58 protein-coding genes (2 of these 58 only partly in view) are annotated in these 56,962 nt (G+C 60.1%); 1 reads left to right on the top strand and 57 read right to left on the bottom strand.

Features of this window, described 5'->3' with window-relative positions; all coding sequences use genetic code 11:
- The 15 genes from AC3WTM_RS11880 to flhA all read right to left on the bottom strand — a co-directional run.
- A protein-coding gene (locus AC3WTM_RS11880) for a hypothetical protein (RefSeq protein WP_057398386.1) crosses the window boundary here: on the bottom strand, window positions 1-12 show its start. 489 nt of this gene lie to the left of the window's left edge; the window shows 12 of its 501 coding nt (coding positions 1-12); its start codon is at window positions 10-12; the stop codon falls past the left edge of the window.
- Window positions 13-489: 477 nt separating this feature from the next.
- A complete protein-coding gene (locus AC3WTM_RS11875) occupies window positions 490-885 on the bottom strand; it encodes a DUF2802 domain-containing protein (protein WP_102669717.1) in 396 nt (131 codons plus the stop codon).
- Entirely contained in the window at window positions 886-1,371 is a 486-nt protein-coding gene (locus AC3WTM_RS11870) for a chemotaxis protein CheW (RefSeq protein WP_007980742.1), read from the bottom strand. It abuts the gene before it with no gap.
- 76 nt (window positions 1,372-1,447) lie between these two features.
- Window positions 1,448-2,377 (bottom strand): CheW domain-containing protein, encoded by a 930-nt coding sequence (locus AC3WTM_RS11865; protein WP_102669718.1) that lies wholly within the window; start codon window positions 2,375-2,377, stop codon window positions 1,448-1,450.
- Between the two features lie 126 nt (window positions 2,378-2,503).
- Window positions 2,504-3,292 (bottom strand): ParA family protein, encoded by a 789-nt coding sequence (locus AC3WTM_RS11860; protein WP_008000390.1) that lies wholly within the window; start codon window positions 3,290-3,292, stop codon window positions 2,504-2,506.
- A gap of 43 nt (window positions 3,293-3,335) precedes the next feature.
- A complete protein-coding gene (motD, locus tag AC3WTM_RS11855) occupies window positions 3,336-4,226 on the bottom strand; it encodes a flagellar motor protein MotD (protein ID WP_057398383.1) in 891 nt (296 codons plus the stop codon).
- Window positions 4,227-4,241: 15 nt separating this feature from the next.
- A complete protein-coding gene (locus AC3WTM_RS11850) occupies window positions 4,242-4,982 on the bottom strand; it encodes a flagellar motor protein (RefSeq protein WP_057715870.1) in 741 nt (246 codons plus the stop codon).
- Entirely contained in the window at window positions 4,982-6,106 is a 1,125-nt protein-coding gene (locus AC3WTM_RS11845) for a protein-glutamate methylesterase/protein-glutamine glutaminase (protein WP_102669719.1), read from the bottom strand. Before AC3WTM_RS11845 ends, AC3WTM_RS11850 begins: the two co-directional genes overlap by 1 nt.
- A 48-nt stretch (window positions 6,107-6,154) precedes the next feature.
- Window positions 6,155-8,419, bottom strand: coding sequence for a chemotaxis protein CheA (locus AC3WTM_RS11840; protein WP_102669720.1), 2,265 nt, complete (start codon window positions 8,417-8,419; stop codon window positions 6,155-6,157).
- Window positions 8,420-8,465: 46 nt separating this feature from the next.
- Window positions 8,466-9,254, bottom strand: coding sequence for a protein phosphatase CheZ (locus tag AC3WTM_RS11835; protein WP_008052267.1), 789 nt, complete (start codon window positions 9,252-9,254; stop codon window positions 8,466-8,468).
- Window positions 9,255-9,275: 21 nt separating this feature from the next.
- Entirely contained in the window at window positions 9,276-9,647 is a 372-nt protein-coding gene (locus AC3WTM_RS11830) for a chemotaxis response regulator CheY (RefSeq protein WP_003183998.1), read from the bottom strand.
- Window positions 9,648-9,814: 167 nt separating this feature from the next.
- Window positions 9,815-10,555 carry an RNA polymerase sigma factor FliA gene (fliA, locus tag AC3WTM_RS11825; RefSeq protein WP_057715873.1) on the bottom strand — a complete coding sequence of 247 codons (741 nt, stop codon included), beginning with the start codon at window positions 10,553-10,555 and terminating at the stop codon, window positions 9,815-9,817.
- Entirely contained in the window at window positions 10,552-11,382 is an 831-nt protein-coding gene (fleN, locus tag AC3WTM_RS11820; RefSeq protein ID WP_008001746.1) for a flagellar synthesis regulator FleN, read from the bottom strand. Before fleN ends, fliA begins: the two co-directional genes overlap by 4 nt.
- A gap of 116 nt (window positions 11,383-11,498) precedes the next feature.
- The gene (flhF, locus tag AC3WTM_RS11815; RefSeq protein ID WP_102669721.1) at window positions 11,499-12,827 is read right to left on the bottom strand and encodes a flagellar biosynthesis GTPase FlhF; all 1,329 of its coding nucleotides are present in this window, start codon (window positions 12,825-12,827) and stop codon (window positions 11,499-11,501) included.
- An 11-nt stretch (window positions 12,828-12,838) separates the two neighbouring features.
- Window positions 12,839-14,968, bottom strand: coding sequence for a flagellar biosynthesis protein FlhA (gene flhA, locus AC3WTM_RS11810; RefSeq protein ID WP_102669722.1), 2,130 nt, complete (start codon window positions 14,966-14,968; stop codon window positions 12,839-12,841).
- 380 nt (window positions 14,969-15,348) lie between these two features.
- Here flhA and AC3WTM_RS11805 point away from each other — a divergent pair, with 380 nt between their 5' ends.
- Entirely contained in the window at window positions 15,349-16,416 is a 1,068-nt protein-coding gene (locus AC3WTM_RS11805) for an RHS repeat-associated core domain-containing protein (RefSeq protein ID WP_102669724.1), read from the top strand.
- 18 nt (window positions 16,417-16,434) lie between these two features.
- Here the strand turns inward: AC3WTM_RS11805 and flhB are convergent, their stop codons facing one another.
- The 42 genes from flhB to rfbF form a co-directional block, all read right to left on the bottom strand.
- Window positions 16,435-17,574: a flagellar biosynthesis protein FlhB gene (gene flhB / locus AC3WTM_RS11800; RefSeq protein WP_102669725.1), complete on the bottom strand. Its 1,140-nt coding sequence runs from the start codon at window positions 17,572-17,574 to the stop codon at window positions 16,435-16,437.
- A gap of 3 nt (window positions 17,575-17,577) precedes the next feature.
- Window positions 17,578-18,360: a flagellar biosynthetic protein FliR gene (gene fliR, locus AC3WTM_RS11795; protein ID WP_102669726.1), complete on the bottom strand. Its 783-nt coding sequence runs from the start codon at window positions 18,358-18,360 to the stop codon at window positions 17,578-17,580.
- Between the two features lie 3 nt (window positions 18,361-18,363).
- Window positions 18,364-18,633 (bottom strand): flagellar biosynthesis protein FliQ, encoded by a 270-nt coding sequence (fliQ, locus tag AC3WTM_RS11790; protein WP_057398373.1) that lies wholly within the window; start codon window positions 18,631-18,633, stop codon window positions 18,364-18,366.
- Window positions 18,630-19,388 carry a flagellar type III secretion system pore protein FliP gene (gene fliP / locus AC3WTM_RS11785; RefSeq protein WP_057715878.1) on the bottom strand — a complete coding sequence of 253 codons (759 nt, stop codon included), beginning with the start codon at window positions 19,386-19,388 and terminating at the stop codon, window positions 18,630-18,632. The genes fliQ and fliP overlap by 4 nt, the downstream gene beginning before the upstream one ends.
- Window positions 19,388-19,801 (bottom strand): flagellar biosynthetic protein FliO, encoded by a 414-nt coding sequence (gene fliO, locus AC3WTM_RS11780; protein ID WP_102669727.1) that lies wholly within the window; start codon window positions 19,799-19,801, stop codon window positions 19,388-19,390. Before fliO ends, fliP begins: the two co-directional genes overlap by 1 nt.
- Window positions 19,802-19,831: 30 nt before the next feature.
- Window positions 19,832-20,278 (bottom strand): flagellar motor switch protein FliN, encoded by a 447-nt coding sequence (fliN, locus tag AC3WTM_RS11775; protein WP_057398370.1) that lies wholly within the window; start codon window positions 20,276-20,278, stop codon window positions 19,832-19,834.
- 66 nt (window positions 20,279-20,344) lie between these two features.
- Complete coding sequence (fliM, locus tag AC3WTM_RS11770; RefSeq protein ID WP_015096242.1) at window positions 20,345-21,313, bottom strand: flagellar motor switch protein FliM; 969 nt, start codon at window positions 21,311-21,313, stop codon at window positions 20,345-20,347.
- A 9-nt stretch (window positions 21,314-21,322) separates the two neighbouring features.
- Entirely contained in the window at window positions 21,323-21,826 is a 504-nt protein-coding gene (gene fliL, locus AC3WTM_RS11765; protein WP_102669728.1) for a flagellar basal body-associated protein FliL, read from the bottom strand.
- Window positions 21,827-22,059: 233 nt separating this feature from the next.
- The gene (locus AC3WTM_RS11760; RefSeq protein ID WP_102669729.1) at window positions 22,060-23,406 is read right to left on the bottom strand and encodes a flagellar hook-length control protein FliK; all 1,347 of its coding nucleotides are present in this window, start codon (window positions 23,404-23,406) and stop codon (window positions 22,060-22,062) included.
- A gap of 100 nt (window positions 23,407-23,506) precedes the next feature.
- The gene (locus tag AC3WTM_RS11755; protein ID WP_102669730.1) at window positions 23,507-23,857 is read right to left on the bottom strand and encodes an Hpt domain-containing protein; all 351 of its coding nucleotides are present in this window, start codon (window positions 23,855-23,857) and stop codon (window positions 23,507-23,509) included.
- A gap of 30 nt (window positions 23,858-23,887) precedes the next feature.
- A complete protein-coding gene (locus AC3WTM_RS11750; protein ID WP_102669792.1) occupies window positions 23,888-25,597 on the bottom strand; it encodes an ATP-binding SpoIIE family protein phosphatase in 1,710 nt (569 codons plus the stop codon).
- Between the two features lie 5 nt (window positions 25,598-25,602).
- Window positions 25,603-25,908 (bottom strand): STAS domain-containing protein, encoded by a 306-nt coding sequence (locus tag AC3WTM_RS11745; protein WP_102669731.1) that lies wholly within the window; start codon window positions 25,906-25,908, stop codon window positions 25,603-25,605.
- Window positions 25,909-26,065: 157 nt separating this feature from the next.
- On the bottom strand, window positions 26,066-26,515 hold the full coding sequence (gene fliJ, locus AC3WTM_RS11740; RefSeq protein WP_090453830.1) for a flagellar export protein FliJ: 450 nt from the start codon (window positions 26,513-26,515) through the stop codon (window positions 26,066-26,068).
- 6 nt (window positions 26,516-26,521) lie between these two features.
- Window positions 26,522-27,880 (bottom strand): flagellar protein export ATPase FliI, encoded by a 1,359-nt coding sequence (gene fliI, locus AC3WTM_RS11735; protein ID WP_102669732.1) that lies wholly within the window; start codon window positions 27,878-27,880, stop codon window positions 26,522-26,524.
- Window positions 27,870-28,667, bottom strand: coding sequence for a flagellar assembly protein FliH (fliH, locus tag AC3WTM_RS11730; protein ID WP_102669733.1), 798 nt, complete (start codon window positions 28,665-28,667; stop codon window positions 27,870-27,872). The genes fliI and fliH overlap by 11 nt, the downstream gene beginning before the upstream one ends.
- 4 nt (window positions 28,668-28,671) lie before the next feature.
- Complete coding sequence (fliG, locus tag AC3WTM_RS11725; RefSeq protein ID WP_007983391.1) at window positions 28,672-29,691, bottom strand: flagellar motor switch protein FliG; 1,020 nt, start codon at window positions 29,689-29,691, stop codon at window positions 28,672-28,674.
- Window positions 29,684-31,471: a flagellar basal-body MS-ring/collar protein FliF gene (gene fliF, locus AC3WTM_RS11720; RefSeq protein ID WP_102669734.1), complete on the bottom strand. Its 1,788-nt coding sequence runs from the start codon at window positions 31,469-31,471 to the stop codon at window positions 29,684-29,686. Before fliF ends, fliG begins: the two co-directional genes overlap by 8 nt.
- A 16-nt stretch (window positions 31,472-31,487) precedes the next feature.
- Window positions 31,488-31,814, bottom strand: a complete 327-nt coding sequence (gene fliE, locus AC3WTM_RS11715) for a flagellar hook-basal body complex protein FliE (RefSeq protein WP_057715889.1) — start codon at window positions 31,812-31,814, stop codon at window positions 31,488-31,490.
- Between the two features lie 234 nt (window positions 31,815-32,048).
- Window positions 32,049-33,434 (bottom strand): sigma-54-dependent transcriptional regulator, encoded by a 1,386-nt coding sequence (locus AC3WTM_RS11710; protein WP_102669735.1) that lies wholly within the window; start codon window positions 33,432-33,434, stop codon window positions 32,049-32,051.
- A gap of 5 nt (window positions 33,435-33,439) precedes the next feature.
- Complete coding sequence (locus tag AC3WTM_RS11705; RefSeq protein ID WP_173677903.1) at window positions 33,440-34,633, bottom strand: sensor histidine kinase; 1,194 nt, start codon at window positions 34,631-34,633, stop codon at window positions 33,440-33,442.
- Between the two features lie 128 nt (window positions 34,634-34,761).
- A complete protein-coding gene (locus AC3WTM_RS11700; RefSeq protein WP_102669737.1) occupies window positions 34,762-36,237 on the bottom strand; it encodes a sigma-54 dependent transcriptional regulator in 1,476 nt (491 codons plus the stop codon).
- Window positions 36,238-36,408: 171 nt separating this feature from the next.
- Window positions 36,409-36,705 (bottom strand): flagellar protein FliT, encoded by a 297-nt coding sequence (gene fliT, locus AC3WTM_RS11695; protein WP_102669738.1) that lies wholly within the window; start codon window positions 36,703-36,705, stop codon window positions 36,409-36,411.
- A gap of 11 nt (window positions 36,706-36,716) precedes the next feature.
- Window positions 36,717-37,112: a flagellar export chaperone FliS gene (gene fliS / locus AC3WTM_RS11690; protein ID WP_102669739.1), complete on the bottom strand. Its 396-nt coding sequence runs from the start codon at window positions 37,110-37,112 to the stop codon at window positions 36,717-36,719.
- 129 nt (window positions 37,113-37,241) lie between these two features.
- Complete coding sequence (gene fliD, locus AC3WTM_RS11685; RefSeq protein ID WP_102669740.1) at window positions 37,242-38,678, bottom strand: flagellar filament capping protein FliD; 1,437 nt, start codon at window positions 38,676-38,678, stop codon at window positions 37,242-37,244.
- Window positions 38,679-38,761: 83 nt separating this feature from the next.
- A complete protein-coding gene (locus tag AC3WTM_RS11680) occupies window positions 38,762-39,115 on the bottom strand; it encodes a flagellar protein FlaG (protein WP_102669741.1) in 354 nt (117 codons plus the stop codon).
- Window positions 39,116-39,187: 72 nt separating this feature from the next.
- A complete protein-coding gene (locus AC3WTM_RS11675; protein ID WP_057715895.1) occupies window positions 39,188-40,039 on the bottom strand; it encodes a flagellin domain-containing protein in 852 nt (283 codons plus the stop codon).
- 241 nt (window positions 40,040-40,280) lie between these two features.
- On the bottom strand, window positions 40,281-40,547 hold the full coding sequence (locus tag AC3WTM_RS11670; protein ID WP_057715896.1) for a hypothetical protein: 267 nt from the start codon (window positions 40,545-40,547) through the stop codon (window positions 40,281-40,283).
- Window positions 40,544-41,836 carry a motility associated factor glycosyltransferase family protein gene (locus AC3WTM_RS11665; protein ID WP_102669742.1) on the bottom strand — a complete coding sequence of 431 codons (1,293 nt, stop codon included), beginning with the start codon at window positions 41,834-41,836 and terminating at the stop codon, window positions 40,544-40,546. The genes AC3WTM_RS11670 and AC3WTM_RS11665 overlap by 4 nt, the downstream gene beginning before the upstream one ends.
- A gap of 90 nt (window positions 41,837-41,926) precedes the next feature.
- Entirely contained in the window at window positions 41,927-42,853 is a 927-nt protein-coding gene (locus tag AC3WTM_RS11660) for a ketoacyl-ACP synthase III (protein ID WP_056721553.1), read from the bottom strand.
- A gap of 226 nt (window positions 42,854-43,079) precedes the next feature.
- Window positions 43,080-44,132, bottom strand: a complete 1,053-nt coding sequence (gene pseI / locus AC3WTM_RS11655) for a pseudaminic acid synthase (RefSeq protein ID WP_102669743.1) — start codon at window positions 44,130-44,132, stop codon at window positions 43,080-43,082.
- A complete protein-coding gene (pseG, locus tag AC3WTM_RS11650; protein ID WP_102669744.1) occupies window positions 44,125-45,630 on the bottom strand; it encodes a UDP-2,4-diacetamido-2,4,6-trideoxy-beta-L-altropyranose hydrolase in 1,506 nt (501 codons plus the stop codon). Before pseG ends, pseI begins: the two co-directional genes overlap by 8 nt.
- The gene (gene pseF / locus AC3WTM_RS11645; protein WP_102669793.1) at window positions 45,627-46,334 is read right to left on the bottom strand and encodes a pseudaminic acid cytidylyltransferase; all 708 of its coding nucleotides are present in this window, start codon (window positions 46,332-46,334) and stop codon (window positions 45,627-45,629) included. The genes pseG and pseF overlap by 4 nt, the downstream gene beginning before the upstream one ends.
- Complete coding sequence (locus AC3WTM_RS11640) at window positions 46,331-46,951, bottom strand: pseudaminic acid biosynthesis-associated methylase (RefSeq protein ID WP_102669745.1); 621 nt, start codon at window positions 46,949-46,951, stop codon at window positions 46,331-46,333. Before AC3WTM_RS11640 ends, pseF begins: the two co-directional genes overlap by 4 nt.
- Entirely contained in the window at window positions 46,951-48,141 is a 1,191-nt protein-coding gene (pseC, locus tag AC3WTM_RS11635; RefSeq protein ID WP_102669746.1) for a UDP-4-amino-4,6-dideoxy-N-acetyl-beta-L-altrosamine transaminase, read from the bottom strand. Before pseC ends, AC3WTM_RS11640 begins: the two co-directional genes overlap by 1 nt.
- A gap of 125 nt (window positions 48,142-48,266) precedes the next feature.
- Window positions 48,267-51,191 carry a TIGR00180 family glycosyltransferase gene (locus tag AC3WTM_RS11630; protein WP_102669747.1) on the bottom strand — a complete coding sequence of 975 codons (2,925 nt, stop codon included), beginning with the start codon at window positions 51,189-51,191 and terminating at the stop codon, window positions 48,267-48,269.
- A 51-nt stretch (window positions 51,192-51,242) separates the two neighbouring features.
- On the bottom strand, window positions 51,243-51,971 hold the full coding sequence (locus AC3WTM_RS11625) for a cephalosporin hydroxylase family protein (RefSeq protein WP_102669748.1): 729 nt from the start codon (window positions 51,969-51,971) through the stop codon (window positions 51,243-51,245).
- Window positions 51,972-52,000: 29 nt separating this feature from the next.
- Window positions 52,001-52,666, bottom strand: coding sequence for an acetyltransferase (locus tag AC3WTM_RS11620; protein ID WP_090453805.1), 666 nt, complete (start codon window positions 52,664-52,666; stop codon window positions 52,001-52,003).
- On the bottom strand, window positions 52,663-53,784 hold the full coding sequence (locus AC3WTM_RS11615; RefSeq protein WP_102669749.1) for a DegT/DnrJ/EryC1/StrS family aminotransferase: 1,122 nt from the start codon (window positions 53,782-53,784) through the stop codon (window positions 52,663-52,665). Before AC3WTM_RS11615 ends, AC3WTM_RS11620 begins: the two co-directional genes overlap by 4 nt.
- A complete protein-coding gene (locus tag AC3WTM_RS11610; protein WP_102669750.1) occupies window positions 53,781-55,007 on the bottom strand; it encodes a class I SAM-dependent methyltransferase in 1,227 nt (408 codons plus the stop codon). Before AC3WTM_RS11610 ends, AC3WTM_RS11615 begins: the two co-directional genes overlap by 4 nt.
- On the bottom strand, window positions 55,004-55,564 hold the full coding sequence (locus AC3WTM_RS11605; protein WP_102669751.1) for a dTDP-4-dehydrorhamnose 3,5-epimerase family protein: 561 nt from the start codon (window positions 55,562-55,564) through the stop codon (window positions 55,004-55,006). Before AC3WTM_RS11605 ends, AC3WTM_RS11610 begins: the two co-directional genes overlap by 4 nt.
- Window positions 55,561-56,643 carry a CDP-glucose 4,6-dehydratase gene (gene rfbG, locus AC3WTM_RS11600; protein ID WP_102669752.1) on the bottom strand — a complete coding sequence of 361 codons (1,083 nt, stop codon included), beginning with the start codon at window positions 56,641-56,643 and terminating at the stop codon, window positions 55,561-55,563. Before rfbG ends, AC3WTM_RS11605 begins: the two co-directional genes overlap by 4 nt.
- On the bottom strand, window positions 56,625-56,962 hold the final stretch of the coding sequence (rfbF, locus tag AC3WTM_RS11595; RefSeq protein ID WP_102669753.1) for a glucose-1-phosphate cytidylyltransferase. It continues 436 nt past the right edge of the window; only the last 338 of its 774 coding nucleotides appear in the window; its start codon lies off the right edge, out of view; it ends in the stop codon at window positions 56,625-56,627. The genes rfbG and rfbF overlap by 19 nt, the downstream gene beginning before the upstream one ends.

Below are 56,962 nucleotides of genomic sequence, written 5' to 3'. Positions count from 1 at the left end.
AATGTCGAGCATAGGCCTCCCTGGCACTGCATATTTTGAACAGGATGATCAAACTACTGATGGCGGGTTGCAATTACAAGGCGGCGGGATCTGAGAAAGCTATAGGCAGGAGACTACGACGGCGTAATACGTGTCTGGGGATGAAGGGGGATGCGTCGGATCGCGGGGATGATAGTTGCGTATTCGAAGACGCCTTCGTCGGAACGCCGCCCGGAGCTAGCTCGCTCCTGCAGGTGAACACATGCTTCGTGTCCGACATGGAACCACTGTAGGAGCGAGCTTGCTCGCGATGGAGGCATGAGCACCGCGTTTCTCCAGGAAGCCCGCGTCTTCGTTAACGACCATCGCGAGCAAGCTCGCTCCTACAGGTGAACACATGCTCCGTGTCCGGCATGGAACCATTGTAGGAGCTTGCTCGCGATGGAGGCATGAGCGCCGCGTCTCTCCAGGAAGCCCGCGTCATCGTTAACGACCATCGCGAGCAGGCTTCTAACTGTTCTTGTGCAACTTGCTCATCAACTCCGCCTCAGCCTGGGTCAGGCCGCAGGACTGGGTCAGTTCGTTGACGCTGGCGCCCATGCCCACCAGTCGTGCAGCCTGGGCAAACGACAGGCTGGAAGGATCACGCTGTTCCAGCCGGGCGAGTTTGTCCGGCAATGGCGCGACTATCGCGCGTAGCTCATGCAGGTCTTCACCCATGCGCACATTGCCGTTCTGGTAGTCGTCGACGCGCTTGCCCAGGTCCTTGATGCGCTGATCGCGCAGCGCATCACCCTGAGCCTGTTGCGCGGCGATCTGCTTTTGACCGCGAATGTACGCCAGGAACATTGCCAGCGTGCCTGCCCAAAACAGGAACAGGACAATGACCGCAACCTCGAGAATCAATCAGATACTCTCCAGTTCCGACCATTCTTCTTCGCTCATCATCTTGTCGAGCTCGACCAGGATGAGCAATTCGTTGTTCTTGTTGCATACGCCTTGAATGAACTTGGCGGACTCTTCGTTACCCACGTTCGGCGCGGTTTCGATTTCCGACTGACGCAGGTAAACCACTTCGGCCACGCTGTCGACCATGATCCCGACCACCTGCTTGTCGGCTTCGATGATGACGATACGGGTGTTGTCGCTGATCTCGGCATTCATCAGACCGAAGCGCTGGCGGGTGTCGATCACGGTGACGACGTTGCCGCGCAGGTTGATGATGCCCAGCACGTAGCTCGGGGCACCCGGGACCGGGGCGATTTCGGTGTAACGCAGGACTTCCTGAACGCGCATCACGTTGATGCCGTAGGTCTCGTTGTCCAGCTTGAAGGTGACCCATTGCAGGATCGGATCTTCGGAACCCTTTGCCGCCGTCGCCTTGTCATTCATACCCTGTCCCCTCAAGAAACCGCCCTGGCGGTGTGTGTTCTGTGCAACATCATCAGAGTGACGTCGCCTGTTTTGTTTATTTGACTGACGTCGGTTTGTGGCCCGGCTTGCCGCCGGACATGTGCCGGGCTCCGCCGCTGGCGATCAACGCGGCCAGTGAGGCGACATCGAGCAAGGCGCACATGTGTTCAATTACCGTGCCGGCGAGCCATGGCCGCTGACCTCGGTGACTTCTCCATTTGATTTCATTCGGGTTCAGACGCAACGAACGGCTGACCTGATGCACCGCCAGCCCCCACTCGTAGCCTTGCACCGAAATCACGTATTGCAGGCCTTGCTTGAAATCGTCGCGGTAACGGTCGGGCATGACCCAACGCGCGGTATCGAGCACCTTGAGATTGCCGGCCTGGCTCGGCAGGATGCCCAGGAACCATTCGGGCTGGCCGAACAATGGGGTCAACTCGTGACCGGCCAGGGAGTAAATCGACCCCAGGCACACCAGCGGCACCGCCAAGGTCAAGCCGGCGACATCGAACAGCAGGCATTCGAAGGGTTCGGCAGCCCAGGACGGACGACCGTCGGACTCAACCGGAGGCGGCGTGTTGCTCGGTGGTAGATGCACATCGACGACCGGCGGCACCAGGGTTTGCTGCACTTCGACGACTGCTGGCTGCGCCTCGACAGGTGGTGGCACCAAGGCTTGCAGCAGCGGCGCGATGGTCGAGACCGGCGCCATAACAGGGGCCGGAGCTTCGATCACCGGCGCCTTGAACACTGGCGCCATCGATGCATGCACCGGGACGACCGTCACAGCGGCTGCGGCGTCGCGGGCCTGCTCTTCGAGCACCGCTGCCTGAAACTCGTCCAGCACCGCTTCTGCGGCGATCTCCTCGGCCACTGCCTCTACGGGCAGCGTCAATTCTTCGGTCACTTCCTGCAGCAAGCTGTCCAGGTAGGACTGCAATGCCAGTTGCGGGCGCGAAGTGGTCTTCAATGGCCGGTTCATGAGCACGCACCTGTAGGAGCGAGCATGCTCGCGATGAACCTGAGAGCGCCACGGGGTGTCAGGTTTCCCGCGTCATCGTTGACGACCATCGCGAGCAAGCTCGCTCCTACAGGAATTGGATTCATCTCATGCCACCTGCGGCACAAGTTGAGCCGCCAGCAGATGCTTGAGCAGCGCGCGGTAAGCGAGAACGCCACGGCTCTTGCCGTCGAACTGCGAAGGCGTCAGACCGGCGCGGCTGGCATCGCGCAGGCGCGTGTCCACCGGGATGTAGCCTTGCCAGATTTCGTCGGGGAATTTGTCGCGCAGCACGCGCAACGTTCCAAGGGACGCCTGGGTGCGGCGGTCAAACAGGGTCGGCACGATGGTGAAGGGCAGCGCCTGTTTGCGAGAGCGATTGATCATCGCCAGGGTGTTGACCATGCGCTCAAGGCCTTTGACCGCCAGATGCTCGGTCTGCACCGGGATCACCAGTTGCTGGCTCGCCGCCAAGGCATTGACCATCAGCACGCCGAGCAATGGCGGGCTGTCGATCACTGCGTAATCGAAGTCCTGCCACAGTTGCGCCAGGCTCTTGGCAATCACCAGGCCCAAACCGCTCTGCCCCGGCGACTGGCGCTCAAGGGTGGCCAGTGCGGTGCTGGAGGGCAATAGGGAGATGCGTTCATCACTGGTCGACAGCAGCAGTTGACCCGGCAGGCCTTGGGGCACGTTGCCTTTGTGCAGGAACAAATCGTAGCTGCTGTGCTCCAGGGCGTCGGGATCGTAGCCGAAGTAGCTGGTCATGGAGCCGTGGGGGTCGAGATCGACCACGACCACGCGCTTGCCCGCCTCCGCCAGTAAACCGGCTAAAGCGATGGAGGAAGTGGTTTTACCGACACCACCCTTTTGATTGGCGACTGCCCAGACTCTCATTCGGATTGTTCCTCCCGGCCGAACGGATCGACCGAGAAATAGCTCAACGTGTTAATGCGGGTGACGGAGAATTGACGGCGTTCTCTCGTACCGGCGACTTGACCGGGGTCGGTGCAGTTTGTGTGCCAGCACGCTTCAATGCGGCATCCGGTTGCGCATGGGCGGTTCCGGTGCCGGTCAGGCTGCGGCGAACATCGAGGTTGCGCGACACCACCAGCACCACGCGACGGTTGCGGGCGCGGCCTTCGGCGGTGGCGTTGTTGGCCACCGGCTGGAACTCGCCGTAGCCCACCGAAGCCAGGCGACCGGGGTTCACCCCTTGCATCGCCAGCATGCGCACGATGCTGGCCGAGCGGGCCGAGGACAGCTCCCAGTTGGTCGGATACTGCGCAGTGCGGATCGGTTGGTCGTCAGTGAAACCTTCGACATGGATCGGGTTGTCGAACGGCTTCAGGATCGCCGCGACCTTGTCGATGATGTTGAACGCGATGTCGCTGGGCATGGCGTCGCCACTGCCGAACAGCAGGCTGGAATTGAGCTCGATCTCGACCCACAACTCGTTGCCGCGCACGGTCATCTGGTTGGAGCTGATCAGGTCACCGAATGCCGCGCTGATGTCGTCGGCGATGCTCTTGAGTGGATCGCTGGCGCCGGCAATACCGGCATCGACCTGGTCACTATCCTTTACCAGCGGCTTGGCCGGGGTCACGGTCTTCGGCCGCTCGTCACCGATGGGGATCGGCTTGAGCGAACGGTCGGAGTCGGTAAAGACCCCGATCAATGCCTCGGAAATGACCTTGTACTTGCCTTCGTTGATCGATGAGATGGAGTACATCACCACGAAAAAGGCGAACAGCAAAGTGATGAAGTCGGCATAGGAAACCAGCCAACGTTCATGATTTACATGCTCTTCATGCTGGCGACGACGTGCCATGGTCCATGTCTCCCATCAATCCATGAAGCCCTGAAGCTTCAATTCAATGGAGCGTGGGTTTTCACCTTCGGCAATCGACAGGAGCCCTTCCAGCAACATTTCGCGATAACGCGACTGGCGCAACGCGATGGATTTGAGTTTGGCGGCAATCGGCAGCAGCACCAGGTTGGCGCTGGCCACGCCGTAGATAGTGGCGACGAACGCCACGGCAATACCGCTGCCCAGTTGAGATGGATCAGCGAGGTTGCCCATGACATGAATCAGGCCCATGACCGCACCGATGATGCCGATGGTCGGCGCGTAACCGCCCATGCTTTCAAAGACTTTGGCCGCTTCGATGTCGCGGCTTTCCTGGGTGTAGAAGTCCACTTCCAGAATGCTGCGGATCGCTTCCGGCTCGGCCCCGTCAACCAGCAGTTGCAGGCCTTTGCGTGCGTAGTTGTCGGGCTCGGCGTCGGCGATGCCTTCAAGACCCAGCAGACCTTCCTTGCGGGCGGTCAGGCTCCAGTTCACCACGCGATCGATGCCACCAGCCAGATCGACACGGGGCGGGAACAGGATCCAGGCGAGGATCTGCATGGCGCGCTTGAAGGCACTCATCGGCGATTGCAGTAGCGCGGCGCCAATGGTGCCGCCGAGCACGATCAGCGCTGCCGGGCCGTTGGCCAGGGCGCCGAGGTGACCGCCTTCAAGGTAGTTGCCACCGATGATCGCGACAAAGGCCATGATGATGCCAATCAGGCTTAGAACATCCATCAGATACAGGCCTCGACCAGGTGCTTGCCAATGTCGTCAAGGCTGTACACCGCGTCGGCGAGCTCGGCTTTGACGATGGCCATCGGCATGCCGTAGATCACGCAACTGGCTTCGTCTTGAGCCCAGATCGAACTGCCGCCTTGCTTGAGCAGGCGCGCGCCTTCGCGGCCGTCGGCGCCCATGCCGGTCAGGACCACCGCCAGAACTTTGTCACCATAGGTCTTGGCTGCCGAACCGAAGGTGATGTCCACGCACGGCTTGTAATTGAGACGTTCGTCACCCGGGAGGATTTTCACCGCGCCGCGGCCGTCGATCATCATCTGTTTGCCACCCGGTGCCAGTAGCGCCAGGCCCGGACGCAGGATATCGCCATCCTCGGCTTCCTTGACGCTGATGCGGCAGAGCTTGTCCAGGCGCTCGGCGAAGGCCTTGGTGAAGGCCGCCGGCATGTGTTGAACCAGCACGATCGGGGCCGGGAAGTTGGCCGGCAATTGGGTCAACACTCGCTGCAGTGCGACCGGGCCGCCGGTGGATGTACCGATGGCCACCAGTTTGAAGGCTTTGCGTTTCGGCGCGGGCGACGACGCAGTGGCCGCGTGCGTACGCGCGGGGATCGGTGCCGGACGTACAGGCGCACTGCTGCCGTAACTGCCGACGCTCGAAGGCGCAGCTGTTGGAGCAGGTGCGACCACAGGGGCCGGAGCGCTGTAAGTGCTGACGCGACGATTGCTGCGCGAGATGCTCAGGATCTTCTCGCACAACAGTTGCTTGACCTTCTCTGGGTTGCGCGAGATATCTTCGAAATTCTTCGGCAGGAAGTCCACCGCGCCGGCATCCAGCGCATCAAGGGTGACCCGGGCGCCTTCGTGGGTCAGCGAGGAGAACATCAGGACCGGGGTCGGGCAGCGTTGCATGATGTGCCGCACGGCGGTGATGCCGTCCATCATCGGCATCTCGTAGTCCATGGTGATCACATCCGGCTTGAGGGCCAGCGCCTGATCAATCGCCTCTTTGCCGTTGGTCGCCGTGCCGACGACCTGGATATTGGAATCCGCTGAAAGAATTTCCGAGACGCGGCGGCGGAAAAAACCCGAATCGTCCACCACCAGGACTTTGACTGCCATAAACACTCCATTAGATGGAGCGAGGCCAGGCGCCTCGCTCCACCAGAATCAAATACGCCGTGTGGCGTAACGCTTGAGCATGCTCGGAACATCGAGAATCAGCGCGATGCGGCCGTCACCGGTGATGGTAGCGCCGGACATGCCCGGGGTTCCCTGGAGCATTTTGCCCAATGGCTTGATGACTACTTCTTCCTGGCCCACCAGTTGATCGACGACAAAGCCGATCCGCTGCGTGCCCACCGAAAGGATCACCACATGGCCCTCGCGCTGCTCTTCGTGAGCGGCGGAGCTGACCAGCCAGCGTTTGAGATAGAACAATGGCAGCGCCTTGTCCCGCACGATCACCACTTCCTGGCCGTCCACGACGTTGGTGGTCGACAGGTCTAGGTGGAAGATCTCGTTGACGTTCACCAGCGGGAACGCAAACGCCTGGTTACCGAGCATGACCATCAGCGTCGGCATGATCGCCAGGGTCAGCGGCACCTTGATGACGATCTTCGAACCCTGGCCCTTGGCCGAGTAGATGTTGATCGAGCCGTTGAGCTGGGAAATCTTGGTTTTCACCACGTCCATGCCCACGCCACGACCCGATACGTCGGAAATCTCGGTCTTGGTCGAGAAACCCGGGGCGAAGATCAGGTTGTAGCATTCGGTGTCGCTCAGGCGATCGGCGGCGTCCTTGTCCATCACACCGCGTTTTACCGCGATGGAACGCAGCACGTTCGGGTCCATGCCCTTGCCGTCGTCAGAGATCGACAGCAGGATGTGGTCGCCTTCCTGCTCCGCCGCCAGGATCACCTTGCCACCCCGGGCCTTGCCCGAGGCTTCGCGTTCTTCCGGCGACTCGATGCCGTGGTCAACCGCGTTGCGCACCAAGTGGACCAGCGGGTCGGCCAGGGCCTCGACGAGGTTCTTGTCGAGGTCGGTTTCTTCGCCGACCAGCTCCAGGTTGATCTCTTTCTTGAGCTGGCGGGCCAAATCGCGAACCAGACGCGGGAAGCGCCCGAAGACTTTCTTGATCGGTTGCATCCGGGTCTTCATGACCGCGGTTTGCAAGTCGGCGGTGACCACGTCGAGGTTCGACACGGCCTTGGACATGGCTTCGTCGCCGCTGTTGAGGCCCAGGCGGACCAGGCGGTTACGCACCAGCACCAACTCGCCGACCATGTTCATGATCTCGTCCAGACGCGCAGTATCAACACGTACGGTGGTCTCGGCTTCGCTCGCCGGCTTTTCGGCCGGTGGCGCGGCCGGAGCACGGGACAATGCCGGTGCAGCAGTTGCCGGGGCCGGCGCTTCGGCTTTTGACTCGGGGGCCCTGGCCACCGGTTTCGGCGCGGCTGCCTTGGCGGCAGGTGCCGCAACCGAGGCGTTGGCGCCGGTTGCCGTTCCAACCGTCGCGCCCACTTCAGTGAACTTGCCTTTGCCGTGCAATTCGTCGAGCAGCGCTTCGAATTCGTGATCGGAAATCAGATCGCTGCCGGCCGCCACCGCGCTCGGTGCCGCGGGTGCAGGCACAGAAGCAATGGCCGACTCCAGCGCCTCGACAGCAAAATTACCCTTGCCGTGCAGCTGGTCGAGCAGTGCTTCGAATTCGTCGTCAGTAATATCGGAACTGTCGCCAGTCACTTTCGGGGCTTCTGGCGCAGCCGGTGCCGGGACCACCGCGTCAACGGCGAACTGGCCTTTACCGTGCAGTTGATCGAGCAACGACTCGAACTCGGCATCGGTGATTTCGTCGCTGCCAGCGGCATTGCCGGCAGGCGCTGGAACAGCCGCCGGGGCCTCGGCCTGGGCCTTGACGGCGTTCAGCGAGTCCAGCAGTTGTTCGAATTCATTGTCGGTGATATCGCCCGACTCGCTTTCAGCCACAGGCGCTTCGACCACGGCGACGACAGGTGCGGCAGCCGCCTCGTCAGCCGATTGCGGCTCGGCCAGACGGGCCAGTGCCGCGAGCAGTTCCGGTGTCGCGGCCGTGATCGGGCTGCGTTCGCGGACTTCGCTGAACATGCTGTTCACCGCGTCCAGCGCTTCGAGAACCACGTCCATCAGTTCCGAGTCGACGCGACGCTCGCCCTTGCGCAGGATGTCGAACACGTTCTCGGCGATGTGGCAGCACTCCACCAGCTCGTTGAGCTGGAGGAAGCCGGCGCCCCCTTTTACAGTGTGAAAACCGCGAAAAATTGCATTGAGCAAATCCGCATCATCCGGACGGCTTTCCAGCTCGACCAGTTGCTCGGACAGTTGCTCTAGAATCTCGCCGGCCTCAACCAGGAAATCCTGAAGGATCTCTTCATCGGCGCCGAAGCTCATTAAGGGGGTGCTCCTAAAGGTCTAAAAACCTAAAATGCCTAAAATTCTAAAACCCTAGGCTGGATAGCAAATCGTCCACATCGTCCTGACCGGACACAACGTCTTCTCTTTTATCGGCATGAATCTGCGGACCTTCACCCTGAGAGAGATGTTTTTGTGGATCTTTTTCAGCAAGCATCGCTTCACGGTCATGCTCGATGCCCGCAAAGCGGTCCACCTGACTGGCCATCAGCACGAGCTTGAGCAGGTTGCTTTCAACTTCGGTGACCAACTGGGTCACACGCTTGATCACCTGGCCTGTGAGGTCCTGGTAATCCTGGGCGAGCAGGATGTCGTTGAGGTTGCCCGACACCGCGCGATTGTCCGTGCCGCTGCGTGTCAGGAACCCGTCGACCCGCCGGGCCAGTTCACGAAACTCTTCGGCGCCGACTTCGCGACGCATGAAGCGCCCCCAGTCCGCGCTCAACACTTTGGCTTCATCGGCCAGGCCATTGACCAGCGGCGTGGCACTTTCCACCAGATCCATGGTGCGGTTGGCCGCAGCCTCGGTCAGCTTGACCACATACCCCAGGCGCTCGGTGGCGTCGGTGATCTGCGACACTTCTTCGGCCTGCGGCATGTGCGGGTCAATCTGGAAATTGACGATCGCGCTATGCAGTTCGCGGGTGAGCTTGCCCACTTCCTGATACAGGCCGCGGTCACGGGTCTGGTTGAGCTCATGGATCAATTGCACCGCGTCGCCGAACTTGCCTTTTTCAAGGCTCTCGACCAATTCGACGGCGTGTTTTTTCAGGGTCGATTCAAAATCGCCCAATGAAGTTTCGTTATTGCCCATAGCTCCCCCGTGGCGCACTCATCAACCGATGCGTTCGAAAATCTTCTCGATTTTTTCTTTCAACGCCTGGGCCGTGAAGGGCTTGACCACATAGCCGTTAACGCCGGCCTGGGCCGCTTCGATGATCTGCTCGCGCTTGGCTTCAGCGGTCACCATCAGCACCGGCAGGTGCTTGAGCTTTTCATCGGCACGCACGTGACGCAGCAGGTCGATACCGGTCATGCCAGGCATGTTCCAGTCCGTTACCAGAAAGTCGATGCTTCCGCTGTTGAGCACCGGAATGGCGGTAGTGCCATCGTCGGCCTCGACGGTGTTGGTGAACCCAAGGTCACGCAGCAGGTTCTTGATGATCCGCCGCATCGTTGAGAAGTCATCAACGATGAGGATTTTCATGTTCTTGTCCAATTCGACCTCCAAGCAGTCTTAAACGCGCCCAGCACCTGGACACGCCATTTCAATCAATCCGGCAAAGCACTCAATGACTGTCTGGAGCACAACAGATCGCGACCGGCGCAGTTCAACACCACACCAACCTCGTTCGCAGTGCCCCCACACTGCCTTCAGCGCGCTCGCCACTCCCCCAAACGCCCCCGCAAACGGGCCGCGCACTGGCTGTGTAACTGGCTGACCCGCGATTCGCTGACCCCCAGGACCTCACCGATTTCCTTGAGATTCAACTCTTCGTCGTAGTACAGCGCCAACACCAGTCGCTCACGCTCCGGCAAATTGGCAATCGCATCCGCCAGCGCAGCCTGGAAGCGTTCATCCTCCAGGTCGCGTGACGGCTCGACATGAGCACTCGCGCCATCCTCGTGCAGCCCTTCGTGTTCGCCGTCCTGCAACAGGTCGTCGAAACTGAACAGCCGGCTGCCCAGGGTGTCGTTCAAAATTCCGTAGTAATCGTCGAGACTCAATTGGAGTTCGGCCGCAACTTCGTGATCTTTAGCGTCACGGCCGGTTTTAGCTTCAATCGAGCGAATGGCATCGCTGACCATGCGCGTATTGCGGTGCACCGAACGTGGCGCCCAGTCCCCCTTGCGCACTTCATCGAGCATGGCGCCGCGGATTCGTATGCCCGCGTACGTCTCGAAACTGGCGCCTTTGCCGGCGTCATATTTGGTCGACACTTCAAGCAGGCCAATCATCCCGGCCTGGATCAGGTCTTCGACCTGGACACTGGCCGGCAAACGCGCCAGCAAGTGGTAGGCAATGCGTTTAACCAGCGGCGCGTAACGCTCGATCAGCTCGTACTGCGCATCACGGGCCGACTTCTTGTAGAGGTTGTAGCCGCTGGCTGTCATAGAACAGGTCCTGCGGTCTGCTGCACGAGGCGCTCGACGAAAAACTCCAGGTGCCCGCGCGGATTGGCAGGCAGCGGCCAGGTATCAACCTTCTGCGCGATGGCCTTGAACGCCAGCGAGCACTTGGAACGCGGGAAAGCCTCGTAGACGGCGCGCTGCTTCTGCACCGCCTTGCGCACGCTTTCGTCGTAAGGCACCGCACCGACGTATTGCAGGGCGACGTCGAGGAAGCGATCCGTAACCTTGGTCAACTTGGCGAACAGGTTGCGTCCTTCCTGCGGGCTCTGGGCCATATTGGCCAGGACGCGGAAGCGGTTCATGCCATAGTCGCGATTGAGCAACTTGATCAAGGCGTAGGCATCGGTGATCGAGGTCGGTTCGTCGCATACCACAAGCAGCACTTCCTGGGCTGCCCGGACGAAACTGACTACCGAGTCACCAATGCCCGCAGCGGTGTCGATCACCAGTACGTCGAGGTTATCGCCGATATCACTGAAGGCCTGAATCAGGCCGGCGTGTTGCGCGGGACTCAGATGCACCATGCTCTGAGTGCCGGATGCGGCCGGAACGATACGGATGCCGCCGGGTCCCTGCAGCAATACATCGCGCAGTTCGCAGCGGCCCTCGATCACGTCGGCCAGAGTACGTTTGGGTGTCAGGCCCAGCAGAACGTCGACGTTCGCCAGTCCCAGGTCGGCGTCCAACAGCATGACGCGCCGGCCAAGTTCGGCCAAAGCCAGGGACAAGTTCACTGACACATTAGTTTTCCCGACGCCACCTTTGCCGCCGGTCACCGCGATCACCTGTACGGGATGCATGCTGCCCATGTTATTTCTTTACCTTGTCTTGCATAGACGGAGGCCACATTACTGGCTGCGCGTTCACAAACGGAACAATGCATGGCAGACCATCGATGTAGGTACAAAAACTGTTCATTATTACCTCAGCCGACCTGCTTGGTCGGGCTGTGGTAGATGTCAGCGAACATGTCAGCCATGGCTTCTTCGCTGGGTTCTTCCTGCATTTGCACGCTCACGGCGCGGCTGACCAATTGATGACGGCGCGGCAGATGCAAATCATCCGGGATCCGCGGGCCATCGGTCAGGTAAGCCACCGGCAGTTCATGACTGATGGCAAGGCTCAACACCTCACCCAGACTAGCCGTTTCATCCAGTTTAGTCAGAATGCAGCCGGCGAGCCCGCAGCGCTTGTAACTGTGATAAGCGGCCGTTAGAACCTGTTTCTGGCTGGTGGTTGCCAGGACCAGATAATTTTTTGATTTGATGCCGCGACCGGCCAGGCTTTCGAGCTGCATGCGCAGCGCCGGATCGCTGGCCTGCAGGCCCGCGGTATCGATCAGCACCACGCGTTTGCGCAGCAATGGTTCCAGGGCCTGCACCAGGGACTGGCCGGGATCGACGTGGGTCACCGACACATTGAGAATGCGCCCCAGGGTCTTGAGCTGTTCCTGGGCGCCGATGCGGAAGCTGTCCATGCTCACCAGCGCAATGTTCTGCGCGCCGTACTTGAGCACGTAACGGGCGGCCAGCTTGGCCAGGGTAGTGGTCTTGCCCATGCCGGCAGGGCCGACCATGGCGATCACTCCGCCCTCTTCCAGCGGCTCGACTTCCGGGGTAACGATCATGCGCGCCAGGTGCGCCAGCAACATACGCCAGGCCTGACGAGGCTCTTCGATTTCGGTGATCATTGCCAGCAGGTCGCGCGACAGCGGGCCAGACAGGCCGATGCGTTGCAGGCGACGCCAGAGGTTGGCCTGGTCCGGACGGCTGCCTTGCAGCTGATTCCAGGCCAGGGAGCCGAGCTGTACTTCCATGAGTTCGCGCAGGCTGTTGAGCTCGAAACGCATCGAGTCGAATGCACGCGGGTCCACGCCACCGGACGCTGGCGCAGCGGCCGGCGCGGGACGACGGGGTTCGGCATAGGTCGGCTCGATCAGCGGCTCGGCGGCAGTCAATGGCAATCCGGCGAACAGCTGGCGATTGGTTGCATTGTCGCTCTCGCCTTCGCCACGCAGGCTCAATTCGGCCTGGGCGGTGACGATCCGCGACTGAGTCTTGCGCAATTCGTCTTCGAGTTCCATGTTCGGAACCCGCGGCGCCAGCGCCGACAACTTGTAATCCAGCGCAGCTGTCAGTTCGACCCCCCCGGCGATCCGGCGGTTGCCAATGATGGCGGCATCAGCGCCCAGCTCATCGCGAACCAGCTTCATGGCCTGACGCATATCGGCGGCGAAAAAACGCTTAACTTGCATAAACCACTACCTCAGCCGTTGGGCCCTACTGTCGCAACGATGGTCACTTGCTTGTTGTCAGGGATTTCCTGATAAGCCAACACATGCAAACCCGGGACTGCGAGCCGGCCAAATCGCGAGAGCATCGCGCGAACCGGACCGGCCACCAGCAGAATCACCGGCTGACCTTGCATCTCCTGACGCTGTGCCGCGTCGATCAACGAACGTTGCAGCTTCTCAGCCATGCTTGGCTCCAGCAGAACGCCCTCTTCAGAACCTTGTCCTGCCTTTTGCAGACTATTGAGCAATATCTGTTCCAACCTTGGCTCCAGCGTGATAACTGGCAGCTCCGACTCAGTGCCTACAATGCTTTGGACAATTGCCCGGGATACGCCAACCCGCACGGCAGCCACCAGCGCGGCGGTATCTTGACTCTTGGCGGCATTGTTGGCGATCGCCTCGGCAATACTGCGGATATCGCGAACTGGCACTTGTTCGGCCAACAGCGCTTGCAACACCTTGAGCAACTGCGACAGCGAAACCACGCCCGGCACCAGCTCTTCGGCCAGTTTCGGCGAGCTTTTGGCCAGCAATTGCATGAGTTGCTGCACTTCTTCGTGACCGATCAGCTCACTGGAATGCTTGTAGAGTATCTGGTTCAAGTGAGTAGCCACTACTGTACTGGCATCGACCACTGTATAACCGAGGGATTGCGCCTGGGCGCGCTGGCTGATTTCGATCCAGACCGCCTCCAGGCCGAAAGCCGGATCTTTGGCGGTAATGCCGTTGAGCGTGCCGTAGACCTGCCCCGGGTTGATCGCCAGCTCGCGATCCGGGTAAATCTCCGCTTCGGCCAGGATTACCCCCATGAGAGTCAGGCGATAGGCACTCGGCGCCAGGTCGAGGTTGTCGCGGATATGCACCGTGGGCATCAGGAAACCCAGATCCTGGGACAGCTTCTTGCGCACGCCCTTGATTCGCGCCAGCAACTGGCCGCCCTGGTTGCGGTCCACCAGCGGAATCAGGCGATACCCCACCTCCAGGCCGATCATGTCGATCGGCGTCACGTCATCCCAGCCAAGCTCCCTGGTTTCCTGGGCGCGGGCCGGCGACGGCAGCAACTCCTGCTGGCGCTTGACCTCTTGCAGGGCGTGAACCTTGGCCACGTTCTGCTTCTTCCAGAACAGGTAAGCACCACCGGCCGCCAGGGCCGCCATGCTCAGGAACGAGAAGTGCGGCATGCCGGGCACCAGGCCCATGACCGCCATCAAACCGGCTGCCACCGCCAGCGCCTTGGGCGAGGCGAACATCTGGCGATTGATTTGCTTGCCCATGTCTTCCGAACCGGACGCACGGGTCACCATGATTGCCGCTGCTGTCGATAACAACAGTGATGGCAATTGCGCCACCAAACCGTCACCGATGGTCAGCAGCGCATACACCTTTCCGGCGTCACCGAAGGTCATGCCGTGCTGGAAGATACCGACCGCCATGCCGCCAATCAGGTTGATGAACAGGATCAACAGACCGGCGATGGCGTCACCACGGACGAATTTGCTGGCACCGTCCATGGAACCGTAGAACTCGGCTTCCTGGGCCACTTCCGAACGGCGGGCCTTGGCCTGAGCCTGATCGATCAGGCCGGCGTTGAGGTCGGCGTCGATCGCCATTTGCTTGCCAGGCATCGCATCGAGGGTGAAACGCGCGCTCACCTCGGAAATCCGCCCCGCGCCCTTGGTCACCACGACGAAGTTGATGATCATCAAAATCGCGAAGACCACGATACCGACCACGTAGTTACCGCCGATCACCACCTCGCCGAAGGCCTGGATCACCTTGCCGGCCGCCGCATGACCGTCCTGGCCGTGGAGCATCACCACCCGCGTCGAAGCCACGTTCAGCGCCAGGCGCAACAACGTCGCCACCAGCAGAATGGTCGGAAACACCGCGAAATCCAGCGGTCGCAGGGCATAGACGCACACCAGCAGCACGACGATGGACAGGGCAATGTTGAAGGTGAAGAACACGTCCAGCAGGAACGGCGGCACCGGCAACATCATCATCGCCAGCATGACCAGCAGCAACAGCGGCACGCCCAGATTGCCTCGACTGAGGTCGGCAACGTTTGTGCGGGCACTGTTGATTAACTGAGAGCGATCCACCGGTATTCCCCGTTCCTTTAAAGCAAACTTTTGACGCCTGAAGCGGGCGCAGGGCGGCTACTGCAAGAAGCTTTCCAACTTTTGCGTGGAGGGAAATTGAGGGTGTGGAGTAAGCCTGTGCAGCTGCAGAAAAAGGCTAAATTTCAAAACAGCGGAGAACCCTGTGGGAGCGAGCTTGCTCGCGATGACGTCGGCACAACAAACATACTTGCTGGCTGACCCACCGCTATCGCGAGCAAGCTCACTCCAACAGGAATTGCGGCGCTTCGAACTGCCCACCCGCCGCAAAGACTACTGAACCTATCAGTTCTGCTAGTACCCACCTGCGACTGACCGACCGATACTCAATCGCCCTCCCTTTGAGAATCTGGAGCCCCCCCATGGAATCCACACAACCCATCCTGCGTTGCCGCTACAGCTATGACCCTCTGGATCGCCTGATCAGCCAGCTTCAACCGGATGCACCCGCTCACCAGCGCTTTTACTGCAAAAGCAGGCTGGCCACCGAGATACAGGGTGCGATGCGCTTTTCGATCGTCCAGCAGGGTGACCAGTTGTTGGCACAACAAAGTGGTGGTGATGCGCCTGATACCACCCTGCTTGCCACCGATCAGCAGCGCTCGGTGCTGCAGACGCTCAAGGCCAATCATCCACCGCAGTTCATCGCCTATTCACCCTATGGTCACCGTCCTGTTGAAAGCGGACTACTCAGCCTGCTTGGTTTTAACGGCGAACGGCCAGATCCGGTAACCGGGTTTTATTTGCTGGGGAATGGGTATCGGGCGTTTAATCCAGTGTTGATGCGATTTAACAGTACGGATAGTTTGAGTCCGTTTGGGGTGGGGGGTCTGAATGCGTATACCTATTGCGCGGGGGAACCAGTGCTTGGAAGCGATCCAACAGGACATAAAATGGTTTTCTGGAAGAGCCCCAGTAGAGTGCTTTCCGGTAGTACTTCACCCGGTGTCGTTACGCGCACTGCACGCCCTGCATTGGATATCGCTCCATCCAATATCGCTCGACAAGCGAATTTAATTCCCCCCCACACAAGGTCCAATCTCGGCCTATCGGAAGCACGATTGAATCGCCTAACGTTAGATCAGAGGGTAACGCAGTCGCAAATAGCCAGCACGGTAGCTCCTAGATTGAGGGTGAATATGGCGCGATCGGTGCGAATCGAAACATTGCCCGCGGCAAGAAATACTAATGCCGACCTCCCACCGAGCTATGCGTCTATCGTTGACCCGCCGCCATATCGCGACTCCATGATGGACCGAGTCAACGAACGTTCTCCAGTCGCAAGCTCCCACGAACAAGCAGCCCCCAGGACCGGAGACATGCAAGAGGTCGCCATAGGACCAGTGACGTTCCGAGAACGTATGAGTTTTTTTGAAAATCCAATGCGCAGAATAAGGTCTGGATCAGACCCCACTCATAGTAATGCATGAATCGCAGGGTTAATCCCCTCAAGCATCCCGCCGCAAATCCGGCGGAATCGGCAGATCATCCTTAAGCGGATCAGGCCGCTTGCCCTTGCCCGCCCGGTACTGGCGAATCTGATAAACGTAAGCCAGCACCTGCGCAACCGCCAGGTAGAGCCCGCCGGGAATCTCCTGCTCCAGTTCCGTGGAGTAGTAAATCGACCGAGCCAGCGCCGGAGACTCCAGCAACAGAATCTCGTTGGCCGCCGCGATCTCACGGATCTTCAGGGCCAGGAAGTCGCTACCCTTGGCCAGCAATACCGGCGCATTACCCTTTTCCGGGTCGTACTTGAGGGCCACGGCGTAGTGCGTCGGGTTGGTAATGACCACGTCGGCCTCGGGAATGGCGGCCATCATCCGTCGCTGGGACATCTCGCGCTGCAGCTGACGGATCCGTTGTTTGACCTCCGGCCGCCCTTCCTGGTCCTTGTGTTCATCGCGCACTTCCTGCTTGGTCATCAGCAGCTTCTTGTGGCTTTCCCAGAGCTGCACCGGCACATCCACCGCCGCGATCAGAATCAGCCCGCACGCCATCCAAAGGGTGCTCCAGCCCACGACTTGCAGGCTGTGAATGATCGCCATATCCAAGGGCTCATGGGCGATGCGCAGCAGGTCGTCGATGTCCGACGACAGCACCGCCAGCGCCACAAACAGGATGATGATGAACTTGGCCAGAGCTTTGAGCAGTTCGACCAGCGACTTGGTCGAGAACATGCGTTTGAGGCCGGGACCGGGGTTCAAGCGACTGAATTTGGGCGCCATGGAACTTGCCGCGAACAGCCAGCCACCCAGGGAAATCGGACCGATGATGGCAGCCAGCACCAGCGTAATCATCACTGGCTGGATCGACCACAGGGCAATTTGCCCAGAGCGCATCAGGTAGTTGGCCATGGAGCGCTGATCCAGAATCACCTCCCGCGACAGCGAGAAGTTGATGCGCATCAGCTCCATCATGTCCTGCGCCATGGCGCCGCCAAAAATCAGCAGCGCCGAGGCGCCGACCAGCATGATCGCCAGGGTGTTGAGCTCCTTGGACCGCGCTACCTCGCCCTTTTCACGGGAGTCCTGCTTGCGTTTCTCCGTGGGGTCTTCTGTTTTGTCCTGACCGCTTTCGCTCTCGGCCATGACTCAGCTCGCCCGTGCCATTTCGCGTAACAACTGCAAGGCCTCGGAGGCCAGCGGTTGATACTGGTTGAGAATATCCGCCAGCCCGACCCAGACAATGAACAGCCCAAGTACCAGGATCAGCGGGAAGCCGACAGAGAATATATTGAGTTGCGGCGCCGCCCGGGTCATGACGCCAAACGCGATGTTGACCACTAGCAACGCGGTGACCGCCGGCAGTACCAGCAACAGCGCCGCACCGAGCACCCAGCCGAGCTTGCCGGCCAGTTCCCAATAGTGGTTGACCATCAGGCCGCCCCCCACCGGCAACGTAGTGAAACTCTCGGTGAGGATCTCGAACACCACCAGATGACCGTTCATGGACAGGAACAGCAGCGTCACCAGCATGGTGAAAAACTGCCCGATCACCGCCGTCGATACGCCGTTGGCCGGGTCGATCATGGAGGCGAAGCCCATGCCCATCTGGATGGCGACGATTTGCCCGGCCACCACAAAGGCCTGGAAGAACAGCTGCAAGGAAAAACCCATCACCGCACCGATGAGAATCTGCTCGGCAATCAGCAATAGCCCGCTCAAATCCAGGGCATTGACCGGCGGCATCGGCGGCAAGCCCGGCGCGATGACCACGGTGATGGCCAACGCGAAATACAGGCGGATGCGCCGGGGCAGCAAGGTCGTGCCAAATACCGGCATGACCATCAGCAAGGCGCCGACGCGAAACAGCGGCAACATGAACGTCGCCACCCAGGTGCTGATCTGGGTATCGGTCAGTGCAAGCAGTGACATGGCTTAGCCGATGACCTGAGGAATACTGCCGTACAACTGCAGGATGTAGTCCATGAAGGTCTGCACCAGCCATGGACCGCCAACGATCAGCGTCACCAGCATCACCAACAGGCGCGGCAAAAAGCTCAGGGTCTGTTCGTTGATCTGCGTGGCGGCCTGAAACATCGCCACCAACAGACCCACCAGCAAACTCGGAATTACCAGCACAGCGACCATCATGGTGGTCAGCCACAGCGCTTCGCGAAAGATGTCGACCGCAACTTCCGGGGTCATGGCGAGACACCGCCGAAGCTACTGGCCAGCGTGCCGATGATCAGCGCCCAGCCATCCACCAGCACGAACAACATGATCTTGAATGGCAGGGAAATGATTAGCGGCGACAGCATCATCATACCCATGGCCATCAACACGCTGGCCACGACCAGGTCGATGATCAGGAACGGAATGAAGATCATGAAGCCAATCTGGAATGCCGTTTTGAGCTCGGAGGTCACGAAGGCCGGCACCAGGATGGTCAATGGTGCCTGATCCGGCGTCGCGATGTCGGTGCGCTTGGACAGGCGCATGAACAGTTCCAGATCGCTGGTGCGGGTCTGGGCGAGCATGAAGTTCTTGATCGGCACCTGGGCCTTGGCAACCGCATCCTGGGCCGTCAGTTTTTCCGCCAGATACGGCTGCAAGGCGTCTTGGTTCACCCGGTCGAACACCGGCGCCATGATGAACAGGGTCAAGAACAGCGCCATGCCGGTGAGGATCTGGTTCGACGGTGTCTGCTGCAGGCCCAGGGCCTGACGCAGGATCGAGAAGACAATGATGATCCGGGTGAAACTGGTCATCAGCATGACAAACGCCGGGATAAAACTCAGCGCAGTCATGATCAGCAGGATTTGCAGGCTGACCGAGTATTCCTGTGCACCCTGCGCATTGGTGCCCAGGGTGATGGCCGGGATCGACAACGGATCGGCGGCGAATGCCAGCGGCGCGGCCAGCATCAGGGTCAGCATCAAGGCGATGCGCAGCGCACCCATTACTTCTTATCCTTCTGATCTTTACCCAGCATTTCCAACAGGCGCTGGGCAAATTCCGGCGTCGGCTTCTCGGTACTCGGCACTTGCACCGGCTCCTTGAGCACATGCAGCGCGGTGATGTTGCCGGGGCTCAGGCCCAACAGGATCTGCTCGTTGCCGACCTGCACCAGCATCAGGCGGTCGCGAGGTCCCAGCGCGCGGGAACCGACAATCTCGATTACCTGCCCCTTGCCAGCCGGACCGGCCTGCTGGACCCGACGCAGCAACCAGGCGAGGAGGAAGATCAGCCCCAGCACCAGCAGCAAGCCGAACACCAGTTGCGTCAGTTGCCCAGCCACACCACTACTCACCGCCGGCGCGGCAGCCGTGGTCGCCGTAGCGACAGGCTCAGCCGCCAGCACGCTGAACGGCATCGCCAATACAAACCCGAGAACCCTTTTCACTCAGCGCAGCTTCTTGATGCGTTCGCTTGGGCTGATCACGTCCGTCAGGCGGATGCCGAACTTCTCGTTGACCACCACCACTTCGCCGTGGGCGATGAGCGTGCCATTGACCAGCACATCCAGCGGCTCGCCGGCCAGGCGATCAAGCTCGATAACCGAACCCTGGTTCAGTTGCAGCAGGTTGCGGATGTTGATGTCGGTGCTGCCCACTTCCATGGAAATCGACACCGGGATATCGAGGATCACGTCCAGGTTCGGGCCTTCGAGGCTCACCGGATCGTTGTTTTTCGGCACACTGCCGAACTCTTCCATGGGCAGGCGGTTGGATGCGGAACTACCGGAGTCGGCGGCCAGCAAAGCATCGATATCGGCCTGCCCGGCATCACCGGTTTCCTCCAGGGCTGCCGCCCACTCGTCAGCCAGAGCCTGGTCGTCTTGCGTGTTCATTTGTCAGTGTCCTCGGCGAGCAAAAATTCAGAATTCGGTTTAATTGCGAATGGGTACGAGCACCGGTCAACGGCGCTCGATCGGCTCGATCACTTGCAACGCCAGATTGCCCTTGTGCGAGCCCATCTTGACCTTGAAGGCCGGCACGCCGTTGGCGCGCATGATCATTTCTTCCGGCATGTCGACCGGGATCACATCCCCCGGCTGCATGTGCAGGATGTCGCGCAGGCGCAACTGACGACGAGCCACCGTCGCACCGATCGGTACGTCGACGTCCAGCACGTCCTGGCGCAGGGCGTTGACCCAGCGCTCGTCCTGATCGTCGAGATCCGACTGGAAGCCGGCGTCGAGCATTTCGCGCACTGGCTCGATCATCGAGTACGGCATGGTCACGTGCAGGTCGCCGCCACCGCCATCGAGTTCGATGTGAAAGGTCGACACCACAATCGCCTCGCTCGGGCCGACGATGTTGGCCATGGCCGGGTTCACTTCCGAGTTGATGTACTCGAAGTTGACTTCCATGATCGCCTGCCAGGCTTCCTTCAAATCGACGAACGCCTGCTCCAGCACCATGCGTACCACGCGCAGTTCGGTCGGCGTAAATTCACGCCCTTCGATCTTGGCGTGGCGGCCGTCGCCACCGAAGAAGTTGTCCACCAGCTTGAACACCAGTTTGGCGTCGAGGATGAACAGCGCGGTGCCGCGCAGGGGTTTGATCTTGACCAGGTTGAGACTGGTCGGCACGTACAGCGAGTGCACGTATTCGCCGAACTTCATCACCTGCACACCGCCGACCGCCACGTCTGCCGAGCGACGCAGCATGTTGAACATGCTGATGCGTGTGTAGCGGGCGAATCGCTCGTTGATCATTTCCAGGGTCGGCATGCGTCCACGGACGATGCGATCCTGACTGGTCAGGTCATAGCTTTTGACGCTGCCCGGTTCAGCAGCGTTTTCGGTCTGTACCAGACCATCGTCGACGCCATGCAACAGCGCGTCGATCTCATCCTGGGACAGCAGGTCCTGCACGGCCATGTCGTGTTCCTACTGCAGTACGAAATTAGTGAAAAGCAACTGTTCGATCACCACTTTACCGAGCTCTTTCTGCGCCACTTCCTGGACACTGGCGGTAGCTTTCTGCCGCAGCATTTCCTGGCCGACCGGCGAGGCGAGGGTCGCGAAGTCCTGCCCGGAGAACAACATCACCAGGTTATTGCGGATCACCGGCATGTGGACCTTGAGCGCGTCCAGATCCGCCTGGTTGCGCGCGAGCATGGTGATGCTCACTTGCATGTAGCGCTGGCGACCGTTCTGGTTGAAGTTGGCCACGAAAGCCGGCGCCATCGCCTCGAAAATCGCTGGCTGCTTGCCGACAGGAGCGATTTGCTCCACTGCGGCGGCAGGCTTGCTCTGAGCGCTGTGCATGAAGTACCAGGTCGCCCCCACGGACACACCGATCGCCAGCAGCAGGGCCAGCACGATCACGATAATCAGCTTGAGTTTGCCTTTGGTTGCGGGGTCTTTTACTGCTGCGTCGCTCTTCGCCATGCCAATAATCCGTCACTATTCGGGTTTTCACAGTCGCACGGCAAGGCAAGAGCAAGTGTTATGCCAGAAGTATCGGGAAGAGCTGGGCGGACCGGCTTCGATCGGAAGATCACCACGAAGCCACTGTGGGAGCGAGCTTGCTCGCGATGGCATTTTAACAGTCAACATTTTCATCGACTGTTACACCGCTATCGCGAGCAAGCTCGCTCCCACAGGGTTAGGTGTTAGTTTGGTCAGGCGTAGTAATCGACCGCGCTGGAGCCGATCACGCTGGTGGTATTGACCGCCGCTTCAGCGACGCTTGGGGTGATGTCATCATCCATTGAATCGAGGCGACCGCCGGTGGCACTGGTCCGCCCGCTCTGACCTTGCCGTGCTTGTTCCTGCCCTTGCTGCGAACCACGGGACTGGTCCGAAACGTTGACATCGACTTGCCCCATGCCCTGCTGAGCGAACATGTCGCGCAGGCGATGGACCTGCCCATCCAGCGCCTCACGGACACCCGGATGCGCACTCATGAAAGTGACCTGGGTCTGTTGATCGGGAACCATGTTCACCCGAATGTCCAGACGCCCGAGTTCAGCAGGCTGCAACTGGATGTCCGCCGCCTTGAGATTGGCGCTGGACAGGTACATGACCCGATTCACCACCTCTTCGGTCCAACCGCTCTGGTGCATGGCGATTGGCTGGTTCACCGGCAAGGCATTGGCTGTCTTCGGTGTGGCCGCCTGGGTCAGCGCTGCCAGACGGCTGGCAAAATCATCGACGCGGGTGTCGTTGCTGGCGGACTTGAGATCTTTCAGGCCGTCATCGATCAGGCCGCTGAAAGCCTTGTCTTCGCCCGGGCTGGTGTCGCTCTTGTCGCCCTTAACATCCAACAGGGTCGCCATGCCGGCGGCAAAATTTTGCTCCGATGTCAGCTCTGCGTCAGCCGGGGCTTGCGCCTGTGTCGGTGCAGCCTTGGGCTGCGCCTGGCTGGAAGCCGATACGTGACCGCCCTGCTCCATCGCCAGGCGCACCGCCGGCAATGCGTCAAGCGGATCGGTCGAGGGATCGAAGTCGTCGACTGCAGTGGCCAGCGCTGGAGCGAGTACAGCCGTAGCCGTAGCGGCAACCGGCGCATCAACGACCGGTTGCACGGTGTCGACCACGGCGGGGGCTACCGATGCCGATACGATGGATTGCAATGAAGGATCAAGCGCCGGATCTGGCAGTGCGGCATTAACGACCGGAGCCGGGTCGGCATCTGACGCATCATCGCCAGCGACCTTGTCGCCAGCCTGCACCGAACTACCGGCAGGCAAGGATTTGCCGCCATCGGCAACCACCGGTTCCTCGGCGGCAGACCTGTCATCACCTGCGTCTTTGGTTCCGGCAACATCGCTGGTTTTGTCGCGACCCGGCTTGAGCGAGGCATCCGCCAACACAGTGGGCTTGCTTTGCGCCTGATCGGCGTAGACATCAGCGAAGCTTGCGGCCTTGCCCCCGGGCTCAGCGGTCTGCGCAGGAGGATTGGCGGAGCCAGCTTGAGTCTTGGCCTGCCTGGAGGCCGGAAGCAGAATATCGGGGGTAACGGGCATGAAACGGTCTCCGCTGCACGGGGCTCGTAAGTACAGTTGGATGAGTTGATTGCAAAGGTCGAGCCAGTTTCACTCGAAGAGGAACAAATGCAGCGTGTGCTCAGATTTTCGCCGGGCAACGCTGTCGTTCAGCTTCGTACAGAGGTCGGATATCGGCGAATTCCCGGTCGATCTCGCCGACCAGTTCCTGAACGGCGGCCCATGGCAAATCTTTGGCCTGCCGTTCAAGTTGATGGCAGAGCTCTGTCAGCCGGTAGGCACCCATATTGCTGCTGCTGCCCTTGAAGCTATGGGCGGTTTCAACGAGCCTTGCGACACTGTCAGCTGTTCTCAAGACTTTCAGGCGCTCTTCGGAGTCTGCAAGAAAGATAACCAGCAGATCCGAATAGCCCTCTTCCATCACTTCCTGCAATGCGTTCAGCACGTCGCGATCCACATGTGTGTCGTCCACTTGCTCACTCCTTGATCAAGAATGCGCGGATTATGCCAGAGCCTCCCAGATAAACTCCACGCGTGCACTTCGCCCATTGTCGGTCCAGCGGGCATTACGCCCCAACTGGCGGATCAGACTGACCCCACGCCCCGACAGGCGGACGTCTTCCAAAGGTCTTGCCATCACCCGCTCGACATCGAAACCCTTACCGCTGTCTTCGATGTGAATGGTCAGGCAACCGCCATCGTCCGTTGGCGTAACCTGCAAATGTAAACGTACATAGCCATCCAGCAGCTCGTCCAGCCGGGTATTGCGCTCTTGATAATATCGCGCAAAACCCGAGGCATCGCGCTTGAGACTCGAATCCAGCCCCAGAACGCCATGCTCCAGCGCATTGGAGTAGAGCTCCGCCAGCACACTATAGAGCGCACCGCTCTGAGCCCGAAGACCATGGACCTCAAGCAATAACTGCAACAGGTAGGGTAACGGATTGAAGCGCTTGAGCGTGGCGGCGCGAAACTCGAAACTTACCGACCAGTCCAGCGGGCAGGACTGGCCGCTGTCGGAGTAGACCAACGCCGGCGGAGTGATTTGCGTCGACTCCAACAGGCTGACTTCGACCATGCTGACATCGTCACGCGCTTCACCGCCGAAATGACGCAGCGCATGCTCGATCTCTTCGAACAGCGCATCCGGATGCCGATTGGCGGCAAACACCTGCTGTAATCGCTGCACGCCAAACAGTTGATCATTGGCGTCGCAGGTATCGATCACCCCATCGGACAGCAGAAACACCCGATCCCCGAGGGCCATGGGATACACCTCGGTACGCTCATCGAAGGATTCCGGACTCAACACACCCAACGGCAGGTTCCGCGCCGGCAGAGGCGTTCGCTCGCCACTGGCAACGCGATGCAGGTAACCGTCCGGCATACCGCCATTCCAGACTTCCACCGAACGACGCTGAAAACTCAGGCACAGCAACGTGGCACAGCAGAACATGTCCACCGGCAGGATGCGCTTGAGCTTGGCATTCATCTCGCGCAGGATTTCCGCCAGGCCATAGCCCTTGGCGGTCATGCCGTAGAAGACTTCGGCCAAGGGCATCGCACCCACTGCCGCTGGCAAACCGTGGCCGGTGAAATCGCCCAGCAGCACGTGCATGTCTCCGGCCGGGGTGAACGCGGCCAGCAACAGGTCGCCGTTGAACAGCGCATAGGGCGATTGCAGATAACGGATATTCGGAGCGGCATTCAGACAGCCGGAGTGCGCCACCTTGTCAAAAACGGCCTTGGCCACACGCTGTTCGTTGAGCAGGTAGTCGTGGTGGCGGGCGATCTGGTCACGCTGTTGCAGCACGGTGTCCTGCAAGCGCCGCAAGCGATCCATCGCATTGATCTTGGCAGCGAGAATCACCTGGTTGTAGGGCTTGGCCAGAAAGTCGTCACCGCCGACTTCCAGGCAACGTGCCAGGGCTTCGCTTTCGGACAATGACGTGAGGAAGATGATCGGCACCAGGGTTTCCCCGGCCAGAGCCTTGATCTGCCGGGCCGCCTCGAAGCCGTCCATGACCGGCATCATCGCATCCATCAACACCAGGTGCGGTTGTTGCCGACTAAACACGTCGACCGCTTCCGCGCCGTTGGCCGCCGTCAGCACGTTGTGCCCCTGACGACGCAGGATACTCGACAACAGCAGGCGATCGGCGGCACTGTCTTCAGCGATCAGTATCGTCAACGGTTCAAACAACGATTGCACGGCCGTCACGCCACGTCGAAGATCTGTTCGAAGTTGGAGATGGCGAGAATCTTGCGCACATCGGCGTTGGCGTTGGTCAACGTGATCTCGGCGTTCTCTCCACCGGCATGATCACGCAACAGCAACAACATACCGAGCGCTGAACTGTCGAGGTAAGTGGCGTCCTTCAGGTTCACTTCAAAGGACTCAGGTTTTGGCTCAAGGTTTTCGTAGGATTCACGAAATTCCTGATGCTTGGCGAAATCGAATCGTCCCTTGATCGATATCGTCAGTTTTTGCCCATCCGGAGAGATTTCTGTAATGACTGGCATTTCATGGCTTCCTTGTCATTGGTAAACCCGCTTGCACAAGGTTTAGCATTTGGTAGAGGTTGGAGCAAGGCGGTAGGTTGTGGTGACTGTCGAATCGTTATCGCTGTAAGCCTGACATCCCCGTGCGCTCACAGGTTCATCGCGAGCGAGCTCGCTCCTACAGGTGATCCTGCCGTGGCAAGCGCTGGGACAATTCATCCAGCAATTTCTGTTCGCGCCGGTCTTCAAGCGCCCGCGCCTCATCGGCATAGCGCTGAACCAGCTTGCGCAAGCCTTCGACCCGGGCAAACGCCTGCTGCCAGGTTTCCCGGGCCTTGTTCAGGTTGTTCTGATGCCAGGCCAGGCTTTGTCGCTGCTGGTCGATGGCCGTGCCCAGTTGCGCAAGAAAGCCCTGATAGCCCAGCAACCATTGGCCCGAGACGCCACCGCTGCCGCGCACGATCCATTGCTCCTGATAGTCGAGACGGAAGGCTTCGAGGTCGGCGAGTTTGCTTTCGGCCAAACGCACTTGCCCCTGAAAGTGCCCCAGGCGCTGGACTGCGGTTTTCTCGGCCTTTTCGGCCATTTCCACCACGGGGGCCAGGCGCCCTGCCCGAGTCTGGGCCATGGCCGGTTAGCCGCCCGCCGCGGGCGCGAAGATCGACGCGAGGTAAGCTTCGCTTTCGCCCAGGCTGATGCTGTCGTTGAGCCCCTGGCGCAGGTATTTGACCAGTTGCGGCTGTAAGGAAATCGCCAGGTCGGTCTCGCGGTCGCCGCCAGCGACGTAGGCGCCGACGCTGATCAGGTCGCGACTCTGCTGATAGCGCGACCACAATTGCTTGAAATACTGCGCTCGCATCATGTGCTCCGGCGACACCACCGCCGGCATCACCCGGCTGATGGATGCCTCGATATCAATGGCCGGGTAATGACCTTCCTCGGCTAGTCGCCGGGACAGCACGATGTGCCCGTCGAGCACGCCCCGCGCCGAGTCAGCAATCGGGTCCTGCTGGTCATCGCCTTCGGACAGCACGGTGTAGAACGCGGTGATCGAACCACCACCCTTCTCGGCATTACCGGCCCGCTCCACCAGTTTCGGCAGCTTGGCGAATACCGACGGCGGATAGCCTTTGGTCGCTGGCGGCTCGCCGATGGCAAGAGCGATTTCCCGCTGCGCCTGGGCGAAACGGGTCAGCGAATCCATCAGCAACAAGACGTTCTTGCCCTTGTCGCGGAAATATTCGGCGATGCGCGTGCAGTACATCGCGGCGCGCAGTCGCATCAGCGGCGCATCGTCCGCCGGGGACGCCACCACTACCGAACGCTTGAGCCCTTCTTCACCGAGGATGTGCTCGATGAATTCTTTAACTTCACGCCCCCGCTCACCGATCAGCCCGACGACGATAATGTCGGCCTCGGTAAAGCGCGTCATCATCCCCAACAGCACGGATTTGCCGACACCGGTACCGGCGAACAGGCCGAGCCGCTGGCCGCGGCCAACCGTCAACATGCCATTGATGCAACGGATGCCCACGTCCAGCGGTTCGCTGATCGGTTCGCGCTTGAGCGGGTTGATGGTCGGGCCGTCCATTGGCACCCAGTCTTCGGCCTTCATCCCGCCCTTGCCGTCCAGCGCACGACCGGCGCCATCCAGCACCCGCCCGAGCATGCTCATGCCCATGGGCAGGCGACCGGTATCGGCCAAGGGCACCACTCGGGCACCGGGCGCAATGCCGGCGACACTGCCGACTGGCATCAGGAAGACTTTACTGCCGGAGAAGCCCATCACCTCGGCTTCGACCTGCATCGGGTGATAGCTGTCGTCATTGATGACCATGCAACGACTGCCCATGGCGGCGCGCAGGCCCTCGGCTTCGAGGGTCAGGCCGACCATGCGTAGCAGGCGGCCCTCAAGGATCGGCGCGCCGGCCAATTCTGTCGCCTCGGCGTAACTGCCCAGCCGTCTGGCGAAGCTGGTGCGTTCAAGGCGCATCAGACGTATCCGGCTCCGGCGCGGCCGCAGGCTTGCTGTCGATCGGCAGTTCCAGGCTCAGGTCCGGCGCGGCCGGGTGCAAGGCCTGCTCGTGCAACTGATCGAACAGCTTGTCCATCACCCGTGCGACACGGGTTTCAACCGTGGCGTCGATACGGCTGTGTTCTGTCTCAACCCGGCAACCGCCAGGCAACAGCGCTTCGTCCTCGACGATGCGCCAGGTTTCTTCATGACGTTCGCGCAGGGCTTTGACCTGTTCGAAATCCTGCGGATTGATGTACAGCCGCACATTGCCCACGCCCAGCGGCAACAGCTTGAGCGCCTCGCGCATCACGTGTTCGATCTGCGTCGAGTCGATGGCCAGTTCGCGCTGGATCACCTGCCTGGTGATGTGCTGCACAAGGTCGACCAGGGACTTTTCAATCTCAGTGTCCTGTTCGGCAATAGGCTCGAGCAGGTGCGTCATCAGTTGCTCCAACGCCGCAATTTTGGCGGTCAGGGCCATTTCGGCTTCCTGGCGGACCTTGAGCGTGGTGCTGTGGAAACCTTCCTTCTCACCCACCGCGAAGCCTTCGTTGTAGGCTTCCTGGCGAATGCTTTCGAGCTCTTCGAGGGTCAGTGGCTGGACTTCCTCCAGCGGCACTTCCTCCATTTCCGGCGGTTCGGGTTCAGGCTCAGGTTCCGGCTCGGGCTCCGGCGGGTCGAAACTGGGCAGCGCCCAGGTATCGAATCCACTGACATCCCTGGCCCGGATCAGGTCAGTGGGCGCATCATCATTCTTGACCATGGTGTTAGATCATTTCCTCGCCGCCCTTGCCGCCGAGAACGATCTCTCCGGCTTCGGCCATACGGCGGGCGATGGTGAGGATTTCCTTCTGCGCGGTTTCCACGTCGCTGACGCGCACCGGCCCCTTGGCTTCCAGGTCGTCGCGCAGCAGTTCGGCGGCACGCTTGGACATGTTCTTGAAGATCTTCTCCTTGACGCCTTCGTCCGACCCCTTGAGGGCCAGCACCAGCACATCGGAGGACACCTCGCGCAGCAGCGCCTGAATCCCGCGGTCGTCGACATCGGCCAGGTTGTTGAACACGAACATGAGGTCTTCGATCTGACCGGACAGGTCTTCGTCGACTTCTCGGATCGAGTCCATGAGCTGGCCTTCGATCGAGCTGTCGAGGAAGTTCATGATGTCCGCCGCGCGCTTGATGCCACCCAGGGTGGTGCGCGAGGCATTCGAGTTGCCGGAGAACTGCTTCTCGAGAATCTGGTTGAGCTCTTTCAGGGCCGCTGGCTGGACGGTGTTCAGCGAAGAGACCCGCAGGATGATGTCGAGCCGCACCTTGTGGTCGAAGTTGCCGAGCACTTCACCGGCCTGGTCCGGATCGAGATACGCCACCACGATCGCCTGGATCTGCGGGTGTTCATAACGGATCACGTCGGCGACGGCGCGCGGTTCCATCCACTTCAGGCTGTCGAGGCCGCTGGTGTTGCCACCGAGCAGGATACGGTCGATCAGGCCGTTGGCCTTGTCTTCGCCAAGAGCCTGGGTGAGCATCTTGCGCACATAGTCGTCGGAGCCGACGCCCAGGCTGGTCTGGTCGCCGACGATATCGACGAACTCGCTCATCACCTGTTCGACCTGCTCACGGTGCACATTACCCATTTGGGCCATGGCCACACCCACGCGCTGAACCTCTTTGGGGCCCATGTGACGCAGCACCTGGGCAGCGTCGGTGGACCCCAGGGACAGCAACAGGATTGCGGCTTTGTCGACCTTGGACAGTTTGGCGGCAACGGCTCGGTTATCACTCATCTGCGTTAATCCACTCTTTCACGACCTGGGCCACACGACCCGGGTCTTCTGCCACCAGACTCTTGATTGCGTTCAACTGAGCGTCATAGCCTTCGCTCGGGCTCGGCAACAGGATGCTGGTCGGGCCACCGAGGCTGACACGGTCGTTGGCCAGTTCGCCATCCAGACCGCCCATGCCACCCAACTCGACGTCGCTGCCGATACCGGCCAGCTGCTTGCCCTTGCCACCACCGGTAATATTGTTGAGCACCGGACGCAGCACGCCGAACACCAACACCAGGATGAACAGCACACCCAGCACTTGCTTGACGATGTCCCAGAACCACGGCTGGGAGTAGAACGGGATTTCGGCAATCACTTCACCGCGCTCGGCGGAGAACGGCATGTTGATCACGCTGACACTGTCACCACGGCTGGCATCGAAGCCGACCGCGTCCTGAACCAGGCGAGTGAAGCGCGCCAATTCATCGGCGCTCCATGGCGCACGGGTGGTCTCGCCGTTGGCCGGATTGATCTTGACCTGATCATCGACCACCACCGATACCGACAGACGATTCAACCGGCCTTGCTGTTGCTTGGTGTGGCTGATGGATCGGTCGAGTTCGAAGTTCTTGGTCGATTGTTGACGCTTGTCCGCCGGGTACGGAGCGAGCATCGGCTGACCGGTGGCCGGGTCCATGATTTGCTGGCCATTGGCATCAACCAGCGGCTGGCCCGGCTGTACCATGCCGGCTGCACCCGGAGCGCCGCCGGTGGTTTGCGGCGCGGAGGCCGGCGCTGGAGGCTGGTTGCTCAAGGCACCCGGCACGCCTTGCGGGCCATTGCTGGCGGTACGTTGTTCGTTGACCGACTGCTCGCTGCGCAACGCCGGTTGATCCGGGTTGAATTGCTCGGACGTCGATTCGACCGCACTGAAATCCACGTCGGCCGAGACTTCGGCCTTGTAACGGTCGTTGCCCAGCACTGGCTGCAGGATGTTGTGCACGCGCTGAGTGAGCATGCTTTCCATGCGACGGCTGTAGTCGAACTGCTTGCCAGCCATGGTCAGTTCGGAGTTTTCCGCCTGATCGGAGAGCAGGTTGCCCTTCTGGTCGACCACGGTGATCTGCGATTTGCTAAGTTCGGGAACGCTGGTCGCCACCAGATTGATGATGGCCACGACCTGGCCTGGCTCGAGGGAGCGACCGGAATAGAGTTCAACCAGAACCGAAGCGCTCGGCTTGCGCTCGTCGCGCACGAACACCGAACTTTTCGGGATCGCCAGGTGTACGCGGGCACCCTTGACGTTGTTCAGACTGGAAATGGTGCGGGCCAGTTCGCCTTCGAGGCCGCGACGGTAGCGGGTCGCCTCCATGAACTGGCTGGTGCCAAGCCCCTGCTCCTTGTCGAGAATTTCAAAACCGATGTTACCGTCGCTGGGAGTGACACCAGCGGCCGCGAGCTTGAGCCGCGCTCGGGACAGGTCATCGGCCTTGACCAGCAAGGCACCGGAATTGGGTTCGACGGTGTACGGGATATCGGCAGAGGCCAGGGTATCCATGACCTGCTTGGCGTCCATGCCGGCAAGGCTGCCGTAAAGAGGCCGGTAGTCCGGTTGCTGGGACCACAACACCACGGCAAAACCAATCGCCACGCTCGCCGCCAGGCCGACCAACAGGCCCACCTGACGCAACATGGTCATCTCGGAAAGGTTTTCCAGGAAGGACAACCCGAACAGCGGCGGTTTGCCGTCTGTTGGAGTGGCCTTGGCCGGAACGTTATCGGCGACTGCTTCTGCCATGACTCAATCTCGTCCTTTAAACCGGCATCTGCATGATGTCTTGGTAGGCCTGAACCAGTTTGTTGCGCACTTGGGTCAATGCCTGGAAGGACACGCTGGCTTTCTGCGATGAGATCATCACGTCTGTAAGATCGACGCCGCTTTTGCCAATTTCGAACGCACTGGCCAACTGCGTGGAAGCCTGTTGGGTGTCGTTCACTTTATTGACGGCCTGACCGAGCATGTCGGAAAAGCTGCTGCCCGACACTTCAGGAACGGCAGTCGATTTCGGCGCAGACATGGCATCCATTTGCATGGCGCGCATATCCAGCATCAACCGATTGAATTCAATACCTTGGCTCATGGTTTCTCTCTTTGACGACCCGCAATTTTTTGACACTCACTCGGCGGGTCATGAGGTGTTAGCAACAAGGGTGCCAGCTCCACAGCCTTGTTTCACAAAAGCCCTTCTCATCCCCGCTAGCCCCTGTAGGAGAGAGCTTGCTCGCGATGAACTGAAGAACGCCGCGTTTATCCTGACGCCCCGCATTATCGTTAACGACCATCGCGAGCAGAGCTCGCTCCTACAGGAACAGGATCAGGTGGCGAACAGATAGGCTTCCACATCCATACCGGCATCGCGCATCTGCGCCAGCTTGTAGCGCAGGGTCCGCGGGCTGATGCCCAGACGCTCGGCCGCCTCTTTGCGACGACCGCGTTCGGCGCGCAGGGTATCGATGATCATCTGGAATTCTCGGCGACGCAGATCATCGCCTAGCGCACCGGCCGACTCGGGCTGGACTTCCACAGGACGCACCGGTGCCTGCGCCAATGCAGGCAGTGGAGCGCAAGCCACCGGCCCTGCCAGGCAGAAATCCTGCGGCTGGATCAAGCCACCCTGCTGCAAGATCAGCGCACGCTGAATCGCGTTGTCCAGCTCACGCACGTTACCCGGCCACGGATAAGCGATCAGGCACGCCTGGGCCTCGGGGGACAATCTGGCCGGTGAATGCTTCATTTTATTGACGTGCCTGGCCAGCAGACGCTCGGCCAGCGGCAGGATGTCGGCGGTGCGCTCGCGCAACGGACGCCAAGCCAGGGGAAACACCGAAAGGCGATAGTAAAGATCTTCACGGAAGCGCCCCGCTGCCACCTCACCCGCCAGGTCGCGATTGGTAGTGGCAACCACGCGAATGTCCAGCGTGACCGGCTTGCGCGCCCCAACCCTTTCGACCTCGCGCTCTTGCAGTACGCGCAGCAATTTGGCCTGGAGCCCCAGGGGCATTTCGGAAATTTCATCGAGCAGAATGGTGCCGCCGTCGGCCTGCTCGAACTTGCCGGCTTGCGCGGCAATGGCACCGGTGAAGGAGCCCTTTTCGTGCCCGAACAAGGTCGCTTCGAGCATGTTGTCCGGGATCGCCGCACAGTTGATCGCAATGAATGGCTGATTGGAGCGATGAGAATGCTGATGGATGTAGCGCGCCAGCACTTCCTTGCCCGTGCCTGACTCACCCGAGATCAACACCGTGGAATCGCTGCGTGCGACCCGCGCCGCCAATTCGAGCAACTGCGCGCTCGCCGGCTCGAATGCTATCGGCCCTTCACCCTTAGCCAGGCCGAGACTGCCCTGGGCATGACGCCCCACCAGATCGAGCAACGCCTTGGGCTCGAATGGTTTGACCAGATAGTCCACCGCACCTTGGCGCATCGCATCGACCGCACGCTCGACCGCGCCGTGAGCCGTCATCAGCAACACCGGTAATTGCGGCTGCCGCGCTCGCAACAGGCCCAGCAACTGGTGACCGTCCATACCCGGCATGTTGACGTCGCTGATCACCAGGCTGAAGGCCTCGCCACCGACGGCAAGCAACGCCTCTTCTGCCGAACCCACCGCCTTGTAATCGTGCCCCGCGAGCAATAGCGTATCGGCCAGCGCCTCGCGCAACGCGCGGTCGTCCTCGACCAGCAGAACCTTGATACCCATCTGCGTCACTCCGCTCCTTGAGCGCTGCTGAACAACGGCAGGATAACCTGCGCGCAAGTGCCGCGACCGAGTCGCGAGCGCAACTGCAATTGTCCCTGATGAGCACGCGCCACGGCCTTGACCACGGTCAGGCCAAGACCTGTGCCAGTGGCCTTGGTGGTAAAAAAGGGTTCGCCCAATCGCGCCAGAACGGCGGCATCGATACCGGAGCCATTGTCGCTGACGCACAGGCGCAGGTAATTGCCGCGGGTGTAGAGGTGAATCTTGAGGTGCAATGGTCCGGCACTGGACTGAATGGCGTTCTCGATCAGATTGAGGATCGCACCGACCAGGGTGTCGCGATTGCACAGCAACTCCCCCGAATGACTGTCGCACTGCCAGCGGATCGGCAGATCCTGTACGTGGGTCAGTGCCGCCGCTTGCAACGATTGCATCAACTGAGCGGGCGTCATGCGATCGGTCAGCGGCAACTCGCCCCGAGCGAACACCAGCATGTCGCGCACCTGGTGCTCCAGCTCGTGCAGGCGTTCCTTGAGGCGACCGGCAAAGCGCTGCTGGGTAGCAACCGGCAGCTCTTGCTCGGTCAAATGACTGGCATACAGCAACGCGGCGGACAACGGCGTGCGTATCTGATGAGCCAACGAAGCGACCATGCGCCCCAACGACGACAGCCGCTCATGACGGGCCAGTTGATCCTGCAGGTGACGGGTTTCAGTCAGGTCGTTGAGCAACACCAACTGGCCTGGCTCGGCGTCCAGCGAGCGCGTGGCGATCGACAGGCGCCGACCATCCTTGAGGGAGACTTCATGACCATCGTCTTCGCGCGGCGCAAAACAGCGGGCAATGACGTGGCGCCACAATTCACCTTCCAGCGGCAACCCCAGCAACTCGCACGCCGCCGGATTGGCTTCGCGCACGATACCCTGGGCGTCAATGACGATGACGCCGCCAGGTAAGAGATCAAGGAGGTTTTGCAGGCGGTTGGCCAGGCGTTCTTTTTCCGCCAGCTCCTGCATGCGCTGGGCACTGACCACTGCCAACTCACCCTTGAGCTCGGTTACCCGGGCTTCAAGCATGCTGTAGGAATCGGTCAACTGACTGGACATCTGGCTGAACAGCGCAAATGCCTGCTCAAGGCCAAGCCGACTCGCCAGCTCTACGGACGACGATTGTCCCGAAGCATCAAGGACAGAAGACATCTGGGCGGCTTGGGGCATCGTGCTCTCTCGCTTGGCTGACCGTCAGTGAAACGGAACGTTGCGAGGGACGTAGCAATACCCGTGCCTAAAAAAAACTTCTTATAAATGAATGAGTTGAAAAACAGGCGTCAATCATCCGCCTGCTCGTCTCCATCACGACGGCTCATGCCGTACTTGCGCATCTTTTCCACCAGCGTGGTACGACGAATACGCAGGCGCTCGGCCGCGCGCGCCACAATGCCGTTGGCATCATCCAGCGCCTGCTGGATCAGCCCCTGCTCCAGACCACCGAGGTAGTCCTTCAGGTCCAGACCTTCCGGAGGCAACATGGCATTGGCGGTAAAGTCCTGGGTATGGCCGTTGATGGCCACGCGCTCTTCCAGATCACTGCGCAAGCTGTCGACCATTTGCTCGTCTTCATCATCGACGTAGCGGAATTTCTTCGGCAACTCGACCACGCCGATCACGCCGTATGGATGCATGATCGCCATGCGCTCCACCAGGTTGGCCAATTCGCGGACGTTGCCCGGCCAGCCATGACGACACAGCGACATGATGGCTGCCGAGTTGAAACGGATCGAGCCGCGCTTCTCGTGCTCCATGCGCGAGATCAGCTCATTCATCAGTAGCGGAATGTCTTCGACGCGCTCACGCAGTGGCGCCATCTCGATCGGGAACACATTCAGGCGATAGTACAAATCTTCGCGGAAGGTGCCGATCTCGATCATGCTTTCGAGATTCTTGTGGGTCGCCGCAATGATGCGTACGTCGACGCTTTGGGTCTTGTTGCTACCCACGCGCTCGAAGGTGCGCTCCTGCAACACGCGCAGCAACTTGACCTGCATCGGCAGCGGCATGTCGCCGATTTCATCGAGGAACAGGGTGCCACCGTTGGCCAGCTCGAATCGACCGGCGCGGCTGGTGATCGCCCCCGTGAAGGCGCCCTTCTCATGGCCGAACAATTCGCTTTCCAGCAACTCGGCCGGGATCGCCCCGCAGTTGACCGGCACGAACGGCGCTTCGCGGCGCTTGGAATGATAATGCAGGTTGCGCGCAACCACTTCCTTGCCGGTGCCGGACTCACCGAGGATCAGCACGCTGGCATCGGTGTCGGCGACCTGCTGCATCATCTGGCGGACGTGTTGAATCGCCCGGCTGGTGCCGACAAGGCTGCGGAAAAGATTGGGTTCGCGATGACGACCGCGCTCGCGGGCCTGGTCGTACATCTCGCGATAGACCTGGGCACGGTGCAGCGAATCGAGCAATTTGCTGTAGCTGGGCGGCATTTCGAGGGTCGAAAGCACTCGCCGACGCTGGTCTTCCGGCAGGTCAACGGAAGAATTATCGCCCATTAACAAAACCGGAAGGAACTCATCCCATGTCGAGAGTGTCTTAAGCAAGCCCAGAAGTGCACCAGGAGCATTGACCGTCCCGATGAGGACACAGATCACTTCACGACTTGACGACAAAGAGCCGACAGCCTGCTGCCAGTCATGGCTACCGCAGGGTAAATTTTCTTCGCCGAGAAAATTCAAAATCACCGCCAGGTCGCGGCGGCGGACGCTATCGTCATCAATCAGCAGAATTTTGGTTTCACGCCACATGCAATAGCAACTTCCCTAGTCAACTCAATGCCCAAAATGCTGGGGCAAGCTAAACGCTTGCAGGCCTCGTATGCCTGAAGACGACTGAAATCTGGAACCAGCCACTAGTTAAGTCAAAAATCCGTGCACAGTCAAATTTATGGCGCACTTGTTTGGATTAACCGGGTTTTATTATCCAAACAGATGGTAAACCTTTGCCGCGTTCCGCGCTTGCTGGATCTGAGACATTTCATCGACTATCGCCTGCCTTTCACCCATCGCGACCTCAAGCAGCTGCTTGTAGACATACAGCAGTTCCTCAAGATTGCTGCGCAAAACTTCTTCATCCAGCGAAGCCTCGCTCATGACATCTTCCATGCAGGAACGGCAATCCAGGTCCAATTGACCGATGGCCTCCCAGTCACGCTTGGCCAAAGCACCAACCAGCGCTTCACGAGTTTGCTCTATCCGCTGCAGTACAAGACTCATGGCGATCTCCCTTAGAACTGCGGACCTGGCTCAGCAATGCCGTCCCAGCCTTCTTTCACCGTGCGCAACAAGCTCGCGACCTCATCAAGAATCTCTGGATCGCTGCTGATGTTCGCCTCGGCCAGGCGCTTCATCATGTAGAGGTAAAGACTGTCGAGCTCACCAACGGCATCGGCGCAGTTTTCAAGATCCAGGCCTTCACGCAAACCACCGATGATGCCGATCGCCTTGCTGATCGACACACACTTGCTGGGAATGTCCTTGCGCTCCAGGGCGCCTTTGGCCTGGGCAATACGGTCCAGGCCACCCCCCATGAGCATCTGCACCAAACGATGCGGACTTGCTTCGGACGTCTGGGCGTGCGCACCCACTTTCTGATACTGCCGAAGGGCTAACATTGGATTCATGCTCTACCTCATTACCACAAAGACTCGTATGACCAGCGTATCGTCCGCGAGCCAGAAAACTTTAGATCAAAAGACAAAAACCCGGCACACGCGAAAATGCGTAGCCGGGTTTTTACCGTCAGTTCATGACTAGCTGTTGGACTTCTGGGCGTTCAAGGAAGTGAAGAACGAGGTGATGTTAGTCGCCGTCGCCTTCATCTGCCCGACCAAAAGGTCCATTGCGTTGTACTTGGCGGTCAACGTCTTGGTCATGTTGGCGACACGCAAGTCCAGCGCAGCCTGCTGATTTGAAAGGTTCTTGCTCACGGTCTGCAGACTGGTATTGCGCTGGTCAAGCAACCCGCCTGTCTGCATATAAGGCTTGATTACAGTGCCCATGCGCGCCAGCAGGCCGTTGGTAGCGTTGCTACCGTTGAACAACTGCTGCACCTGGCCGCTCATGCCGTTGATGGCCATCGTCTTGTTGAACGCCGTTGTATCGAACGCCAGGTTGCCGGTTTTCTCATTCGTCAGCACGCCGATCTGCGACAGCACGGCCAATGGACCGCCCGCCCCGGGAGCGGTCAGCACGCTGCGGATATCGGAGATCAGTGTGCGCGACATCGAATCACCGGTAAACGCCGCCTGAACAGTCAGCTTGCCATCAGCATCCGCTGTCGCCTTGGACAGGGAGTTGACTGTGTTCATCAGGGTATTGTAGGAATCAACGAACGACTGGATCGAGGTCTGCAAACCGGCGGTATTATTCGCGACGGTAACGGTCGCCGCAGCCGGCGGCGTACCCGGGCTCACGGATGTCAGGTTCAGGGTCAGGCCACTGACCGCGCCGGTAACCGTATTGCTCTTGCTGGTCACTGCCAGCCCATCGATGGTCAGCGATGCATCCACCGCAACCCCGTTGACAGCTCCTGAACTGGAGGCCGAAGGATTGGTGCCCATCGGTTGGGTGCCGTCGATTTCAAGGCCGGCGATACCGCTGACTGTCAGGTCGGAACCCGCACCGGTTTTGGTGGAGCTGATCACCAGACGCGACGCACCCGTGCTGTCGGTCACGATGTTGGCAGAAATACCATTACTCGCCTGTGCAGAGTTGATGGCATCCCGGGTGCTCTGCAAAGTCGCATTGGCTGGAATCGCGACATCGTAATCAGTGCCATTCTGACTGATTTTCAAAGTACCACTCGGAATGGCACTGGCGGCACCGCCGGCAAAAGAAGCACTGGCTACTTTCGAGTTGGTGGCCAGGTTATTCACAACAACGCTGTAAGTACCGGCAACGGCGGTATTGTCGGAAGTTGCACCCAGGATCAACGGGGTACCCGAAGTTGCGGTATAGCCCGCAAACGCAGGATTGGTCTTGCTACCGAGATTGGTCAGCGCCGTCTGAAAGGCCGTCAGTGCGCTTTTCAAGGAACCGACACCGGAGATCTTCAGCGTGTTGGTTTTGGTCTGAGTATCGATCTGCGTCTGTTTCGCCGATTTGTCGGCGTTGACCAGCGCAGTAACGATCGCACCGATATCCAGGCCAGAGCCCAAGCCCGTACCCGGTAAAATTGGACTTGCCATTTTTCGTCTCCCTTCAGGTTGCTGCCACTCTTTTGACCTTTATCAGCGCCCAAAGAACGTACAAACACTATTCATGCCAGCTATCAAACTTTGGCGTCGAACAATACATGGCTCGCATTGCTCAGGCTTTCCGCCAGTTTGAGGGCTTCGGCGGAGGGGATCTGTCGCACGACTTCGCCCGTTTCGCTTGCAATCACTTTGACGACGACCTTTCCGGACTGCTCATCTATCGAGAACTCCAGATTGCGCTTGATCGACTGTACAAATTTTTCGATCTGCTGCACCGCCTGCTTCAAGTGAGTGTCATCCGTATCCAGCTTCTTTTCCGCCACAGGGGTCTCGCTGGCGACTTTAGGCTTTTCCGGCGCTTTATCCGAAACGGTGCTCGCTGACTGGGGAGCCGGATAAGACACGCCTAGCTTTACGCTCATCTCCATGCCCATCACCTCTTAACGTAAAAAGCGAGAGAGTGTGACAAGCACACTCCCCCGCCCAAACTCTTTGCAAAATTACTGAAGCAGCTTCAGTACAGCAGAAGGCAGTTGGTTGGCTTGAGCCAGAACCGAGGTAGAAGCCTGTTGCAGGGTTTGCTGCTTGGTCAGGTTCGCGGTTTCTGCGGCGAAGTCAGTGTCTTGTACACGGCCTTGTGCAGCAGTGGTGTTTTCCACGATGTTCTGCAGGTTGGAGATGGTGCTGGTCAGACGGTTCTGCGAAGCACCCAGGTTTGCGCGGGTGGCGTTGATCGATGCCAGAGCAGCGTCGATCGCGGTGATCGCGTTGTCGATGTTGGCAGACAGGGTAGCGGAAGTTGCACCAGTCAGAACAACAGTACCGCTGCCTACGGACAGGGATACGGCGTCGAACTTGGAGCTCAGTACCAGGTCGATGCGGTTAGCCGAGCCGGTGTTGGCGCCAACTTGCAGTTGCATGGTACCAGCGGTACCGTCCAGCAGGTTTTTGCCGTTCAGGTTGGTGGAAGCAGAGATACGAGTGATTTCGTCAGACATCTGAGCGAATTCGGAGTTGGTAGCGGTCTGGTCAGCAGTGCTGTTGGTGCCGTTACGTGCTTTAACAGCCAGTTCACGCATACGCTGCAGAATGTCGGTCGAAGCTTGCAGCGCGCCTTCAGCGGTCTGGGCAACGGAGATACCGTCGTTGGCGTTCTGCACTGCCTGATTGCCACCACGAATCTGTGCAGCCATGCGAGTTGCGATCTGCAGGCCAGCAGCGTCGTCTTTAGCGCTGTTGATTTTCAGGCCGGAAGACAGGCGAGCCATCGAAGTCGACAGAGCGTCGGTAGCACGGTTCAGATTTTTCTGAACGTTCAGCGACGTAGTGTTGGTGTTTACTGTTAAAGCCATGACGAATTCCTCGTTGGTTGGGTACTGCGGCTTCCGGCCCTGGCAACCGCCGGGTATGGCCTAGAGAACCTTCGTATTAGTTATCGTCGGGTTGGCAGGTTGCTTGAGGGCTTTTTTTAAAAAAAATGCCATCACCCTGCCACCCTCGAGAAAACAAGGGCTTAGCGCCCCTCAACCGCGAAAAAATGACGCCATAAAACTGTCCAGCCCGAAAACGCCCGTGCCAAAGCTGTTATTGCCCTCAGGCCGGCATGTTTTCGAGCAGTTCGATCAACTCATATTCCATGAAATCGGCGAGCCCCAGCCAATCCTGGCGCTCCTGACAGGCGAGCATTTGCCTGAGCAACGATGCCCACGCCTGTTGCACGTCCTGAGGTGCCTGCAAAAACAGGCGCTGTGCCTCATCGAACAGATCGACCATGTTCAACGCCGCTTCGACATCACGCCCCAAGCGAAACAAACCGGCGCATTGCCGGTATTCCTCGATACCTATCGCCTGATGCTTCATCGCACGAAATCCTGATTGAATTGCGTCCCGGCAATCATTGCCCCCGCCCGACTGCTGTTGAGGAAAAGGACCTGGGGATGCCTGGCAATGTAACGCTCCAACTCGCACAGATAGCCGCGAAAATTCAACTGCGTCTTGACCTTCTGGCCATGACCATCGTGCACCCAGTATCTGGCCTGACTCACCGGCGGCCCCAGGTCACCATCGTTCCAGCCGGTGTGGGTCCGGTTCATTGGAAAGGCAAAGTCGGCACCGAAAAGCGTGATGCGCTGCGCGCCCATCTTCACCGCCAGATCCACGGCCGGGTGAATCACGCTGCCGCCCACGTTCAGCAGTGCACGGGGATGCTGTTCGCGCAACGTGGCGTAGATCGGGCTTGCGGAGTAACCACCGTAACGCTTGCCTTTCCAGGCATTGAGCATTTGCGGATCGCTCAATGGCAAGTACACCAGCGCAATATCCTCGGACGCGTCGCCGGGCAAGTGCAGCACGCTGATGCGCTGGTCGATGCTCACGACCAGGTCAGGCTTGATTCCGTGCTCGCGAAGGGGCTTGTAGGCCGTATCCACACAGATGAACAGAGGTCGCGGGGATTGGTTGCGCACCGCTGCCAAGCGCTCGAAATTCCCTTCCAGGCTCGGCCCGGTGGCAATCACATAAATCTCGCGCTCGGGACAAGTGCCGAAGAGCCGAGCCACATCGTCATCGGCAAGCAGTAGCCCGACGGTGTCCTGCAAGCGCTGCAGAATGACCGGCGACTGCGGGTCGAAATCACGATTGTTGAAACTCAAGTGCACTTCGCTGACCAGCCGATCACGAATCTTCGCACTGTGGTCATCGGCCAGCAGCATTTCGGCGGGCAAGGCAAAAAACGGGGTGAAGATGTCGGACAGATCGCCTGCGTAGAGCAATTGCACGCGCGGATCGCCCAGCCATTGGCGTTGATCGATCAGCTCCAGCACCAATAGGAAAAGCGCGCCGTTGAGAATGTGGACATAGAGTTTTTCAAGCCCGGCGCGTTCCAGCAAAACCGCAGGCAAATCGCCGAAGCCGGTGCCATAAACGTGCAGCTGTGGCTTGTCGAGCGGGAGACTGGCGGCCTGCAGGCGGGCCTCGCGCAGACGACCATGACGGCTGGTGAGCTGGATACCACCCACACACAGCGTCGAGTCTCGCCCCTCGATCAGGTCGACCTCGACGGCCAGGCGGTCTTCCGTTTTCAATCGCGCATACAGCGACGGCCAGCGACGCTGGATAACCTGAGCATTGTCTTCAAAGCATTCGCTCATGCTACCTCGCATTCCTTACAAGCAAAAAAGCGCTCAAGGTTAACCCTTGAGCGCTTTTTTGTACCGGCCTTTTTATTAAAAGACCTTCACTCAAGGACGATAGATGATCGCCGAACCCCATGACAGCCCCACTCCGAAACCGCTGAGCGCAACGCGCTTCCATTCGGAATCGAGGATATGCTTTTCCAGCAGCAATGGAATGCTCGACGACACCGTGTTACCGGTCTCGACCATGTCCTTGATGAACTTCTGCGGGCACTCTTCGAAGCGCCGCGCAACTGCGTCGACAATCGCCGCGCTGCCTTGGTGAATGCAGAACGCATCGATGTCGTCAGCGCTCAATTGCGATTCGCCCAACAACTCATGCAAATGCGCCGGCACCTTGAGCAGTGCGAAATTGAACACCTGGCGACCGTTCATGAAGAACACGCCATCGGTGACTTTCAAATGTGGAGCGCCGGAACCATCGGTGCCGAACTTGGCCTTGCCCAGTGCCCAGGTCGGGTTCTCACCCATCCAGGTAGCCGTGGCCGCATCGCCGAACAGCATGGTGGTGTTGCGGTCTTCCGGGTCGACGATCTTCGAATACGGGTCGGCAGTGATCAGCAGGCCGTTCTTCAGGCCAGCAGCCTCCATGAAGCCCTTGATCGCATAAATGCCGTAGACGTAACCGGAACAGCCCAGGGAAATATCGAACGCGGCGACGTTGGTCGGCAGGCCGAGTTTGTCCTGCACGATGGCCGCGGTATGCGGCAGGCCTTCTTCGTCACCGTTCTGGGTGACGACGATCAACGCATCGATGGACTCGCGTTTCAAATCGGGGTTGCTGGCAAACAGCGCATTGGCCGCTTCAACGCACAGATCGGAAGTTTCCTGATCAACGCCCTTGCGCGGCAGGAAAGCCGAACCGATCTTGCCCAGGATGAATTCTTCATCCTTCTCGAATTTTGCACCTTGTGCGTAATTGTCCACGCCGGCTACAGGAACGTAGCTCGCAATGCTCTTTATGCCAATCATTACGGCTTCCCAATAATAAACAGCCCAATACCACCACTCGCAGGAATCGAGGGGCGCCGACAAACCAGGATTTGCGTCGCCCAAAGGCGACGACCGGGAAGCGTAGAGGGCCATCACTGAACCCGATAAAGGGTCAGGCGCCATCTTCCCGGTCAATACAATACAGTGAAGATGCCCGTTCTGACTCGCAGGTCACGCTATTTTGCCGAATCAGCTCGGCAACGGGTCATTCGACCAACGACCAGTCAAGCGCTGTTCCACGCTTGATGGCCTGACGGGCACGGCGTCCCAGGAGACTTTGCGCGTGTTTGGGCGCCAGCCCGAGCCCCGGACGGATGGCTCTCAGATTTGTCCCGTCGAAGGGCTCGCCGGCCGCCATATCCCGGGTTACATACAACGATCTACGGTACACCAGGGATTGGCGCTCAGCCTCGGTGACACCGTAATGCACCTGCCCCATGGCTTGCCAGGCGCGCTCGGTTTCAATCACCAGGCTGGCCAGCTCGGAAGGCTCCAGCGAGAAACTGGCGTCGACGCCACCGGCCGCACGGTCGAGGGTGAAATGCTTTTCCACCACTGTTGCCCCCAATGCCACCGCCGCCACAGACACACCGACCCCCATGGAGTGATCGGACAGCCCCACCTGGCATTCGAACAACTCGCGCAGATGAGGAATCGTCCTCAGGTTGCTGTTCGCGGGTGATGCCGGATAGGTGCTGGTGCATTTGAGCAGCACCAGATCCTTGCACCCGGCCTCGCGGGCGGCGCGCACGGTTTCATCGAGCTCTGCGATGCTGGCCATGCCGGTGGAAATGATCAGCGGCTTGCCCGTCGCGGCCACCCGGCGTATCAGCGGCAGGTCGGTGTTTTCGAAACTGGCGATCTTGTAGGCCGGCACGTCGAGGCTTTCGAGGAAGTCTACGGCGCTCTCATCGAATGGCGTGGAGAACGCCAGCAACCCCAGCGCCCTGGCGCGAGCGAAAATCGGCGCGTGCCATTCCCAGGGCGTGTATGCCTTCTCGTACAGCGCGTACAACGAACTACCGGCCCACAGGCTGTTGGGGTCCTTGATGAAAAACTCACCCTCGGTCAGGTCCAGGGTCATGGTGTCGGCAGTGTAGGTCTGCAGTTTCAACGCATGGGCACCGGCCTTTGCCGCAGCCTCGACGATTTGCAGTGCCACGTCCAGGGACTGGTTATGGTTGCCGCTCATCTCGGCAATGATCAATGGCGGCGCATCGGCACCGATCAGGCGCTCGCCAATCTTGAAGCTAGTCATCTGCGTGATCCTTCAATACGCGCGTGAACGCGCAGGCACTCTGGGTAAAACCGGCTTCGCGAAAGACGTTCAGCGACGGCTGGTTAGCGGGCAATACCTGGGCGGTGAGCGACTCAAGTTCTGGCCAGCGGGCCTTCACAAAGGCTTCTCCACGGTCCAGCAGCGCCCTGCCCCAACCCAGGCCGAACCGGCCTTCGAATAGATAAATCGACACCTCGGCGGTAAAACCACGCACGTCATAACGCAGTACACCGACCGGACCGTCATCGGCCTCGGCTATCAGCAGCTGCCGCCGAGGATTGTTCAGGCTCGCCGTCAGCCAGTTTTGATGCGCGGGCCACTCGATCACGCCGGTCTCCAGCGACCAGTGGCGCACGGCCTCGGTGTTGCGCCCGTCGAACAACAACTGCGCATCACCCAGGGTCGCCGGACGCACCCTCAACACCGCGCCGGCCAGCGCAGCCGCCACTCGCTGCGCCCCCCGGCCATCGACCAGTTGTCGCGACTGCCGCGCCAGGCTCTGGCGCAGACCCTGGTTACCCGCGACAAAGCCGATGGCCAGGCGCAATTGCTCGACACTGACCTGCTCGCGCCTCCCCATGAACACATGGGCGCCTGCGGCCGCCATGACCTCGCCGTTGACCTGCTGGTTGTTCGATACGGCAATGCAAATCGTCGGCAGCCCCATGGCCGCCCGTTCCCAACTGGTGCCGCCACCCGCCCCGACAAACAGGTCGGCCTCGGTCATCAATCGATAAAAGTCACTGACAAAACTGTGCAGGCGCCAATGCGGGCGGCTCACCGCCAACGCCTGCATCTGCGCCCAGGCCGGATTATCTGCTCCGGCGACAAAATCGACCTCCAGCTCGGCAAAGTCTGCCAGCGCCAGCATCGCATGGTGGGTCTGCATTGCCGCGTCGAAACCGCCGAAATTTACCAGCACACGCCGGGCCTGAGGCTTGATGTCGATGGCCGGGCAACGGAACTCGTCGCGCAGCATGGCGAACCTTGGGCCGAACAAGGTCCGGCAGCCTGGCGCCAGCAGCGACGTATAAGCCTCTGGCGTTCCCGAGAGGTTCTGGTTCAGCAGCAAGTCGGCGCTGTAGGTTCGGGTGGCGAGGTCATCGACCACGGCGATCCGTGGCGCAAAGCGCCGGGCGGCCGTCTGCCAGTGATGATCGAGACCGTAGTGGTCGACAATGATCCAGTCAAACGCCGGCTGATGCTCCAGCAGCGGCTCGAGCGCGGCGATGTCCGTCTGCCATGGCAGCATGGACTCGATGGCTTGCTGCGGGTCTTCATCGCTGTAGCGCTCGGGCAGCGCGAAGGCTTCGAAACCTTCGGCCCGCAGTGCCTCCAGTCGATGCCCCGGTAACAGGCGACAGGCGAACGCCACATGACTGCCCTGCCTGCGCAATACCCGGGCAAGGCACAGGCAGCGTGCGATGTGGCCGCTGCCGATGGTTGGCGAGGCGTCAGAGCGAATCAGCACTCTCATTGCAGCTCCCCACCGGCCTTCAGCGCGGCATACAGGTATTCGGCGCGCTTCCAGTCCTGCAGTGTGTCGATGTCCTGCACCAAATGACGCGGCAGGATGACCGGCAGGCTGTACGGTGAATACAGCACCTCGCCACGCAGCCAGGCATCGCTGCGGCCCCAGTAGAATTGTCCGGCGTCCTGATAGGCGATCGACAGATCCTGTGAACGGGTATCACGATACTGCGGATACAGCGCCGTTAATGCCCCCTGATCATCAAGGGTCAGGGCTCGCTGGACCGGGAATCCGAAGTCGCACACCGAGAAGGCGAATGACTTGTCGGGGTGCTGCTCCAGCAGGCTAAGCCCCTGGACAAGAAATCGCGATTGCAACAAAGGCGCGGTCGCGTAGATACAACAGGCGCGATCAAACTCGTCCCCTTGTTCGCGCAAGGCTTGCAGGGCATGGGCGATCACCGCCGCGGTGCCCGTGAAGTCGTCGGCCAGTGCCGCCGGGCGCATGAAGGGCACCTGGGCGCCGCAGTCCCGCGCCAGTCCGGCAATTTCCTCATCGTCGGTGCTGACCACCACTCGGGAAAACAACCCGGATTCCAAAGCGACCTTAATCGATCGGGCAATCATCGGCACACCAGCAAACGGCTTGAGGTTCTTGCGGGGTATTCGTTTGCTGCCACCGCGGGCCGGAATAATGGCGACGTTGTTCAACGGCATTTTTCCAGGACAAACCAGGTGATGTCATCCACCGGGAATTGCCGATCGCGGTGGTAACCAAAACCGTAATCAACCAGTTGCAGATCGTCATAGCGATCGAGCATTTCACCGGCAAAATCGCGTTTGAACAACTTGCCGCTGTTGCCGCGATACGGGACCTCGACCGGCGCCGGGTTGTAGTACTCGGCGATCAGTATGTAGCGCTTGCTCAGCTCATACAGTTGCGCGTACGCGGCCGGCAGTAACTCCGGCGCCAGGTGAATCAGCACGCCTTTGCTCAGGGTCAGGTCGAAGGTACGTTCCCGTGGGAAGTCGAACAGCGAACCCTGCCAGATGTGTGCAATCCCCAACGCCCGGGCCGCGGCACAAGCGCTGGCATTGATTTCCACGCCAAACAATTCGCAGCGCGGCAACAGCTGGTGCAGTGCCTGCAGGTTGTTGCCGGCATTGGTGCCCAGTTCTACCAGGCTGCCGATGTGCCCGACCCGTTTCAGTGCCTTGGCGAACAACGCCAGGTTGGCCGCCACCAGCGGCTGCCCGACATTGCGCTCAACGTACTGGTTGCCGAATTCACCCTGCCAGAAGGTTTCCTGCACGGTCAGTTCACGCATCACACATTTCCCACCCGCCGCAATGGCTGGATTATTTCGATCAGCTGCCGCATCTGCTCCACCACGTAGTCCTGTTGTTCATCACTGAGCAATGGATACAACGGCAGGCTGATGGCTTCGGCGTAGTAACGTTCCGCCTGCGGAAAATCACCTTCGGCGAACCCCAGATCACGATAGTAAGGCTGCAAATGCACGGGAATGTAGTGCAGGTTCACACCGACCCCGGCCTCTCGCAAACTCTCGAACACCTCACGATGAGTGAGACCGATCTGATCGAGTTGCAGCCGCACCACATACAGATGCCATGACGACTCGGCCTCGGGTTGTGCACCAGGCAAGGTCAGCGGCAAATACGCCAGCAAGCGGTCATAACGAGCCGCCAGTTCACGCCGGCGCTCGATAAACTCATCCAGTTTGTTCAACTGCGACAAACCAAGGGCCGCTTGCAGGTCGGTAATGCGGTAATTGAAACCCAACTCCACCTGTTCGTAGTACCAAGGGCCGTGGCTGGGTCCGGTCATCTGCTGCGGATCCCGGGTCATGCCGTGGCTACGCAAGCGTTGCAGACGCTCGGCCAGTTCCGGACTGTTGGTCATCACCATGCCACCTTCGGCGCTGGTGATGATCTTCACCGGATGAAAACTGAACACGGTCATCGCGGCAAATTCGCCACAACCCACCGGCCGCCCGGCGTAGGACGCACCAGCGGCATGGGCCGCGTCTTCGATCACAGTAACGCCATATCGCCTGGCCAGTGCGTCAATCCTGCGCATGTCGCAGCTCTGCCCGGAGAACGCCACCGCCACCAGCACTTTCGGCAACCGGCCTTCACGCTCGGCCCGCTCCAGCTTGACGGCCAGCGCAGCGGCATCGAGATTCCAGGTCAGCGGGTCGATATCGACAAAATCCACCTCGGCACCGCAGTAGCGACCACAGTTGGCCGAGGCGAGAAAGGTGTTCGGTGTCGTCCATAGCCAATCGCCCGGGCCGAGCCCTGCCGCCAGGCAAGCGATGTGCAGGGCCGCCGTGGCATTGCACACCGCCACGGCAAAACCTGCCTCGCAGCGTTCGGCCATCGCTCGCTCAAAGCGCTCGATGGTCGGCCCCTGGGTCAGCCAGTCAGACTGCAATACACCGACCACGGCATCGATGTCCGCCTGATCAAGGCTTTGCCTAGCGTAAGGAATCATGCTGGCAACCAGACACGCACCAGCGCGTCCCGAATGATCCGACACCCGAACGAACCGGTCCCGCCTGCGATGAAAATCGATTTTCCGTTGAACATGCCTTGAATCCTTATACCTGTTCGCCAGGCCTAGCCGAGCATCTGCGCCCAGTTCACCGAAGCACTTTCGCCCAGGGCAAAGCCTTTGCCGCTCAAGGCCAGATTGGCGTTATAGGCCTGGTCCTGAGCAAAGGCCGGGGCCCACTTTTCTCGCAATGCATCGAGGGCTTGCGGCGCTTGTGGTACTTCCCCCGAATGAATCACCTGTACCAGCGGCGTCCACACGGTGAGGTAACCGGCCTGACCAGCCCGCAGGCACAGGTCAACGTCGCTCAAACCGTCGGCGAAGGTCACGCTGTCCAGACCGTCCAGCTCGTCGAACAACGCTTTACGCACCATCAGGCACACCATCGACACTGCTGAGTAGTTCTGCTCCAGCGCCAACCGGTGCAAGTAACCTTCGGCGTCGTGTTTTTCACCAACAAAGGCTGAGCCCACACCACCGTTCATGCCGAGAATCAGACCGGCCTGAGTGACCTTGCCGTCACGGTCGATCAACTTGGGACCGACCACGCCGACTTCCGGACGCTGGGCGTGATTGAGCAGCGACTCAAGCCAGTTCGGGTTGACCACTTCACTGTCGGCGGCCAACAGTATCAGGTACTCGCCCTGCGCCTGCTGGCTGGCCGCGTTGTACAACGCCGCATCGCTCATACGCTGATCGTTGCGCAGGATGCTGACTTTCGGATGCTGATAAGTACCGAGCCAGTCATTGACCTCGGCCGACTGATGCTGGTTGATCGCAACCAACACTTCGTACTGGATGTAGCGGGTTCGTAGCAAGACCGCTTGCAGGCACTGCTGCAGGGCCGAAAGATTGTCCCCGGCCGCCACGATGATCGACACCAGCGGGCGTTCGGTGTGGCGGTAATCGATCTGCCAGGTGCCAGGTACCGTCGAAGTAATCTTGGCCTTGTAGCCCCGATTGCCCAGGTGGCGCAACAACGCCAGGCGCTCATCGGCGTTTTCTTCCAGCACCGGCGCCCGGGCAATCACCAGCGGCTCATCCAGGTGGGCCAGCCCGTTGAGGCCCCCCTGCTCGATGATGCGCAGCAACAGGTCGAACTCAAGAGCCTTGCTGAAATCAGGCTGGTAGCCACCGACTTCAAGGAACACTTCCCGACGGATCAGCCAGTGACGCGCCATCAAGGCCGGCAGGCTTTGCAGCAGATCAAGATTGAAGCCAGGACGGAATACGTCCACCAGTGCGCCTTCGCTGGTGCGCTGGATTTCGTCGGTGGCGACAGCTCGGCAATCCGTGGCAGACAACAGTTCCAGGCTGGCGCGCAATAGCCCGCCGGCAGTGAACTCGTCACCGGCTTCGGCCAGCATCAACCAGTCGCAAGGCGACTGACGAGCACCCTGGTTCAGCTTGTCGACGTAGTTGCTTTGGGTAACCCGGACAAAGTGCAGAGTGTTCTGCGCCGTGGTCGCGGCCGGTGCTTCGCCGGTGGTGAAGACCACAATCCTGAACGCCTTGCTGTGACCTTCGAGAAGGCTGTCGAGAGAGACTTGCAGTTTGTCGATATCGTTATCCAGGTCGAGCAGGAAAATCCCGAACTGAGGACCACCGTCGTTGGCCGCAAGGTGTCGGGCGATCGACTCAGCCTCTTGTTCATCAGGCTGGCGGGGGGAGAGCCATTTGAGCAGTCGACCGGAGAGCATCTTGTCGAACGTCGCACGATTACCCTCAACCGACACCGCCTCCAGACGTGCAGCCCAATCGCCCAGGGTCTGCGCTTCTTCGTCTTCACCCAGCAGTTCCAGCTGGGCCACCAGACGCTTGACCACCGCGCGGTTGAAGATGTTGCTGTCGTGGGCTTGCCACAAACGGTCGACCACACTTTCCGGCGTGTCATTGTTGCGCGCCAGCATCAGGCTCTGCTGACGGGTCCAGATACCCTCAAGGCCTGCCAACTGAACGCGACCGGCCGGCATGGCGTGCAACAGAAACTCGAACTGCGTCAACTGATCGAAAAACGCCTGGTTGTAGAACGGCATTTCGACGTATTGCTTGGGGCCGAAACGGCGCACAGGGCCGTTCTCGACGCTTGTCCAGGCGGACTCGATAATCAGCTCGGTGGTCAGTGCGCGACCGGTGCGCAAGCTATCGGCCAAGGCCTCAAAGCTTTGCAGCGCGAACTGCCGGCCTTGCTCAGGGTCCTCGCTTTGAACTTGAGTCGGCAAGCCGAAGAGGAAAGCAGCAAAGGCTTCACGCTCGGCGACCGTCCTGGCATCCGTATGAGCCAGCGTGTGGAAGATTTCAGTGTTGTGATCCGAGTAACCGTAGTTCATTTCACGCACGACATACGGGATCGGCAGAATCCGCGCCTTGCCCCGCGCCAGCATGTAATAGGTGTGACCGATTTCCTGCCATTGGAAGGACGTATCCTGAGGCATCACCTGATACCAGTCACGTACCAGGTCGGTGCGCTGTACGGCATAGAAAGGCGGCAGGTACTGGTGCATGTAATCGAGCACACGCTCCTCGGCGAGCTCGGACGAATAGTCTTCGCAGACCTTCTTGTCCCGCCGGAAGTAGCTGACGCTGTTGGGTTGCGACAGGTACATCATGCTGTAGCCGTGACACAGGGCGTAGTCGGGATTGACCGCCATGAATGCCACGGCAGCGCGCAGGGCATCGTGCACATGGAAATCATCGTCGGCGGCGAACACCATGAACGCAGTGGTCACTTGTTCCACGCCAAAGGCCAGCTTGGCACGGACTCCCCAGTAGCCAAACTGCGGAACATGCTGGTAATCCACATTTTCAAACTGCCCGGCCAGGCTTGGCTGACCTTCAGTCGAAGAATCCAGCACCAGAATCCTGCAAGGCAAGCCGCTGTAGAAACGTGCGGCCCGGCGCAAAAATGCCGGCCGCTCGTGAGACATCAGCACCACGGTCAACTGTTCGTTGAGTGCCAACCCGTGTTCAGAATTGTTCTTGCCTTGCATACATTTCCCCACAACGGCGAATCGCCGAAAAACCCAACGATGTCTTGTCGATTACCGCACGCGACGCAGATAGCCATCCGGCGCGACGGTGATCAGCAGCTTGCTGTGAATGGCCTGATCGATTTCAAAACCGCCGTTTTCTTCCAGGTAAGCCCATACCGCGGTCTTCGGGTTATCGCCCTTGCCCCACGGACGGTCCGGGAACGCGTCTTCGGGCATGTCTTCAACCACGGTATCCATCACCACGCAGTAGCTGCCTACCGAGGTCATCGGCGCATAGGCCCGCAACTCTTCCAGGACGTGCTCGTGGGTATGGTTGGAGTCCAGCACCACCAGCACTTTCTTGCCTTCGACGCGCTGACGGACCTGCTCGACGATTGCCGGATCAATGCTCGAACCCTGGATCATCTGGATCCGCTTGCTCATCGGGTGCGCTTCGATTGCCTCACGGTTGTGCTGGCGGATATCGATGTCGACGCCCAGCACTTCGCCATGGCCGATCAGTTCGAGCATCGAGGCGTAAAACACCAGCGAGCCGCCGTGGGCAATACCGGTCTCGACAATGATGTCCGGCCGCAGCGCCCAGATGATCTCCTGCATGGCGACCATGTCCTGGGGAAACTGAATGATCGGGCGGCCCATCCAGCTGAAGTTGTAGGTGTATTTATGCTTGGCGGTCGTGCCAACCCAGTCCAGCGACGTGGCTTGCAATGCTTTGTCCTGTTGCAGGCCTTCGATGTTGTCTTTTACTTCTTCACGAAACTGCTCATGAGGATTCATTACAGACTCTCCGGAAATTGGTGCGGTGGTTAGTTGAAAACCCGACCGTCTTGAAAGGAAGCAGGATTGGTCTTGATGGTCCTGGCGGGACTGCCCACCACAACCGCATAGTCTGGAACGTCTTTGGTCACTACGGCGCCTGCACCGATGGTGACCCAACGACCGATGCGCAATCGCGGCAGGATCGTGGCGTTGGTGCCGATGAAGGTGCCGTCGCCGATCTCGACACAACCGGCAATGCAGACACCCGGCGCCATGAATACCGAATGGCCGATCTGTCCCTCATGCCCGACAACACTTCCGGCACTGATGCTGGTGTTATCGCCGAGGCTGACTTGCGCCTGCATGATCACGCCCTCTTGCAGATAGGTGCCGACGCCCATGGTGATCATCGTCAGATCGATGCCCGGGTGGATGAAGTTGCCCAGGGTGCCGCCGGCCTCGACGATTTCGCAGGTGGTCCGGTAACGCAGCGCCGTGGTGCCAGTGATCAGATTGACAAAGCGTGTATCGGGGCCTTTCAGCTCGGCCACCTTGTCGGTACCCCCCACCACCGGCACGCCATAAAACAGCGTGCCTTGCTTCGCCGGATCGTTATCGAGAAAGGCGAACTGCACGTCCGGCTGGCTGCGTTGCAGGGTGAGGATCATCCGTACCGCTTCAGGATTGGCCGCCCCCAGCAGGTAAACCTTCATAGCTGCGTCCTTTTGAGTACCAGCGCGCGCAGCACCTCGATGACCCGTTGCTGATCGTCATCAGTCATGTCGTGATAACTCGGCAGATTGATCGCGCGCTCCGGCAGCGCATGCGCCACGGGCGAGTCAGCCGTCAGTTCGCTGAACATCGGCAAGGACGACAGCGGCCAGAAGAACACCCGCGCATCGATATCGGCGGCCTGGAAGGCTGCAATCAACATGTCCCGCGTGATCCCCAGCTCGCGGTCAAAGACGACGGTGGGCATCCAGTAACCGTTGCGTGCGTATTCGGGCTCAGGGTTCATGGACAGGCCCGGCAGCAGGGCCAGCGCCTGGGCATAGTTGGCGAAGATCGCGCGCTTGCGTTCGATCAGCTCGTCGATCCGTTCAACCTGCGCGCAACCGACGGCCGCTTGCAGGTTGCTCATTTTGTATTTGAAGCCCAGGAAATCCGGCCAGAACTGTTTGCTGCTGCCCGCTACCCGGCCATGGTTGGACAGGGTCAATACCCGGTCATACAGGGCCTTGTCCGACGTCACGAAGATCCCGCCTTCGCCGGTGGTCATGGTCTTGGTGCCGTGAAAGGAAAACGCACCGAACGCGCCCAGTGAACCCGCCGCCTGACCGCGCCACTGCGAGCCGATCGCCTCGGCGGCGTCTTCGATGACCGGCAGGCCAAACTCGCGACCGATGGCCAGCAGCGCATCCATGTCGCAGAGATTGCCGTAGAGGTGCACCGCCAGAATCGCCTTGGTCCGAGAGGTAATTGCCCGGCGAACCTGCTGTGGGTCAAGGCACCAACTGTCGGCCAGCACGTCGACGAACACCGGTGTCGCACCCAGATAGGTGATGGGCGCAGCCGAGGCGATCCAGTTGGTATCGGCGAGGATCACCTCATCGCCGGCACCGATGCCCAGCGCCGCCATACCCATGTGCAGCGCGCCGGTGCAACTGGACGTTGCAATCGCGTAGGTCGCACCCACGTGCTCGGCAAAGGACTTTTCGAAGCGTGTCAGGTACTCGTAGCAGCGCTCTCCCCAACCATGACGGACGGCATCGAGTACGTAGTCTGCTTCCAGCTCACCGACACTGGGTTTGGTGTAATGAATTCGGCTCATCGAATGATCAACTCGGGAATGGCAATGACAAAACGACCGTCCCATGCACGAATGCCGGCAAAGGCCTGGGTGATCTCATCCAGCAGGTTCCAAGGCAGCACCAGCACGTAGTCCGGTTTTTCGATGTCGATCTGTGCCGGCGACACGATCGGAATGCGGCTACCGGGCAGGAACTTGCCTTGCTTGTGCGGGTTGGCATCGGCCACCCAGGCCAACAGGTCCGGCTTGACCCCGGCGTAGTTGAGCAGGGTGTTTCCCTTGGCGGCGGCGCCGTAGCCGACCACGCGCTTGCCATCGGCCTTGGCCTGCAACAGGAAGCGCAGAAGGTCGTGCTTGATGCGCTCGGCGGCGGGCGCCAGGGTCGTGTAGTACTCAGGGGTTTTTACCCCGGCGGCGAGTTCAGCCTGCAGCTGTTGCCGAACCGTCGGTTGCACTTCGCGACGCTCGCCGTCCAGCCGCTGGACGAAGACTCGCAGCGAGCCGCCATGGGTCGGGAGCTGACTGACGTCGAACACTTGCAGGCCATTGCGCTCGCACAAGGTCTGCACAGCGGTCAGCGACAGGTAGGAATAATGCTCGTGGTACAGCGTGTCGAACTGCTGGCCGGCCATCAGGGTCAGCAACTGCGGGAATTCGAAAGTCGCCACACCCGCCGGCTTGAGCAAGGTCGCAAAGCCGCCGAGGAAATCGTTGATATCCGGGACGTGGGCCAACACGTTGTTGGCTGCAATAAGGTCGGCGCCCCAGCCTTCGCTTTTCAATTGCGCGGCGGTGTCGCGACCGAAAAACAGCTCACGAATCTCCAAGCCTTTTTCCCGCGCCGCTTGCGCGGTGCTGCAGGTCGGCTCGACGCCCAGGCAAGGGATGCCGCGCCCGGCCACGTACTGCAACAGGTAACCGTCGTTGGCCGCGACTTCCACCACACGGCTGTCGGCGCTCAGGCCGAAGCGTTCGACCATCTCGGCCACATAACGCTCGGCATGGGCCAGCCAGGTGCTGGAGAACGAACTGAAATAGGCGTACTCGGCATCGAACAGGCTGTCGGCGCTGGTGTAATCCTCGGTTTGCACCAGCCAGCACTGCTGGCACACGGCAACCTTCAACGGCACCCATTGTTCGGCCTGCTCCAACTGGTCGGCACGCACGTAAGCGTTGGACGGCGGCGAGGTGCCCAGGTCAATCAGCGGCAGGGTCAGCGCAGCGGCGCAACCACGGCAGTTCATAGACGCACTCCGGCAAAGTGTTCATCGAGCGCCGGATGGCTCGCATCGCGCACCGACAGATTATTGACAGGCAACGGCCAGGCAATCGCCAGCCGTGGATCGAGCACCGACAACCCGCCTTCATGTTCCGGCGTGTAGTCGTTGCTGTGCAGGTAAAGCAGCTCGGCATCGGCACTCAGGGTCTGAAAGCCATGGGCGAACCCGGCAGGAATCAACAGGCTGCGGCCATCGCCGGCACGCAGGTGCTCGGCGTGCCAGTGCAGGAAAGTCTCGGAGTCGGGACGCAGATCCACCGCGACATCCCAGACTTCACCGCGCAGGCAGGTGATCAACTTGGCTTCCGGTGCACGGGCATTCTGGTAATGCAGGCCACGCACGCTGCCGCGTTCACGGGTGCAGGAGTGATTGATCTGGCGAATATGAAATGCCTGGCCAAACGCACCGAGGCTGCCTTCGCAAAACAACCGGGAAAAGTGCCCGCGCTCGTCCTCGAAACGTTTGTGCTGCACGCTGAACAATCCGTTCAGCGGCAACGCCTTCAGCAGAAATTCACTCACAGCGTGCCTCGGTACAGGTTCAATTGCGCCAGGCTGACGGCGCGCATGTCATCGCCGTTCTGCCACGCCAAATGCCAATCCAGGGTCTGGGTCAGGCACTGCTGCAACGACCAGCGCGGTTGCCAGGCCAGCAATTGACGGGCACGGCTGCTGTCCAGGCGCAACAGGCCGGCCTCATGCATATCGCTCGGTTCGATGCGTAGCCCGCGTGCTTGCGGCCAGCGGCTGGCGAGCAGTTCGACCACTTCACCGACGCTGCGCATGTCCGCTTCACCGGGGCCGAAATTCCACGCCCCGGCGAATTGCGGCCCCTGCTCAAACAGGCCGGCCGCCAGTTGCAGATAGCCGGCCAGCGGTTCCAGCGCGTGCTGCCATGGGCGCACCGCCTGGGGATAACGCAAGGTCACAGGCTCATCCGCCGACCACGCCCGCAGCACGTCGGGAATCAGCCGCTCCGGGGCGAAATCGCCACCGCCAAGCACATTGCCGGCGCGGGCCGTGGCCAACGCCAGACCATGCTCGCCATGCTTTTGCGGCGCAAAGAACGAGGCGGCATAGGATTGCGCCAGCAATTCGCAGCACGCCTTGCTGCTGCTGTAGGGATCATGACCGCCCAACGCTTCGTTTTCGCGGTACGGCCACAGCCATTCCTGATTGGCGTAGACCTTGTCGGTGGTCACCAGCACGCAGGCGCGCACGCCGCCCACCTGACGGATCGCCTCGAGCAGGTTGAGCGTGCCCATGACGTTACTGGAGTACGTGCCCAACGGGTCGCGATAACCTTCGCGCACCAGCGGCTGAGCCGCCAGGTGCAGAACGATCTGCGGCTGGGTTTCGGCAATCAGTTCCAGCAAGGCCCCCAGATCACGCAGGTCGCCGCGCTGATCATTGATGCCTTCGTGAACCCGGGCCAGTTCGAACAGGCTCGGCTCGGTGGACGGGTCGAGGGAAAACCCGCTGACCTCGGCACCCAGGCTTTGCAGCCACAATGTCAGCCAACTGCCCTTGAACCCGGTGTGGCCGGTGACCAGCACGCGCTTGCCACGCCAGAATTGCGGGCTCAATCCCATTGCTTCCATGGGGCCTCCCCGCTCTGCCACAGCGCTTCGAGGTGATTCTTGTCGCGCAGGGTATCCATCGGTTGCCAGAAACCGTCGTGCTGGAACGCCATGAGTTCGCCGCGCTCGGCCAGGCCGTCCAGTGGGCCGGACTCCCACGAAGTTTCATCGCCGTCGATCAACGGCAGCACTTTGGGCGACAGGACAAAGAACCCGCCATTGATCCAGCCACCGTCACCGCGAGGTTTTTCAGTGAACCCCAAGACCTTGTCGCCATCGCGATTGAGCGCACCGTAGCGACCTGGTGGTTGTACCGCGGTGACGGTCGCCAGCTTTCCGT

It is taken from the genome of Pseudomonas sp. EU05-FHT14B02 (assembly GCF_058791055.1).
This window is presented reverse-complemented; position numbering and strand designations above follow the sequence as displayed.

Bases quoted from the DNA above. Each gene is read 5' to 3' on its own strand.
- pseI (WP_102669743.1), bottom strand. From the start codon at position 44,132: ATGACTAGCTTCAAGATTGGCGAGCGCCTGATCGGTGCCGATGCGCCG.
- AC3WTM_RS11625 (WP_102669748.1), bottom strand. From the start codon at position 51,971: ATGAATCCTCATGAGCAGTTTCGTGAAGAAGTAAAAGACAACATCGAA.
- AC3WTM_RS11705 (WP_173677903.1), bottom strand. From the start codon at position 34,633: ATGTCTTCTGTCCTTGATGCTTCGGGACAATCGTCGTCCGTAGAGCTG.
- fliG (WP_007983391.1), bottom strand. From the start codon at position 29,691: ATGAGTGATAACCGAGCCGTTGCCGCCAAACTGTCCAAGGTCGACAAA.
- rfbG (WP_102669752.1), bottom strand. From the start codon at position 56,643: ATGGAAGCAATGGGATTGAGCCCGCAATTCTGGCGTGGCAAGCGCGTG.
- AC3WTM_RS11665 (WP_102669742.1), bottom strand. From the start codon at position 41,836: ATGAGCGAATGCTTTGAAGACAATGCTCAGGTTATCCAGCGTCGCTGG.
- fliJ (WP_090453830.1), bottom strand. From the start codon at position 26,515: ATGGCCCAGACTCGGGCAGGGCGCCTGGCCCCCGTGGTGGAAATGGCC.
- fliL (WP_102669728.1), bottom strand. From the start codon at position 21,826: ATGGCGAAGAGCGACGCAGCAGTAAAAGACCCCGCAACCAAAGGCAAA.
- AC3WTM_RS11620 (WP_090453805.1), bottom strand. From the start codon at position 52,666: ATGAAGGTTTACCTGCTGGGGGCGGCCAATCCTGAAGCGGTACGGATG.
- fliT (WP_102669738.1), bottom strand. From the start codon at position 36,705: ATGAGTCTTGTACTGCAGCGGATAGAGCAAACTCGTGAAGCGCTGGTT.
- AC3WTM_RS11675 (WP_057715895.1), bottom strand. From the start codon at position 40,039: ATGGCTTTAACAGTAAACACCAACACTACGTCGCTGAACGTTCAGAAA.
- AC3WTM_RS11660 (WP_056721553.1), bottom strand. From the start codon at position 42,853: ATGATTGGCATAAAGAGCATTGCGAGCTACGTTCCTGTAGCCGGCGTG.
- fliF (WP_102669734.1), bottom strand. From the start codon at position 31,471: ATGGCAGAAGCAGTCGCCGATAACGTTCCGGCCAAGGCCACTCCAACA.
- AC3WTM_RS11745 (WP_102669731.1), bottom strand. From the start codon at position 25,908: ATGCCAGTCATTACAGAAATCTCTCCGGATGGGCAAAAACTGACGATA.
- fliQ (WP_057398373.1), bottom strand. From the start codon at position 18,633: ATGACCCCGGAAGTTGCGGTCGACATCTTTCGCGAAGCGCTGTGGCTG.
- AC3WTM_RS11835 (WP_008052267.1), bottom strand. From the start codon at position 9,254: ATGGGCAATAACGAAACTTCATTGGGCGATTTTGAATCGACCCTGAAA.
- pseC (WP_102669746.1), bottom strand. From the start codon at position 48,141: ATGATTCCTTACGCTAGGCAAAGCCTTGATCAGGCGGACATCGATGCC.
- fliR (WP_102669726.1), bottom strand. From the start codon at position 18,360: ATGTCACTGCTTGCACTGACCGATACCCAGATCAGCACCTGGGTGGCG.
- fliD (WP_102669740.1), bottom strand. From the start codon at position 38,678: ATGGCAAGTCCAATTTTACCGGGTACGGGCTTGGGCTCTGGCCTGGAT.
- AC3WTM_RS11805 (WP_102669724.1), top strand. From the start codon at position 15,349: ATGGAATCCACACAACCCATCCTGCGTTGCCGCTACAGCTATGACCCT.
- AC3WTM_RS11630 (WP_102669747.1), bottom strand. From the start codon at position 51,191: ATGCAAGGCAAGAACAATTCTGAACACGGGTTGGCACTCAACGAACAG.
- AC3WTM_RS11845 (WP_102669719.1), bottom strand. From the start codon at position 6,106: ATGGCAGTCAAAGTCCTGGTGGTGGACGATTCGGGTTTTTTCCGCCGC.
- flhB (WP_102669725.1), bottom strand. From the start codon at position 17,574: ATGGCCGAGAGCGAAAGCGGTCAGGACAAAACAGAAGACCCCACGGAG.
- fliI (WP_102669732.1), bottom strand. From the start codon at position 27,880: ATGCGCCTTGAACGCACCAGCTTCGCCAGACGGCTGGGCAGTTACGCC.
- fliE (WP_057715889.1), bottom strand. From the start codon at position 31,814: ATGAGCCAAGGTATTGAATTCAATCGGTTGATGCTGGATATGCGCGCC.
- pseG (WP_102669744.1), bottom strand. From the start codon at position 45,630: ATGAGAGTGCTGATTCGCTCTGACGCCTCGCCAACCATCGGCAGCGGC.
- AC3WTM_RS11840 (WP_102669720.1), bottom strand. From the start codon at position 8,419: ATGAGCTTCGGCGCCGATGAAGAGATCCTTCAGGATTTCCTGGTTGAG.
- AC3WTM_RS11830 (WP_003183998.1), bottom strand. From the start codon at position 9,647: ATGAAAATCCTCATCGTTGATGACTTCTCAACGATGCGGCGGATCATC.
- fliA (WP_057715873.1), bottom strand. From the start codon at position 10,555: ATGACAGCCAGCGGCTACAACCTCTACAAGAAGTCGGCCCGTGATGCG.
- fliH (WP_102669733.1), bottom strand. From the start codon at position 28,667: ATGGTCAAGAATGATGATGCGCCCACTGACCTGATCCGGGCCAGGGAT.
- AC3WTM_RS11700 (WP_102669737.1), bottom strand. From the start codon at position 36,237: ATGTGGCGTGAAACCAAAATTCTGCTGATTGATGACGATAGCGTCCGC.
- fliO (WP_102669727.1), bottom strand. From the start codon at position 19,801: ATGCCGTTCAGCGTGCTGGCGGCTGAGCCTGTCGCTACGGCGACCACG.
- flhF (WP_102669721.1), bottom strand. From the start codon at position 12,827: ATGCAAGTTAAGCGTTTTTTCGCCGCCGATATGCGTCAGGCCATGAAG.
- AC3WTM_RS11640 (WP_102669745.1), bottom strand. From the start codon at position 46,951: ATGCGTGAACTGACCGTGCAGGAAACCTTCTGGCAGGGTGAATTCGGC.
- fleN (WP_008001746.1), bottom strand. From the start codon at position 11,382: ATGGGCAGCATGCATCCCGTACAGGTGATCGCGGTGACCGGCGGCAAA.
- AC3WTM_RS11710 (WP_102669735.1), bottom strand. From the start codon at position 33,434: ATGGGTATCAAGGTTCTGCTGGTCGAGGACGACCGCGCGTTGCGCGAG.
- AC3WTM_RS11760 (WP_102669729.1), bottom strand. From the start codon at position 23,406: ATGCCCGTTACCCCCGATATTCTGCTTCCGGCCTCCAGGCAGGCCAAG.
- fliM (WP_015096242.1), bottom strand. From the start codon at position 21,313: ATGGCCGTGCAGGACCTGCTGTCCCAGGATGAGATCGACGCGCTGTTG.
- fliN (WP_057398370.1), bottom strand. From the start codon at position 20,278: ATGAACACGCAAGACGACCAGGCTCTGGCTGACGAGTGGGCGGCAGCC.
- AC3WTM_RS11680 (WP_102669741.1), bottom strand. From the start codon at position 39,115: ATGGAGATGAGCGTAAAGCTAGGCGTGTCTTATCCGGCTCCCCAGTCA.
- fliP (WP_057715878.1), bottom strand. From the start codon at position 19,388: ATGGGTGCGCTGCGCATCGCCTTGATGCTGACCCTGATGCTGGCCGCG.
- AC3WTM_RS11870 (WP_007980742.1), bottom strand. From the start codon at position 1,371: ATGAATGACAAGGCGACGGCGGCAAAGGGTTCCGAAGATCCGATCCTG.
- AC3WTM_RS11615 (WP_102669749.1), bottom strand. From the start codon at position 53,784: ATGAGCCGAATTCATTACACCAAACCCAGTGTCGGTGAGCTGGAAGCA.
- AC3WTM_RS11850 (WP_057715870.1), bottom strand. From the start codon at position 4,982: ATGGATGTTCTAAGCCTGATTGGCATCATCATGGCCTTTGTCGCGATC.
- fliS (WP_102669739.1), bottom strand. From the start codon at position 37,112: ATGAATCCAATGTTAGCCCTTCGGCAGTATCAGAAAGTGGGTGCGCAC.
- AC3WTM_RS11860 (WP_008000390.1), bottom strand. From the start codon at position 3,292: ATGAGAGTCTGGGCAGTCGCCAATCAAAAGGGTGGTGTCGGTAAAACC.
- AC3WTM_RS11670 (WP_057715896.1), bottom strand. From the start codon at position 40,547: ATGAAGCATCAGGCGATAGGTATCGAGGAATACCGGCAATGCGCCGGT.
- AC3WTM_RS11610 (WP_102669750.1), bottom strand. From the start codon at position 55,007: ATGAACTGCCGTGGTTGCGCCGCTGCGCTGACCCTGCCGCTGATTGAC.
- AC3WTM_RS11865 (WP_102669718.1), bottom strand. From the start codon at position 2,377: ATGAACCGGCCATTGAAGACCACTTCGCGCCCGCAACTGGCATTGCAG.
- motD (WP_057398383.1), bottom strand. From the start codon at position 4,226: ATGGCACGTCGTCGCCAGCATGAAGAGCATGTAAATCATGAACGTTGG.